This window comes from Microbacterium sp. F2E, from assembly GCF_020905435.1.
In the GTDB taxonomy this organism is placed as follows: domain Bacteria; phylum Actinomycetota; class Actinomycetes; order Actinomycetales; family Microbacteriaceae; genus Microbacterium; species Microbacterium lacticum.
Window position 1 is genome coordinate 1 of sequence record NZ_JAJJIB010000011.1, and the last position, 56,452, is coordinate 56,452.

General features: G+C 70.0%; 54 protein-coding genes and 2 pseudogenes (1 of these 56 cut by a window edge). 9 read left to right on the top strand and 47 right to left on the bottom strand.

What is annotated here, in order from left to right; all coding sequences use genetic code 11:
* Positions 1-119: 119 nt before the first annotated feature.
* Genes LOK55_RS09575 through LOK55_RS09585 form a run of 3 tightly spaced genes read right to left on the bottom strand, consistent with a single transcriptional unit; the run spans position 120 to position 3,086 of the window.
* Entirely contained in the window at positions 120-2,399 is a 2,280-nt protein-coding gene (locus LOK55_RS09575) for a cation-translocating P-type ATPase (protein WP_229935207.1), read from the bottom strand.
* Positions 2,396-2,755: a heavy-metal-associated domain-containing protein gene (locus tag LOK55_RS09580; protein ID WP_051498747.1), complete on the bottom strand. Its 360-nt coding sequence runs from the start codon at positions 2,753-2,755 to the stop codon at positions 2,396-2,398. The genes LOK55_RS09575 and LOK55_RS09580 overlap by 4 nt, the downstream gene beginning before the upstream one ends.
* A gap of 46 nt (positions 2,756-2,801) precedes the next feature.
* A complete protein-coding gene (locus LOK55_RS09585; protein WP_005049572.1) occupies positions 2,802-3,086 on the bottom strand; it encodes a metal-sensitive transcriptional regulator in 285 nt (94 codons plus the stop codon).
* 60 nt (positions 3,087-3,146) lie between these two features.
* On the opposite strand from LOK55_RS09585, the gene LOK55_RS09590 reads away from it, so the two are divergent.
* From LOK55_RS09590 to LOK55_RS09605, 4 genes are read left to right on the top strand one after another with little or no spacing between them, the layout of a single operon-like run.
* Entirely contained in the window at positions 3,147-3,734 is a 588-nt protein-coding gene (locus LOK55_RS09590; protein ID WP_229935208.1) for an AAA family ATPase, read from the top strand.
* The gene (locus LOK55_RS09595; protein WP_036286080.1) at positions 3,734-5,389 is read left to right on the top strand and encodes an AarF/ABC1/UbiB kinase family protein; all 1,656 of its coding nucleotides are present in this window, start codon (positions 3,734-3,736) and stop codon (positions 5,387-5,389) included. Before LOK55_RS09590 ends, LOK55_RS09595 begins: the two co-directional genes overlap by 1 nt.
* Before the next feature lie 39 nt (positions 5,390-5,428).
* On the top strand, positions 5,429-6,472 hold the full coding sequence (locus LOK55_RS09600) for a type II glyceraldehyde-3-phosphate dehydrogenase (protein ID WP_229935209.1): 1,044 nt from the start codon (positions 5,429-5,431) through the stop codon (positions 6,470-6,472).
* Positions 6,469-6,735, top strand: a complete 267-nt coding sequence (locus LOK55_RS09605) for a DUF2933 domain-containing protein (RefSeq protein WP_229935210.1) — start codon at positions 6,469-6,471, stop codon at positions 6,733-6,735. Before LOK55_RS09600 ends, LOK55_RS09605 begins: the two co-directional genes overlap by 4 nt.
* 226 nt (positions 6,736-6,961) lie before the next feature.
* Here the strand turns inward: LOK55_RS09605 and LOK55_RS09610 are convergent, their stop codons facing one another.
* The 4 genes from LOK55_RS09610 to LOK55_RS09625 all read right to left on the bottom strand — a co-directional run bounded on the left by LOK55_RS09610 (position 6,962) and on the right by LOK55_RS09625 (position 10,501).
* On the bottom strand, positions 6,962-7,387 hold the full coding sequence (locus tag LOK55_RS09610; protein WP_229935211.1) for a signal peptidase II: 426 nt from the start codon (positions 7,385-7,387) through the stop codon (positions 6,962-6,964).
* Positions 7,388-7,518: 131 nt separating this feature from the next.
* Positions 7,519-9,426: a cation-translocating P-type ATPase gene (locus tag LOK55_RS09615; RefSeq protein WP_229935212.1), complete on the bottom strand. Its 1,908-nt coding sequence runs from the start codon at positions 9,424-9,426 to the stop codon at positions 7,519-7,521.
* Positions 9,423-9,782 carry a helix-turn-helix transcriptional regulator gene (locus LOK55_RS09620; protein WP_229935213.1) on the bottom strand — a complete coding sequence of 120 codons (360 nt, stop codon included), beginning with the start codon at positions 9,780-9,782 and terminating at the stop codon, positions 9,423-9,425. Before LOK55_RS09620 ends, LOK55_RS09615 begins: the two co-directional genes overlap by 4 nt.
* Positions 9,783-10,168: 386 nt before the next feature.
* Positions 10,169-10,501 carry a helix-turn-helix transcriptional regulator gene (locus LOK55_RS09625; protein WP_045246029.1) on the bottom strand — a complete coding sequence of 111 codons (333 nt, stop codon included), beginning with the start codon at positions 10,499-10,501 and terminating at the stop codon, positions 10,169-10,171.
* Between the two features lie 78 nt (positions 10,502-10,579).
* On the opposite strand from LOK55_RS09625, the gene LOK55_RS09630 reads away from it, so the two are divergent.
* The gene (locus LOK55_RS09630) at positions 10,580-12,616 is read left to right on the top strand and encodes a heavy metal translocating P-type ATPase (RefSeq protein WP_229935214.1); all 2,037 of its coding nucleotides are present in this window, start codon (positions 10,580-10,582) and stop codon (positions 12,614-12,616) included.
* Between the two features lie 39 nt (positions 12,617-12,655).
* On the opposite strand, the gene LOK55_RS09635 is transcribed toward LOK55_RS09630, so the two are convergent.
* The 34 genes and pseudogenes from LOK55_RS09635 to LOK55_RS09795 all read right to left on the bottom strand — a co-directional run bounded on the left by LOK55_RS09635 (position 12,656) and on the right by LOK55_RS09795 (position 46,112).
* Positions 12,656-13,051: a DUF4307 domain-containing protein gene (locus LOK55_RS09635; RefSeq protein WP_045246023.1), complete on the bottom strand. Its 396-nt coding sequence runs from the start codon at positions 13,049-13,051 to the stop codon at positions 12,656-12,658.
* A 10-nt stretch (positions 13,052-13,061) separates the two neighbouring features.
* Positions 13,062-15,039 (bottom strand): annotated as a pseudogene (locus tag LOK55_RS09640) (cytochrome c oxidase assembly protein).
* 129 nt (positions 15,040-15,168) lie between these two features.
* On the bottom strand, positions 15,169-16,185 hold the full coding sequence (gene ccsB / locus LOK55_RS09645; RefSeq protein ID WP_045246027.1) for a c-type cytochrome biogenesis protein CcsB: 1,017 nt from the start codon (positions 16,183-16,185) through the stop codon (positions 15,169-15,171).
* Positions 16,186-16,498: 313 nt separating this feature from the next.
* The gene (gene lnt / locus LOK55_RS09650) at positions 16,499-18,118 is read right to left on the bottom strand and encodes an apolipoprotein N-acyltransferase (protein ID WP_101305216.1); all 1,620 of its coding nucleotides are present in this window, start codon (positions 18,116-18,118) and stop codon (positions 16,499-16,501) included.
* A 3-nt stretch (positions 18,119-18,121) separates the two neighbouring features.
* Positions 18,122-19,063, bottom strand: a complete 942-nt coding sequence (locus tag LOK55_RS09655) for a cytochrome c oxidase assembly protein (protein WP_229935215.1) — start codon at positions 19,061-19,063, stop codon at positions 18,122-18,124.
* Complete coding sequence (locus LOK55_RS09660) at positions 19,060-20,748, bottom strand: cytochrome c biogenesis protein ResB (protein WP_045246897.1); 1,689 nt, start codon at positions 20,746-20,748, stop codon at positions 19,060-19,062. The genes LOK55_RS09655 and LOK55_RS09660 overlap by 4 nt, the downstream gene beginning before the upstream one ends.
* Positions 20,729-21,496 (bottom strand): cytochrome c biogenesis CcdA family protein, encoded by a 768-nt coding sequence (locus tag LOK55_RS09665; protein WP_045246898.1) that lies wholly within the window; start codon positions 21,494-21,496, stop codon positions 20,729-20,731. The genes LOK55_RS09660 and LOK55_RS09665 overlap by 20 nt, the downstream gene beginning before the upstream one ends.
* On the bottom strand, positions 21,493-22,092 hold the full coding sequence (locus LOK55_RS09670; RefSeq protein WP_054679003.1) for a TlpA disulfide reductase family protein: 600 nt from the start codon (positions 22,090-22,092) through the stop codon (positions 21,493-21,495). The genes LOK55_RS09665 and LOK55_RS09670 overlap by 4 nt, the downstream gene beginning before the upstream one ends.
* Positions 22,089-22,424 carry a DUF6804 family protein gene (locus LOK55_RS09675; RefSeq protein ID WP_054679000.1) on the bottom strand — a complete coding sequence of 112 codons (336 nt, stop codon included), beginning with the start codon at positions 22,422-22,424 and terminating at the stop codon, positions 22,089-22,091. The genes LOK55_RS09670 and LOK55_RS09675 overlap by 4 nt, the downstream gene beginning before the upstream one ends.
* On the bottom strand, positions 22,421-22,954 hold the full coding sequence (locus tag LOK55_RS09680; RefSeq protein WP_045246901.1) for a signal peptidase II: 534 nt from the start codon (positions 22,952-22,954) through the stop codon (positions 22,421-22,423). The genes LOK55_RS09675 and LOK55_RS09680 overlap by 4 nt, the downstream gene beginning before the upstream one ends.
* A gap of 77 nt (positions 22,955-23,031) precedes the next feature.
* A complete protein-coding gene (locus tag LOK55_RS09685; protein ID WP_045246902.1) occupies positions 23,032-23,307 on the bottom strand; it encodes a zf-TFIIB domain-containing protein in 276 nt (91 codons plus the stop codon).
* On the bottom strand, positions 23,304-24,020 hold the full coding sequence (locus tag LOK55_RS09690) for a copper resistance CopC family protein (protein ID WP_048809232.1): 717 nt from the start codon (positions 24,018-24,020) through the stop codon (positions 23,304-23,306). Before LOK55_RS09690 ends, LOK55_RS09685 begins: the two co-directional genes overlap by 4 nt.
* A gap of 13 nt (positions 24,021-24,033) precedes the next feature.
* A complete protein-coding gene (locus tag LOK55_RS09695; RefSeq protein ID WP_229935216.1) occupies positions 24,034-25,053 on the bottom strand; it encodes an NAD(P)-binding domain-containing protein in 1,020 nt (339 codons plus the stop codon).
* The gene (locus tag LOK55_RS09700; RefSeq protein ID WP_076688290.1) at positions 25,053-25,721 is read right to left on the bottom strand and encodes a thioredoxin domain-containing protein; all 669 of its coding nucleotides are present in this window, start codon (positions 25,719-25,721) and stop codon (positions 25,053-25,055) included. The genes LOK55_RS09695 and LOK55_RS09700 overlap by 1 nt, the downstream gene beginning before the upstream one ends.
* Positions 25,722-25,811: 90 nt before the next feature.
* Positions 25,812-26,264 (bottom strand): hypothetical protein, encoded by a 453-nt coding sequence (locus tag LOK55_RS09705; RefSeq protein WP_229935217.1) that lies wholly within the window; start codon positions 26,262-26,264, stop codon positions 25,812-25,814.
* A gap of 215 nt (positions 26,265-26,479) precedes the next feature.
* Positions 26,480-26,881: pseudogene (locus tag LOK55_RS09710) on the bottom strand (cation-transporting P-type ATPase); the annotation flags it as partial.
* Positions 26,882-26,997: 116 nt separating this feature from the next.
* Entirely contained in the window at positions 26,998-27,126 is a 129-nt protein-coding gene (locus LOK55_RS14090; protein ID WP_268252486.1) for a hypothetical protein, read from the bottom strand.
* Between the two features lie 138 nt (positions 27,127-27,264).
* The gene (gene dnaB, locus LOK55_RS09715; protein ID WP_229935218.1) at positions 27,265-28,644 is read right to left on the bottom strand and encodes a replicative DNA helicase; all 1,380 of its coding nucleotides are present in this window, start codon (positions 28,642-28,644) and stop codon (positions 27,265-27,267) included.
* A 414-nt stretch (positions 28,645-29,058) separates the two neighbouring features.
* Positions 29,059-29,223, bottom strand: a complete 165-nt coding sequence (locus LOK55_RS09720) for a hypothetical protein (RefSeq protein ID WP_229935219.1) — start codon at positions 29,221-29,223, stop codon at positions 29,059-29,061.
* A gap of 47 nt (positions 29,224-29,270) precedes the next feature.
* Positions 29,271-29,723, bottom strand: a complete 453-nt coding sequence (gene rplI, locus LOK55_RS09725; RefSeq protein ID WP_229935220.1) for a 50S ribosomal protein L9 — start codon at positions 29,721-29,723, stop codon at positions 29,271-29,273.
* 12 nt (positions 29,724-29,735) lie between these two features.
* Entirely contained in the window at positions 29,736-29,990 is a 255-nt protein-coding gene (gene rpsR / locus LOK55_RS09730) for a 30S ribosomal protein S18 (protein ID WP_005054609.1), read from the bottom strand.
* A 71-nt stretch (positions 29,991-30,061) separates the two neighbouring features.
* Complete coding sequence (locus LOK55_RS09735) at positions 30,062-30,562, bottom strand: single-stranded DNA-binding protein (RefSeq protein WP_229935221.1); 501 nt, start codon at positions 30,560-30,562, stop codon at positions 30,062-30,064.
* Between the two features lie 6 nt (positions 30,563-30,568).
* A complete protein-coding gene (gene rpsF / locus LOK55_RS09740; RefSeq protein WP_206693945.1) occupies positions 30,569-30,907 on the bottom strand; it encodes a 30S ribosomal protein S6 in 339 nt (112 codons plus the stop codon).
* A gap of 144 nt (positions 30,908-31,051) precedes the next feature.
* Entirely contained in the window at positions 31,052-31,252 is a 201-nt protein-coding gene (locus tag LOK55_RS09745; RefSeq protein WP_229935222.1) for a DUF1211 domain-containing protein, read from the bottom strand.
* Positions 31,253-31,322: 70 nt separating this feature from the next.
* Positions 31,323-32,996 (bottom strand): ABC transporter ATP-binding protein, encoded by a 1,674-nt coding sequence (locus LOK55_RS09750; protein ID WP_229935223.1) that lies wholly within the window; start codon positions 32,994-32,996, stop codon positions 31,323-31,325.
* Positions 32,996-34,009 carry an ABC transporter permease gene (locus LOK55_RS09755; protein ID WP_229935224.1) on the bottom strand — a complete coding sequence of 338 codons (1,014 nt, stop codon included), beginning with the start codon at positions 34,007-34,009 and terminating at the stop codon, positions 32,996-32,998. The genes LOK55_RS09750 and LOK55_RS09755 overlap by 1 nt, the downstream gene beginning before the upstream one ends.
* Position 34,010: 1 nt before the next feature.
* Positions 34,011-35,111 carry an ABC transporter permease gene (locus LOK55_RS09760; protein WP_229935225.1) on the bottom strand — a complete coding sequence of 367 codons (1,101 nt, stop codon included), beginning with the start codon at positions 35,109-35,111 and terminating at the stop codon, positions 34,011-34,013.
* A 109-nt stretch (positions 35,112-35,220) separates the two neighbouring features.
* Complete coding sequence (locus LOK55_RS09765) at positions 35,221-36,852, bottom strand: ABC transporter substrate-binding protein (RefSeq protein ID WP_229935226.1); 1,632 nt, start codon at positions 36,850-36,852, stop codon at positions 35,221-35,223.
* Positions 36,853-37,067: 215 nt separating this feature from the next.
* A complete protein-coding gene (locus LOK55_RS09770; RefSeq protein ID WP_229935227.1) occupies positions 37,068-37,478 on the bottom strand; it encodes a DUF779 domain-containing protein in 411 nt (136 codons plus the stop codon).
* Positions 37,479-37,572: 94 nt separating this feature from the next.
* A complete protein-coding gene (locus LOK55_RS09775; protein WP_229935228.1) occupies positions 37,573-39,120 on the bottom strand; it encodes an aldehyde dehydrogenase family protein in 1,548 nt (515 codons plus the stop codon).
* Positions 39,121-39,248: 128 nt separating this feature from the next.
* A complete protein-coding gene (gene malQ, locus LOK55_RS09780) occupies positions 39,249-41,384 on the bottom strand; it encodes a 4-alpha-glucanotransferase (protein ID WP_229935229.1) in 2,136 nt (711 codons plus the stop codon).
* Between the two features lie 75 nt (positions 41,385-41,459).
* Entirely contained in the window at positions 41,460-42,815 is a 1,356-nt protein-coding gene (locus LOK55_RS09785) for a helix-turn-helix domain-containing protein (RefSeq protein ID WP_229935230.1), read from the bottom strand.
* Positions 42,816-42,990: 175 nt separating this feature from the next.
* Positions 42,991-44,433 (bottom strand): CCA tRNA nucleotidyltransferase, encoded by a 1,443-nt coding sequence (locus tag LOK55_RS09790; protein WP_229935231.1) that lies wholly within the window; start codon positions 44,431-44,433, stop codon positions 42,991-42,993.
* A 47-nt stretch (positions 44,434-44,480) separates the two neighbouring features.
* Entirely contained in the window at positions 44,481-46,112 is a 1,632-nt protein-coding gene (locus tag LOK55_RS09795; RefSeq protein ID WP_229935232.1) for a methyltransferase, read from the bottom strand.
* 120 nt (positions 46,113-46,232) lie between these two features.
* Between LOK55_RS09795 and LOK55_RS09800 the strand changes: the two genes are divergently transcribed.
* From LOK55_RS09800 to trxA, 4 genes are all read left to right on the top strand, one after another.
* The gene (locus LOK55_RS09800; RefSeq protein ID WP_229935233.1) at positions 46,233-48,428 is read left to right on the top strand and encodes a DUF6049 family protein; all 2,196 of its coding nucleotides are present in this window, start codon (positions 46,233-46,235) and stop codon (positions 48,426-48,428) included.
* The gene (gene murJ / locus LOK55_RS09805; RefSeq protein WP_229935234.1) at positions 48,421-50,031 is read left to right on the top strand and encodes a murein biosynthesis integral membrane protein MurJ; all 1,611 of its coding nucleotides are present in this window, start codon (positions 48,421-48,423) and stop codon (positions 50,029-50,031) included. The genes LOK55_RS09800 and murJ overlap by 8 nt, the downstream gene beginning before the upstream one ends.
* 120 nt (positions 50,032-50,151) lie before the next feature.
* The gene (gene trxB / locus LOK55_RS09810; RefSeq protein ID WP_229935235.1) at positions 50,152-51,156 is read left to right on the top strand and encodes a thioredoxin-disulfide reductase; all 1,005 of its coding nucleotides are present in this window, start codon (positions 50,152-50,154) and stop codon (positions 51,154-51,156) included.
* 69 nt (positions 51,157-51,225) lie between these two features.
* Positions 51,226-51,549: a thioredoxin gene (gene trxA, locus LOK55_RS09815; protein WP_141379415.1), complete on the top strand. Its 324-nt coding sequence runs from the start codon at positions 51,226-51,228 to the stop codon at positions 51,547-51,549.
* Between the two features lie 42 nt (positions 51,550-51,591).
* Here trxA and LOK55_RS09820 read toward each other — a convergent pair whose 3' ends face one another.
* From LOK55_RS09820 to yidC, 6 genes are all read right to left on the bottom strand, one after another.
* Positions 51,592-51,933 (bottom strand): tryptophan synthase subunit alpha, encoded by a 342-nt coding sequence (locus LOK55_RS09820; protein ID WP_196323123.1) that lies wholly within the window; start codon positions 51,931-51,933, stop codon positions 51,592-51,594.
* Positions 51,934-51,961: 28 nt separating this feature from the next.
* On the bottom strand, positions 51,962-52,975 hold the full coding sequence (locus LOK55_RS09825) for a ParB/RepB/Spo0J family partition protein (protein WP_229935236.1): 1,014 nt from the start codon (positions 52,973-52,975) through the stop codon (positions 51,962-51,964).
* Positions 52,975-53,907, bottom strand: coding sequence for a ParA family protein (locus tag LOK55_RS09830; RefSeq protein WP_229935237.1), 933 nt, complete (start codon positions 53,905-53,907; stop codon positions 52,975-52,977). Before LOK55_RS09830 ends, LOK55_RS09825 begins: the two co-directional genes overlap by 1 nt.
* A gap of 124 nt (positions 53,908-54,031) precedes the next feature.
* Positions 54,032-54,658 carry a 16S rRNA (guanine(527)-N(7))-methyltransferase RsmG gene (gene rsmG, locus LOK55_RS09835; RefSeq protein WP_229935238.1) on the bottom strand — a complete coding sequence of 209 codons (627 nt, stop codon included), beginning with the start codon at positions 54,656-54,658 and terminating at the stop codon, positions 54,032-54,034.
* Positions 54,659-54,702: 44 nt separating this feature from the next.
* On the bottom strand, positions 54,703-55,224 hold the full coding sequence (locus tag LOK55_RS09840; RefSeq protein WP_229935255.1) for a R3H domain-containing nucleic acid-binding protein: 522 nt from the start codon (positions 55,222-55,224) through the stop codon (positions 54,703-54,705).
* Between the two features lie 20 nt (positions 55,225-55,244).
* On the bottom strand, positions 55,245-56,452 hold the 3' portion of the coding sequence (yidC, locus tag LOK55_RS09845) for a membrane protein insertase YidC (protein WP_229935239.1). 16 nt of this gene lie beyond the right edge of the window; 1,208 of the gene's 1,224 nt are visible here — the last part of the coding sequence; its start codon lies off the right edge, out of view — the gene reads right to left on this strand; the stop codon is at positions 55,245-55,247.

Genomic DNA, 56,452 nt, shown 5'->3' on the forward strand with positions numbered 1-56,452 from the left:
CACCCCCGCCGAGACCCGGGCCGCCTACTACGCCCAGACCGCAACCGCGGCCTGAAATCCACAAAGAGATCGTCTACGAAGCTTGACACAGCCCAGTGTGTCTCCTTCTCGAGCGATGGTTAGGCCTGGACGGGCGCGGGCTCTCGGGTGGCGGGGGCGCCGGCACGGGTTGGGGTGGGCAGGGGGCGGAAGCGGCGCAGGCGGAGGCTGTTGGTGACGACGAACACGCTGCTGAACGCCATTGCCGCGGCGGCGAGGATGGGGTTGAGCAGGGCGAGCATCGCGACCGGGATCGCGGCGACGTTGTACGCGAACGCCCAGAACAGGTTCCCCTTGATCGTGCCCAGGGTGCGGCGGGCCAGCCGGATCGCGTCCGGGACCAGCATCAGGTCGCCGGAGACGATGGTCAGGTCCGCGGCGGTGATGGCCGCGTCGGTGCCGGTGCCCATCGCGATCCCGAGGTCGGCGGCGGCGAGGGCTGCGGCGTCGTTGACGCCGTCGCCGACCATCGCGACCACCCGGCCCGCGGCCTGCAGGTCGCGGATGGTGTCGAGCTTGCCCTGCGGGGTGACCCCGGCGCGGACGTCCTCGATCCCGGCCTGGTTGGCGATCGCGCGGGCGGCGCCGGGGTTGTCGCCGGTGAGCAGGATCGGGGTCAACCCGAGCTCCCGGAGCCGTGCGACCGCCTCACGGCTGGTGGGTTTGATGGTGTCGGCGACGCTGATCGCCCCGCGCACCTGCCCGTCCCACGCCACCACCGTCACCGTCGCCCCCGCCGCCTCGTCCGCCGCGATGGTCGCGGCGAGGCCTGAGGGGATGGGGAGGGACCACTGGGTGGTGATCCAGGAGGCGCGGCCCGCGGCGACCATCCGGCCGTCGACGATGCCCTGCACGCCTTGACCGGCCTCGGCGGCGAATGACTCCACGGCATCCGTCGGGCCGTCGGCTGCGGCGGTGATGGCGCGGCCGATGGGGTGCTCGGAGCCGTGCTCGAGCGCCGCGGCGAACCGGATCAGCTCCGCCTCATCGGTGCCGGGAGCGGGGTGGATGCCGGTGACGGTCATGGTGCCGGCGGTGATGGTGCCGGTCTTGTCGAGCACGACGGTGTCGATGCGGCGGGTCTGCTCGAGCACCTGGGGTCCGCGGATGAGGATGCCCAGCTGGGCGCCGCGGCCGGTGCCGACCAGCAGAGCGGTCGGCGTCGCCAGCCCCAGCGCGCACGGGCAGGCGATGATCAGGGTGGTCACCGCGGCGGTGAAGGCGACCTCCAAGGGCGCCCCCGCGATCAGCCACCCGGCGAACGCGGCCAGGGCGAGGACGATGACGATGGGGACGAAGACGGCCGACACCCGGTCGGCGAGGCGCTGCACCTGGGCCTTGCCGGTCTGCGCCTCCTCGACCAGCCGCGCCATCCGGGCCAGCTCGGTGTCGGCGCCGACGCGGGTGATCTGCACGAGCAGGCGCCCGCCGGTGTTCACAGTCGCGCCGACCACGCGGGAGCCGGGGGCGACTTCGACCGGCACGGACTCGCCGGTCAGCATCGACTCGTCCACCGCGGACATTCCCTCGGTGACGAGGCCGTCGGCGGGGATCTTCTCACCCGGCCGCACCACCACGACATCACCCGGAACGAGCTGTGCGACGGGGACGCGCTGCTCAGTGCCTTCGCGGAGGATCACTGCGTCCTTGGCGCCGAGCTCCAGCAGGGCGCGCAGGGCCTCGCCGGACTGCCGCTTGGCACGAACCTCGAGGTAGCGGCCGAGGAGGATGAACACGGTCACCAGCGCGGCGACCTCCAGGTACACCTCGTGGCCACCGGCCTGCGGGGTGCCGACGAAGGTGACGCTCATCCGCATTCCCGGCATCCCCGCACCGCCGAAGAACAGCGCGTACAGCGACCAGCCGAACGCGGCCAGCACCCCGACGCTGATCAGAGTGTCCATCGTCGCCGCCCCGTGCCGGGCATTGATCGCCGCGGCGCGGTGGAACGGCCACGCCCCCCACACCACCACCGGCGCGGCCAGGGTGAGCGTGAGCCACTGCCAGTAGGTGAACTGCAGGGCGGGGATCATCGACAGCACCGCGACCGGCACCGCCAGCACCGCCGAGACGATCAGCCGCTGCCGCAGCGACGCCAGCTCATCGTCCCGCGGGATGGTCTGCTCAGCCGTGTCGGGCACAGGCGGGGCTGGGAGGCTCGCTCCGTACCCCGCCTGCTCGACCGCCGCGATCAGCTCCTCCACCGGCACCGGGGCCTCCGAGTGCACGCGGGCCTTCTCGGTGGCGAAGTTGACCGTCGCCTCCACCCCGGGCAGCTTGTTCAGCTTCCGCTCGACCCGCGTCGCGCACGACGCGCAGGTCATCCCGGTGATGTCGAGATCGACGTCCAGCGTGCTCATGAGGCTGCGGCGAGGCTGTACCCGGCCTCCTCCACCGCCGCCCGCACCCGCTCCGCATCCACCGGCGTCGCGCTGGACACCGTCACCGTGGACACGCCACCGGCGTGCAGATCGACCGCGACGTCGGAGACACCGTCGATCGCGGAGACCTCCTCGGTGACGCTACGCACGCAGTGCGCGCAGGTCATCCCCTCCACCAGGAACTGCGCCGACACGGTCTCACCCGCCGCCGTCTGCTGCGCCGGCGCGCCGGTGTCGGTGGCTGCCGTGGCGTGGGAGGTGGGGCTGCAACAGGCGCAGCCACCGCCGGTGCTGGTCGCCTGCAGGCCGAGGTCCTGGAATCCCTGTCCGGTCATGATGTGCTCCCTTCAAGAGCGTTGAACGATGTGAGTGGGGACGACGTTAGGAGCGCACGAGGCGCGCGATCGCGGCGTTCGCCTCGCGGAGCTTCTCCTCCGCGAGCGGGCCGCCTTCGGCGGTCGCCTGCGCGACGCAATGCGCGAGGTGGTCTTCCAGCAGCGACAGCGCGACGGACTCCAGCGCCTTCGTCGCCGCCGACACCTGGGTCAGCACGTCGATGCAGTACACGTCCTCGTCGATCATCCGCGCGATCCCGCGCACCTGACCCTCCGCGCGGCTCAGCCGCGCCAGCAGCGCCGGCTTGTTGTCCACATACCCGTGTGCCATCTCGCACCTCCACCCACAATCTACCATACCCTGTAGGGGTACAGGGTGTAGGGTGAGGTCATGAGCGGCATCCAGGAGCCGCGGCCCGCACAGACCACCCGTTGGCACGTCGTGACGGGCGGTCCCAGCTCCGGCAAGACCACCACGGTCAACCTGCTGCGGGGCCGCGGGTACACGACCACGATCGAGCACGCCCGCCACTACATCGACCTGCAACGGATCACCGGGCGCAGCACCGCGGAGGTGCGGGCACGGCAGAGCGAGTTCCAGCGCGCCGTCGTCGACATGCAGGTCGAGCAGGAACGCTCCCTCGACCCGCAACAGACCGTGTTCCTGGACCGTGCTCTGCCGGACTCGCTCGCCTACTACCGCTTCCTCGGCCTCGCCCCCGGCACCGCCCTGCTGGGCGCGCTGGCCGGCGCCCGGTACGCGACGGTGTTCCTGCTTGACCTGCTCCCGCTGGCGCCCGACTACGCGCGCACCGAGGACCCCGCCGCGCAGCGGCGCATCCACGACCTGCTCGGGCTGGTGTACCAGGAGCTGGGCTTTCCCGTCGTCACCGTCCCCGCACTCGCCCCCGACGCGCGCGTCGACTTCATCCTCGAACGAGCATCGGCCGGCACTCCAGCCGAGAGGGGCGTGAGCTGATGGGCGCGGGGAGTAGCCGGTACCGGCAGATCGGGGCCGTGCTGCGCCGGCACGGACTCGGCGTCCTGGCCGGCGTGCTGGGCCTGGGCGGCTTGGTGCCGTTCCACCGCGGCGCCCTCGGACACGCCCGACAGGAGGACCCCTACACGAACCCCGAGCATGTGCGGGTCGCGTTGGAGGAGCTCGGGCCGACGTTCGTGAAACTGGGCCAGATCCTCTCCACCCGGCACGATCTGCTCCCCGCGGCATGGGTCGCCGAGTTCGCCAAACTGCAGGACGACGTCGCCGCGGCACCGTGGGAGGGCATTCGGGACGTGCTCCGTGAAGAGCTCGGCGCCGACCCAGAGCACGTGTTCGCCCAGTTCGACCCGGTGCCGCTGGCGGCGGCGTCCATCGGGCAGGCGTACGCGGCAACTCTTCACGACGGCACCGAGGTCGTCGTGAAGGTGCGCCGGCCCGGCGTGGTCGCGCAGGTGCATGAAGACCTGGACATTCTCCGCAACCTCGCCGACCGCGCCGACCGGCGCTGGGATGCCATCCGGCAGTACGACCTGCCCGGGCTGGTGGAGGAGTTCTCCCGCACGCTGCGTGCCGAGCTGGACTACCTGCAGGAGGCCCGCAACGCCGAACGGTTCGCGCAGGAGTTCGCCCACGCGGCGCGGGTGCGGATTCCCCGCGTGCACGGGGAGACCACGACCTCGCGCGTGCTGACCCTGGAGCGGATGAGCGGGGTGCGGATCGACGACCTGGAGGGCCTGGACGCCGCCGGCATCGACCGGGTCGCACTCGCGCGGCTGGGTGCCGACATCGTGCTCACGATGGTGTTCGACAACCGGTTCTTCCATGCCGACCCCCATCCCGGGAACATGTTCGTGCAGCCCGACGGCGCGCTCGCGCTGATCGACTTCGGGATGGTCGGGGAGCTCACCGAACAGACCACGGACGGCCTCGCCGGCATCGTGCTCGCCTTCACCCGCGACGACCCGGACACCCTCACCACCGCCCTGATAGAACTCTCCCGGACCGCCGACGTCGTCGACCGGGCAGGGCTGCGGCAGGCGATCACCGCGTTCACGGCCCGCTACCGGGGCCGTTCGCTGTCGGAGATCAGCCTCGCAATCATGCTCCAGCAGCTGCTCGGCATCCTGCAGCAGCACCAGCTGCACCTTCCGCAGGAGACGGCGCTGCTGTTCAAAGTGCTGATGATGGCCGAAGGGACCGCGGCGCGGCTGGATCCGGACTTCCAGATGCTCGACGCCCTGCAGCCCTACGCTGAGCAGCTCACCCGCGCCCAGCTGTCCCTGCCGGCTCTGGCCCGGCGATGGGCGCGCGCGGGAGCCGACACCGGGGCACTGCTCACCGAGCTGCCCGCCACCCTGAGCCGGCTCCGGCATCTCCTCGAAGACGGCGGGTTCGAGGTGCACCTGCGCGCGACGGAGCTGGAACCTCTCGTTGGGCGCGCCGAACGCGTCGGCAACCGTGTCGTCGCGGGAATGATCGCCGCCGCGCTGATCAGCGGGATCGGCACCCTCGTCGGCGGGAACACGAAATGGCGCTCCCGGGAAGGCGTCCTGATCGGCGCCGGGACCGGCACGATCGGCGCCCTCGGCAGCTATCTGCTGTGGACGCTGCGGCGCCGCCGACCCCGCCCCTGACCCGCGCACGGCTCAAGAACACCACGAAAGGAGACGAAGATGGACAGGATCAGAGTCGGCGTCAACGGGTACGGAGTGATCGGCGAGAGGGTCGCCGACGCCGTCCACGCCCAACCCGACATGCAGTTGACTGGCGTCGCGGACATCATCACCGACTGGCGCATACAATCCGCCGTCCCGCGGCTGCCCGTATTCGCCGCCACCCCCGACGCGCACAGCGGCATGGTGGACACCGGCATCCGCCCCGAGGGAACCCTCGACGATCTCCTCGCGCAGAGCGACGTGATCGTCGATACGACCCCCAAGCACGTCGCCGCCGGAAACCTGCCCCGCTACCAGGCGGCGGGAGTAGAGGTGATCGTGCAGGGCGGGGAAGCGCACTCGACCACCGGGCACTCCTTCGTCGCCCAGGCCAACTACGCCACCGCGCTCGGCCGGGACCTGACCCGGGTGGTGTCCTGCAACACCACCAGCATCGTCCGCGTCCTCGGCGCGCTCGAAAACGCCGGGCTGCTGCTGCGCGCCCGCGGGGTCCTCATCCGCCGCGCCACCGACCCGTGGGAATCGCACCTGGGCGGCATCATGAACACGATGGTCCCCGAACCGGTCATCCCCTCCCACCAGGGCCCCGACGCGAAGACCGTGCTCCCCGACCTGGACGTGGTCACCATCGCCGCCAAGGGCGCACACACCCAGACCCATAACCACTACTGGACCCTGCAGCTGACCCGCCGCGCATCCCGCGACGAGGTCCTCGACGCACTGCGCGCCGCACCCCGGATCGCGTTCATCCGGATGTCCGACGGGCTGGTCGCCCTCAACTCCACGGTCGAGCTGATGCGCGACCTCGGCCGGCCCCGCGGGGACATGTGGGAGGTCGCGGTCTGGGAAGACCTCGTCACCGTCGACGGCGACGAGGCGTACCTCACCTACCAGGTGTGCAACGAGGCGATCGTCATCCCCGAGACCGTCGACGCGATCCGCGCCCTCACCGGCACCGTCACCGACCCCGCCGCCTCCATCCGGCTCACCGACGCGACCCTCGGCATGAGGCAGGACTTCCTCGCCCCGGAGCGGTCATGACCTCCCCGAACGCCGGGCCGCCCCGTGCCCCCCGCGCTGGACGCGTGTGGATCTGGGTGATCATCGCGCTGGCCGTCGCCGGGATCGTCCTCTACCTGATCATCGACCACTGGACCCACCTCGCTGCGGCCGCCCCCTACGCCGGCATCATCGTGATCGCCCTGCTGCACCTGTTCAGCCACCGCGGACACGGAGGCCACGGACGACACCGTGAACAGACCCGTCACGACCACACGAACCCGCCCCCCGACGACGACGCATGAGCACCCCCACCGCTGCGCGTGCATATCCACATGCTGTTGCCTCGTCGGCGTGCGACGGAACCAGCACACACGACAGAAATCAGTGGGCAGTGTAGGGACCGCTCAGAGATGTCCATCCGCGGAGCAGGAGGACGGGGAGTTGACAAGCGAAATGTCCTCGATGATCCGCCGCGAGCATGCAGCGAGATGTCTTTCGAGGTCGATCTGCTCTCGTTGAGCTGATGACTCAGCCTTCTGCCCTCGGCTTGGAGAGGTAGAGCAGAAGCCCGAGCGCAACGCCGACACCGAGGATGACGTCGGCGAGGTTGCCGATGAATAGGTTGCCGTAGGCGAGGAAGTCGGTGACGTGGCCGCGGCCGAATCCGGGTGGGGCGAAGAGTCGGTCCAGGAGGTTGCCGACCGCGCCTCCCCACAGCAGCCCGATCGCGACCGCCCACCCCGCGGTGCAGGCGCGTGTGGCGGCGATGAGCAGAACCACAGATGCTGCGGCCGCGATGAGGGTGAGCAGCCAGGTCGAACCGGATCCGAGAGACATCACTGTGCCGGGGTTGAACGCGAGCTGCAGGCCGAGCCAGTCACCTAGGAGCGGGATGCGGTCGTGTTCGCTGAGCTGGGCGAGGGCGAGGGCTTTGGTGCCTTGGTCGATCAGCATGGCACCGGCTGCGACAACGCTCGCGAGCAGGAATCTGCCGAGCCGGCCTCGTGCCGCTGCCGGACTCCGGTTGCTCAGTTCCACGGCGTCCGCCCGGGTCGGGGTGAGAGCGGAACCGTCAACGGGGCCGGTCATGCCTTCGTGCGCCGCGCTGCGCGGAGGCCGTTGAGGATGACGATGACCTCCGCGACCTCGTGCACGAGCACCACGGCGGCAAGGCCCAGGATGCCGGTAATCGCCAGCGGCAGCAGGACCGCGATGATCGCGATGGACAGCACCACGTTCTGGTTGATGATGCTGCGGCCGCGGCGGGCATGAGCGAGGGCCTGCGGGATGAGGCGCAGGTCGTGGCCGGTGAACGCGACGTCGGCGGACTCGATCGCAGCGTCCGCGCCCTTGGCTCCCATCGCGATCCCCAGATCGGCGGCCGCCAGCGCGGGGGCGTCGTTGATGCCGTCTCCGATCATGGCCGTGGGCTGTGACTTCGACAGTTCCGCGACGGCGGTGGCCTTGTCCTCGGGGCGCAGTTCGGCGCGCACGTCGCTGATACCGGCCTGGGCGGCCAGCGCTGCGGCGGTGCGGGCGTTGTCGCCGGTGAGCATCGTCACGCCGATGCCGCGGCGGTTCAGCGTGGCGATGACCTCGGGAACCTCGGGCCGCAGCTCGTCCCGCACCCCGATTGCGCCAGCCGGCTGGTCGTTGCGGTGGACGATGACGACGGTCATCCCCTCGGACTCCATCGCCTCCACGTCGACCGCCAGTGTGCCGGCGTCCAGCCACCGCGGGCTCCCGACCGCGAGACGGGCACCGTCGAGGGTGCCGACGATGCCGTGCCCGGCGGTCTCAGTGACGTCTGCGGCGTCCTGGGCGTCGGGAACCGCGTTGGTGATCGCTGCGGCCAGGGGGTGTGTGCTGTGACCTTCCACGCTCGCCGCCCACGCGAGAACCTCAGTCTCGGTCGCGCCGGTGGTGACGACGCGCGTGACGGTGGGCTCGTTGCGGGTGAGGGTGCCGGTTTTGTCGACGGCGAGGTGACGGATGCCACCGAATCGCTCGAACGCGGCCCCGGACTTCACGACCACACCGAACTTCGACGCGGCGCCAATTGCGGATACGACGGTGACGGGGACGGCGATCGCGAGGGCGCAGGGCGAGGCTGCGACCAGCACCACCAGGGCACGGGTGATCCACAGCTCGGGGTTGCCGCTCAGCAGCGAACCGAGCACGCCTACCAGCACGGCGAGGATCATCACGCCGGGCACGAGGGGGCGGGCGATCCGGTCGGCCAGGCGGGCACGGTCGCCCTTCTCAGCTTGGGCCTGCTCGACCAGCTCGACGATGGTGGTCAGTGAGTTGTCAGTGCCGGCGGCGGTGGCCTCGACCTCGAGGACGCCGGTGGTGTTGATCGACCCGGCCGAGACGTCGGTGCCGGGTTCGACCTCGACGGGGATCGACTCGCCCGTGATCGCGGATGTGTCCAGGCTGCTCCGCCCGGCGCGCACGATGCCATCAGTCGCGATCCTTTCACCCGGCCGGACCACGAGCACGTCGCCGACGCGCAGCTCCTTCGCCTCGACCTCGGCCGTGGCGTCGCCGCGCTTGACGAGTGCGGTGTCGGGCACGAGCTTCAACAGCGCCCGCAACCCGGCACGGGCGCGGTCCATCGCCTTGTCTTCCAGCGCCTCCGCGATGGAGTACAGGAACGCCAGCGCGGCGGCCTCCTCGACATAGCCGAGGATCACCGCGCCGGTGGCGCTGATTGTCATCAGCAGGCCGATGCCGAGCTTGCCCTTCGTGAACAGCTTGCGCAGCGCGCCCGGCACGAACGTGTACGCGCCCAGCAGCAGACCGATCCAGAACAGCACCAGGCCCGCGGTCTCCGCGCCGGTCCACTCGCACACCAGACCGGCACCGAACGCGACACCGGAGGCAATCGGGATCAGAACGCTGGGACTCCGATACCACGGCCGGTCATCGTCATCGTCATCATCGTCATCGAGGTCGACGTGCTCGACCTGCGAACCCGTGACCGCGCTCACGCCCGCACCTCCCCCGCCACGCAGCCCTCAACGCCACAGTCGGGGTCCATGCACGGCACGCTCTCGTCGACCGCGAGCGTCACGTCCACCAGCGCCGTCAGAGCACGAGCCAGGTGCGGGTCCGCGACCTCGTAGCGGGTCTGCCGGCCCTCCGGCTCGGCCACCACGATCCCGCACCCACGCAAACACGTCAGATGGTTCGACACGTTCGACCGGGACAGCCCCAGATCGCGAGACAGCACCGCGGGATAGCTCGGGCCGGCCAGCAGGGTCAGGAGGATGCGAGAGCGGGTCGGGTCGGCCATAGCCCGGCCGAGCCGATTCATCACATCGAGTCGATCAGCAATAGTCAGCATACGGTGACTATACATCAGCAACTGTACTAATCCGTAGGCCGTGCACTCACGCCTTGAGCCGCGAGTCTCCCTGAAATGTCCAGATGGACATCGCGTGGACATTTCACCCGCGAAATGGACATCTCAGAAAAACCCCTACACCCCCTACTGTAGGTTCCCGCTCGAGATGGCGAGGAATGCCGCGATTCCACGGTAGTTGGCTGGGGTTTCGGGTTCAGGATTCCGCGAGTAGTGGCGGATTCTTACAAGAGCTCATGGCCGTCGCGGCGATCGGCTACACACCATGCAGCGTGTCCGAACCGGCAGCGACGCGCTCTCCCCGGCCGCAGCAGCGCCCCCCGACGTGAACGGGAATACTCTCGTCAATCGGGGAGCTCCGGCAGGCGTCATCCTCCGCCGGGCAGATGCTCGAGGTGCCCGATGGCCTCCTCGAGCAGTTCGGAGACGTGGTCGTCGAAGAGCGAGTAGTGGATGTGCCGGCCGTCGCGCGTGCCAAGGACCAGGCTCAGATGCCGCAGCAGCCGCAAATGGTTCGATGTGGTCGTCTGTCCGATGTGCAGCTGTTCGCTGAGGTCGGTCACGGTGCTCGGCTGAACACTCAGCGCGCTCAGAATGCGCAGCCGCACAGGTGACGCCAGTGCCTGCATGATCTCGGCGAGACGCTCAGCATCCGCTACGGACAGGGTGCCTGCTTCCCGACGCGTCTCAGTACCGGCCATGCTCACCATTGTGCCCTCCGACCACGATAATCATTCACAACTACAATATATCATGATCTTGTGATGTATCCTGGTCGCATGACTGCTTCTTCCCCGACGACTACCGCGCCCGCTGCGGAGACGCACGACCATTCCCACGGTTCGGCCCGGTGGGAGCTGTGGTTCGCGATCGCCGCGGGCGTGACCTACGCCGGCGGGATGATCGCCGAGTTCGCGTTGGGGCTGCCGATGGTCGGGTGGCCGTTGGTGTTCTTCCTCGCCACCTACTTCTTCGGTGGGTTCTTCACGTTCCGCACCGCGATCGCCTCGACGATGCGAGGGAAGTTCGAGGTCGACTTCCTCATGCTGGTGGCCGCGATCGGCGCCGCCCTCATCGGCCGGTGGGCGGAAGGGGCGGTGCTGCTGTTCCTGTTCAGCCTCGGCCACGCGCTCGAGGAATACGCCCTCAGCCGTGCCAGCAAGTCCATCGAGTCCCTGGCCGAGCTCGCTCCCCGCAGCGCCCTGGTGCGCCGCGGCGGGGACGAGCCGGTGGAGGTGCCGGTGGAGGAGATCGTCGTCGGGGACATCGTCGTCATCCGCCCGAACTCCCGCATTCCCTCAGACGGGTTCGTGATCTCCGGGGTGTCCGCGGTGGATCAGTCCGCGGTCACCGGGGAGTCGATTCCGGTGGAGAAGGAGCCGGTGGCCGACCCGGAGCGGGCGATGCGCACCGTCGACACCCTGCCCGCCGCCAACCGTGTGTTCGCCGGCACCGTGAACGGGTCCGGCGTGCTCGAGGTCGAGGTCACCGCGACCTCCGCGGACTCGACGCTCAGCAAGGTCGTCGAGCTCGTCCGCTCCGCCGACCAGGCCGCCTCCCCCACACAGCAGTTCATCGACCGGTTCCAGCGTTGGTACGTGCCCGCCGTGATCCTCGGGGTCGCCGTCACCCTCCTGATCTCCTGGCTCGCGTTCGCGCAACCGTTCCCCGACGCGTTCTACCTCGCCATGACCGTGCTCGTCGCCGCCAGCCCCTGCGCGCTCGCGATCGCAACCCCGGCCGCGGTGCTGGCAGGGGTCGCCCGTGCTGCGCGTGCCGGGGTGCTCGTCAAGGGCGGCGCCCCGCTCGAGACGCTCGGGCGGGTCAAGGCGATGGCGTTCGACAAGACCGGCACCCTGACCTGGGGTGCCCCCCGGGTGACGTCCGTCACCCCCGCCGCCGACGTGCCCGAGTCCGAGCTGATCCGCACTCTGGTCGCTGTCGAAGCGCTCAGCGATCACCCGCTGGCCGAGGCGATCGTCCGCGACCTCGAGCCCCGCGTCCCCCAGGCCGAGCGCCTCACCGCGACAGACCTGAACGCGGTCGTCGGGCGTGGCGTCACGGCGACGATCGACGGCGAGCGGGTCGACGTCGGCAACCTGCGCATGTTCGACGAGCAGCAACTCGCGCTGACCGGCACGCTCGCCGACGCGTACACGCAGGCGCGGGACTCCGGGCAGACGCTGATGATCATCCGCCGTGGCGACCGGTTCCTCGGCATCGTCGGCGTGATGGATGCGTCCCGCGCGGAGTCCGCCCAGGTGCTCAGCGCGCTCCGGGGCGCGAACGTGGGGCAGCTCGTGATGATCTCCGGCGACAACCAGCGCGTCGCCGACGCGGTCGGCCGGGAAGTCGGCGTCGACACCGCGATCGGCGAACTGCTCCCCGAGGACAAAGTCGCTCAGATCACCCGCCTCGCCGAAACCCACCGACCGATCGCGATGGTCGGCGACGGCGTCAACGACGCCCCCGCGATGGCCCGCGCCGACGTCGGCATCGCGATGGGCGCCGCCGGCTCCACCGTCGCGTTGGAAACCAGCGACATCGCGCTGATGAGCGACGACCTCGGCCGCGTCCCGTTCGCCGTGCGGCTCAGCCGCGCCACCAGCCGCATCATCCGGCAGAACCTCATCGCCAGCCTCGCGATCGTCGCGTTCCTCATCCTCGCCACCTTCCTCGGCCTGAACATCGGCGCGGTCGTACTCATCCACGAAGGCTCCACCCTGATCGTCGTCGGCAACGCACTCCGCCTGCTCAACTTCGAGCGCGGCAAAGAGCACCACGGCATCGACCACGAAGACAGGCCCACCGCTTGAGAGACTCAGCCGGCGCAGGCGACGGCCTCCCTTGCGCGGCTATGTGGCCCAGCAGGATTGCACGGTGCCGGTCGTTGCCTGCGCGACGGTCGGGATGGTCTCCACGAGTGCTCGTGTGATCTCCTCGGACGCGGGGTACTCGATGACCCGCCAACCGACGATGCCGAAGTCCTCATCCAATGCCTGCACCGCGCATGCGAACGACGTCCCAGCGGGTGGCGTGGCTTGGAAGGATACGGTCACGGTGCGCGCATCGACCAGCTCGTATCCGGTCTCGTCGAATCCGACGTCGTCGAGCGAGTTCGAGACAGTCAGCCACGAAAGCCCGGCGACAGACAGGATTGCCGCCGTCGCGACGGTGACCCAGAACACGCGGCGGCGGATGGGCCGCGGTCCCCGACCGTAGCGGTCGGCGAGCTCCTCTTTCGTCGTCACGTAGTGCGCCCTATCTGCGGCTGCGAGCATCGCGGTCGGCGAGCTCGGTGAGGCGTGCGTTGTAGGCCTCGAGCTCGGCTTCGCCGGTGCGGTCGGCGTGCCGGTCTCGCCGCTTGGTCTCGCGGTCGTCGCTGCGACTCCACTGAATCGCGACCGTGATCGCGAGGATCAGGGTGGGGATCTCACCGATCGACCACGCGATACCGCCGCCGGTGTACTGATCCTCGAGCGGTGTGACACCCCAGGTGCGACCCATCGACCCGAACCAGTCGGCGACCATCAGCCCCGACTGCATCATGATGGCGATGCCGAAGAACGCGTGCATCGCCATCACACCGATGAGCAGCAGCAGCCTGCCGGCGTAGGGAAGCCGCCACGGCACCGGGTCGATGCCGATCAGGGAGAGCGCGAACAGGTAGCCGGTGATGAGGAAGTGCGCGATCATCCACTGGTGGCCGAGGTGGTCGTACAGCGACCAGCGGAACAGGTCGGTGTAATAGAACACCCACAGTGAGCCGATGAACAGGGCGGCCGCGACGAACGGGTTCGTCAGGATGCGGGCGACGGGCGAATGCACCGCCCACAGGATCCACTCCCGCCCGCCGCGGGTGCCGTCGTCGCGTTTGCGGATCGCCCGGGCGGCGAGGGTCACCGGGGCGCCGGCGACCAGCAGCACCGGGATCGCCATCGTGAGCAGCATGTGCCCCACCATGTGCATGCTGAACAGGTAGTCCTGGTAGACGTTGACGACGCCGCCGGTGACCCAGACCAGCAGCACCATGCCGGCGACCCACATGATCGTGCGATACACAGGCCACGCGTCGCCGCGCCGGCGCAGCCGCCACACCCCGGCGAGATAGAAGAAGATCGCGAACCCGGCGAGCACCGCCCACAACATGTCCACGTTCCACGCGGTGACCCACCGTTCGATCGTGAGCTCCGGGGGCAGCGGGGCACCGGTGAGGCGTTCTGCCGGCGAGGGGATCTCGGGAAGCGGGGCCGGGTTCGGTGGCGGAGTGCGGGCCAGCGCTGCGGCGGCGCCGCTGGCCACACCCATCAGTGCCAGCTCGAACGCGATGAGCATCCAGAAAGGGCGGGATGCCGCGTCGGAGCTGCGCATCCTGCCGATCAGGCGGGTGCGGTACCACGCCCCGAAGAGGCCGAGGCCGACGCGCGACGACCTTGATGCCCAAGATCGCGCCATAGGGCGAGAGCAGATCGGACCACTCCTGCAGGCCGATGGCGGCGCGCACCGTGCCGGACACGGCGACGAGCACGAACGCGGCCAGAGCGATGCTCGAGTAGCGGGCGACGAGATCGGGGATGCGGCGACGGTCGAGGGCTGGACGGACGGCGATGAGCAGCAGGAGCCCGCCGAGCCACACCGCGGCGCCGATGATGTGCAGGATGAGCGCCATCATCGCCTCGTGGTGGAAGGCGTCATCGCCGGAGTGCCCCTGCGTGCCCATCGGCACGAGCGAGGCCACCGCCACCAGGGCGACCAGAAGCGTCCCGACCCAGGACCGCACGGCGAATGTCAGGACGGTGAGGGCGGCGCCGGCGACCGTCGTGATCAGCCATGTCCTGCCGACCTCGAGCTCGACGAGGAACCGGCCGAGCTGGGCACCGAACTGGGGGCCTGCGTCGATGGCCGGGTTGAACACGCTGAGAAGCGTGAGGAACCCGGTCGCGCCCGCGGCCACGGTGAACAGGGCTGCAGAGATCGACGCGGTATCGAGGGCGACGTCGAACTCGCGCTCACCGGCCCGCAGCGTGAACAAGGCGGTCACGAGCACACCGACCATGCCCGCGGCGGCGAGATTCACGACCAGTTTCGTGACCGGAAGCCCCCAGCGCACAACAGGGCCGGCGTCGCCGAGTGGGATCTGCGCAGCACCCCCACCGAACCACAACGCCCCGACCAAGGCGATGAGTGCGACCCCGCCGAGGATCGCAGGCCCTGCGACCCGCAAGACGCGAGGAGTCATTCCTGTCGCGGTCGGAGTGACCGCTGTCCGCGTTCAGTGGCATCCGCACCCGTGGTGGCGGGAATCGAGAGTATCGGGGTCATGTGCGTGCTTTCGGCTCGGGCAAGAGGGCGGGGCAGGGGTGCGGGGTCATGTGAGCCCGGAGTAGGAGTGGAGGCCCTGGAAGAACATGTTCACGATCGTGAAGTTGAACAGCACCGCGACGAACCCGATGATGGACAGCCAGGCGGAGCGGGTGCCGCGCCAGCCGCGGGTCGCGCGGGCGTGGATGTAGCCGGCGTAGAGCACCCAGATCACGAACGTCCACACCTCCTTGACATCGAAGCCCCAGTAGCGACCCCAGGAGTCGTTGGCCCAGATCGCGCCGGCGATCAGGGTGAACGTCCAGAACACGAACCCCACGATCGCGAACCGGTACGCGAGGGACTCGAGCACGTCGGCGGCGGGCAGAGTGCGCAGAAACCCAAGACCGTCGGCGCGGGCAGTGTCCGAGGATGCTCGGGTGCGGCGCTCCCGGCGGGCCTGCAGGAGCTGGGTGATGGAGATGCCGCAGGCGATCGCGAACAGGGCGGTGGCCAGGGACGCGACGAAGACGTGGATGACCAGCCACACGCTCTTGAGCGGATCCATCAGCGGAACGACCTCGACGTAGAACGAGACCGTCGCGCCACCCAGCAGCAGCACCACCATGCCGATCAGGAACGCACCGAGGAAGCGGAGGTCGTAGCGGCGCAGCACCAGCAGGTAGACGGCCACGATCAAGACCGTGCCGGTCAGCGCGAACTCGTACATGTTCGCCCACGGCACCCGCTCCGCGGCGATGCCGCGCAGGATGGTGCCGGCCAGGTGGAACAGGAACGCGAGGACCGTCAGCGACGTCCCGATCCGCGCCCACAGCAGCCGTTGACGCTGCGCGGGCGGCGTGCGAACACTGTCCACCGACCCACTCTGGGCGTTGTCCGTCTGCTGGCCCGCCCGTGCGGTAGCGCCGGCCAGGACCGGCTCCCGCTGCGGGACGCTGGCGGGGACGGAGCGCCCGGCCAGGTCGATGGTGTACGCGATGAACGCGAGCAGGTAGGTGGCGATCGCCGTCCACACCAGCAGCAGTGAGATGCCGTCGAGGGAGAGCGCGTCGGTTCCGGTCATGGCAGGGTCGTCCTCTTCGTCGTTGCGGTCAGGGGGTGCCCGCGAGCGGGGTGGCGCGGTAGATCCGTGCACATCGGTCAGCCCGCGTTCGCTTCCAGCCAGGCCAGCGAGTCCACGGCCGCGCTCAATGTTCCCGCCGTCAGCAGAGTGCGCCGGCTCACCCCGGCCCGGAATGCGCGGCTCTCCGCGGGCGTGGGCGCGCACCCACACTCCTCCGCCGTCAGGTCACCAGGAAGGGTGAGATCGCTGCCCGTCGCCAGCGTTCGCAGCGACCAGGCCAGTCGACCTCCGGCAGGCCTCATCCGTGGCGTGTTCATGGGTGCCTCCCCGGATCAGTCGAACGATCTGCGGCGGCCGCACGCGTGCGGGCACGGTGGGAGAACCCCGCCGCGGTGAGAGCGCCGGCGGCAGCGAGGACGATGAGAGCGGTGAGCCAGGGACCGAGGATCACCGCCGGGGTGAGTCCGGTGCGCAGCGGGACGGTGGTGATCGACGCGTCAACGGTGTCGACGCCGATGCTGTCGACGGTGGTGCCGTCCGGGGTGATGACCTGGCTGGTGCCCACCGTGGAGACGTTGACGACCGCGCGGCCGGTTTCGATGGCGCGCATCCGGGCGAACGCGAGCTGCTGCAGGTTCTCGTCGGTGCCGCGGAAGTCGGCGTTGTTGGTCTGGAACACGAACACCTCTGCGCCGGCGCGGGCACCGTCCCAGATCACGGCGTCGTAGATCACGTCGAAGCAGATCGCCAACCCCACCCCGACGTCGCCGACCTGCACGAGCGGCGGGTTGCTGCCGGGGGTGTATTCGCGTTGGATCAAGCCCACCAGGTCGGGGACGATCAGCTCGTAGAACCACCGGTCCGGCACGTACTCGCCGAACGGGACCGGGTTGACCTTGTCGTGCCACTGCCGGCCCGTGGGATCCGCGGTCCACAGCAGGGACGTGTTGAAGACATCGTCGCCGCGGGTGGTGGCGGCGTTCATCAGCAACGGCGCCCCGGCCGAGCGCACGACCCGGTCCAACGCCTCGGCGGCGGCGGGATCACTGAGCGGGTCGGCGTCGACGCCGCCCTCCGGCCAGGCCAGCAGATCCATCGGCTGCCCGTACAGCGGCACCGTGGCGGCGGTCTGCGCGGCCAGGACGTCGCCGGGCACCTTGTCGTCGAAGTACCCGGTGGGGCCGTTGCCCTGCACCCATCCCACGCGGAACTCCCCGGCCGGCGCGGTGGGGAACTGCGGCGCTATCACCAGGAGAGCGGCGACGCTCACAGCAGGGTGCAACCCGAGCATGAAGCGGATGCCGCCGGCGCGGATCCACTGCACCACAGAGGCGCACAGAATGACGATCAGCAGGGACAGGCCGGTCACGCTCGTCCACGACACGGCCTCCGCGAGCGGGCCGCCCACCTGGGTCATCCCGAGGCGCGCCCACGGGAACCCGGAGTACGGCCACGCACCCATCACCACCTCACGGGCCGTCCACAGAACCCCGATCAGCGGCGGTACCGCGAGCAGCTGCACGAGGCCGCGGGCCGGATAGCGGGCGGTCCACCGGTAGGCGAGCGCGATCGGCACCGCGCCCGCGCCGAACAGGACCGCTTCCAGCCCGGCGAGGGCAAGCCACGGCACCGGGCCGAGGAACTCCCCCACCCACACCAGATGGGTCGTGTAGAACACGGCGCCGAACACAGTGCCGACCAGCAGCGCCCCGCCGATGCTGCGGCCGATCAGGGCCACCAGGGCGACCGTGACACTCACGAACGTCAACGGCCACCACCCCACCGGTGCGGAGGCGAGATCCAGCAGCAGGCCGGCGGCCGCGGATGCCAGCACCGCCGCCCACACCGGCAGCGACCATGCCGCCACGGTGCGGCGCGGCGTCTCCTGCTCCGGTGCGGCGGCCGGGGCGGGTGTCGGCAAAGGCGTGCGCATCGGTCAGGTGTCTTTCTGGTGGAGTCGGGTGAGGTAGTCGTTGTACGCGTCGAGCTCAGGGTCGCCGTGTGCGTCGGCGCGACGGTCGGCGGCGACCGCTTGGGCGGTGTCGTCGCGGAACCAGCGGTGCATGACGTAGATGAGCATCAGCAAGGTGGGGGCCTCGCCGTAGGACCAGGCCAGCCCGCCGGCGAGGCGCTGGTCTTCGATCGGGTCGATGCCCAGCGCGCTCGTCGGGCCGGCGAACCCGTCGATGAGGGTAGTGGTGGCCATCATCAGGAAGACGCCGAAGAAGGCGTGCACGGCGGCCTCGGCGAACACGTCCAGGGCGCGGCCGCCGTGGCTCATCCGCACCGGCAGCGGGTCCGACGACAGGATCGGGATGGTGAACAGCATCCCGGCGACCAGGAACCCGACCTCGAGGAGGGTATGGCCGGTGACGGTGGACAGGATCGGATCGGCGAAGTTCGCCAGGTACAGACCGTAAAACGCGGCCAGGTATAGCGGCACCGCCAGCCACGGGCTGAGCAGCCACCGTGCGGTGCGACTGCGTAGCCCGGCGTGCGCGGCGCGGAGCACCAGGAGACCTGGGCCGTGGTGCGGGGTGGCGCGCAGCAGCAGGGTGCCGGGAGAGCCGAGGACCAGCAGCGGCGGGATCGCCATCATCAGGGTGAGCTGCTGGAACATGAACACCGAGAACAGGGCGTACCCGAAGTTCTCCACCGCCAGGCCGGTGACCGCGGCGAGGGCGACGCAGCCGAGCAGGAAGCTGACCGTCCGCCACACCGGCCAGCCGCGGCCGCGGACCCACATCCGGATCGCACCGGCCAGGTAGGCGACCGCGAGGAGTCCCGCGAGGAGCGGTAGCACCGGAGCCGGAAGCGGGGCCGGGGTGAGGAACCCGCCGAGGGTCGGCGGGGCGTCCGGGATCCACACGGTCGTCACGGTGTGTCCTTCGCAGGCTGGTCTACGCCGAGGGCGTGCGCGTGGCGGGTCGCGAACTCGTCGACGGCGCGCGCCAAAGCGGGGTCTTCGCCGCGGGCCAGTCCCGCGTACTCGACGTGCACACCATCCGGGGTGGTGCGGGCTTTCACCCAGAGCCGGCGGCGGGGCACGAACAGGCCGGCGAACAGGCCGAGGGTGGCGAGCACGGAGAACGCGAGCACCCAGCCGCTGCTGGGGTCGCGTTGGATCTGCAGCGACGCGAACCGCTTCACCGGCTCCTCCGCCGTGACCTCCTCCCAGGTGATCGTGCCCCACCCGTTCGGCAGGTCGACGGTGGCGCCGGGGGTGAGCTCAAGGGAGTCGGCGGCGGTGTCGCCGCCGGTGTGCTGGGTGAGCCCGTCGACCTCGAGCGTGTACACCGACCTCGGAGTGCCGTCGTCGATGCCGAGATCCCCGCTGAACACGTTGAGAGTCAGCACCGGATTGACCACGTCCGGGTAGACGGAGGTGAACGCGCCGGAGGGCAACACCCCCTGGGTGGGGTAGAAGAACCCGACCAGCCCGACCTGTTCGGGCAGCCCGTCCGGGATCTTGATGATGCCCAGCGAGGTCATGTTGGAGTCCTGCGGCAGGAACGGCTGCGACTCGCTGTACACCACCTCGCCGGCGGCGTCGCGGATCGTGAGGGTGGGGGCGTAGCCGTTGCCGAGCAGGTAGATGCGATCGCCGTCGACGGTGATCGGGTAGTTCACGATCACGCTCTGCGCCCGATCGTCCTGCCCGGGTTGGCGGATGGTGATGTCGGCGGAGAAGTCTCCGGCCTGGCCTGCGCCGGGGGTGCCGGGCAGCCGGTAGGAGACCTGGAAGTCGTCGAGGGTGAGCGAGTAGGGTGCAAGGCCCGTGCCGTCGACGAAACGGCCGGGGTTGAACGAGGAGTAGTCGCTGAGCGCGTTCACGAACGTGGTGCCCTCCACCACCACCCGCTGCCCGGTATACGCGAACGACCCGCCGATCGCGACCGAGACCAGCACGCCGACGAGGGCGACGTGGAAGATCAGGTTGCCGGTCTCGCGCAGGTAGCCGCGCTCGGCCGACACCGACGCGGCTCCGCGGGCGTCGTATCGCTCCACCCGGTATCCGGCCTTGCGCAGCTGCTCTGCCGCGACGTCGATCGCGTGCGCGGCCGGGTCGGTCCTCCCTTCCTCTCTCGGCAAGGTCAGTTCCCGGTACTCCGAGAGCCGCGACAGCCGGGCCGGGGTGCGAGGGGGGCGGGAGCGGAGCGCCTTGTAGTGGTGCTTGGCGCGCGGGATCACGCAGCCGATCAGGGAGGTGAACAGCAGCAGATAGATCGCGGAGAACCACGGCGACAGGTACACGTCGAACAGGCCGACCGCATCGGCGAGGGGGAACACGTCAGGGTTGTCCCGCTCCCACTGGATGACACCGTTGGGGTCGGCGCTGCGCTGCGGGAACAGGGACCCGGGGACGGCGGCGATCGCGAGGAACAGCAGCAGGACCAATGCGGTGCGCATGCTGGTCAGCTGCCGCCATGCCCACCGCAACCACCCGGTGATGCCCAGCGCCGGCTGGGTGATCTCCGTCGCGGATTCGCTGTCGGCGTGGTCGCCGGGGCGTAGCGGGTCGGCGGTGACGTCGATGCCGGTGTCAGAGCGGGAGGGGGACATTGATCACCACCTGTTGCAGCTGCGACATCAGTGCCGTCCACAGCCCGGTCACCATCAGCAGGCCGAGGGCGATGAGCATGGCCCCGCCGATGATGTTCAGGGCGCGGATGTGGCGGCGCAGGAACGTCACCGATCGGGACGCCCACCCCCATCCGGCCGCGAGGATCAGGAACGGGATGCCCAGGCCCAGCGAGTACGCGAGCCCGAGCAGGCCCGCGCGGGCGGGGTCACCGAGGTTCCACGACATGGAGATGATCGCTGCGAGCGTCGGGCCGATACAGGGGGTCCAGCCGACGCCGAGCGCGAACCCGAGAAGCGGCGCCCCGATCAGCCCGGTCCTACCCTGGGCGCGAGGGCGGAGGGTGCGCTGGGCGATGCCGAAGAAGCCGAGGAACACCAGGCCGAGGGCGATGATGACGACCCCGAAGACGCGAGTGAGCACATTGGCGTATTGCAGCAGCAGGTACCCGAAGGTGCCGCCGAGGATCGTGACGGCGACGAACACCACGGTGAACCCGGCGATGAACAATGTCACGCCCAGCAGCAGCCGCGCGCGCTCCGCCGTCACCGTGCGCCCCCCGTCCAGCGTGGGGGCCGCGGTCGTCGTGGTGGTGCTGCCGAGGTAGCCGAGGTAGCCAGGCACCAGCGGCAGCACGCACGGGGACACGAACGACACCAGCCCGGCGAGGATCGCGACCGGGATCGCGACCCACAGGGCGCCGTCGACGATCACCGCTCCCGGATTCATGAGCTGTCCTCGGCGAGGGTGTCGGCGACCAGGGTGGACAGGATCGACGCGCTGGCCAACTGCCCGATGATCCGCGCCGCGACCCGCCCCTCCTGGTCGATGACCAAGGTGGTGGGGGTGGCCTGGATCGGAGTGACCTGCGCGAACGCGAGCTTGACCCGTCCGTCGTTCACGTCGATCACGCTCGGGTAGGTGACGTTGTTGTCACGGGCGAACGACAGTGCGGTGGCTGGCTGGTCGTAGGTGTTCACCCCGAGGAACGCGACGCTCTGGTCCTGATACTCCTGCCAGACCTCCTCGAGCATCGGGGCTTCGACGATGCACGGCCCGCACGCGGCGTACCAGAAGTTCACCACCAGCACCCCGCCGCGGTAGTCGTCACTGGACACCGTCTCCCCGGTCTCGGTGACGCCCTCGAACACCACCGGCTCCCCGCGGTCGGCATCCGGGATCTCGACGATCTGGAAGTCACCGGCGATGTAGCCCTTCTCGCTTCCGTCCCGGTACTGCTGCGCGAGCGAGTCGCTGGACGTGCACCCGGCCAGCAGCAGCGCCGCGACCAGCGTCATGGCGGCAAGGACGGGGCGGCGGATCATGCGCGCTTGACCTTGATCAGGGCGCCGGCGACCAGGAACACGACCGCGGCGACCGGCTGCGCCGCAGTCCACACCGGGCCGGTGAACGGGAACGGGAACACCGGGTTCCAAATCACGGCGATCACGACGAACACAGGCAACCACCACCACTGCCGCGCCTGGATCGCGAACCACCCCACGATGACCGCGAAGATCGCGGCGACGAACAGCACAACGGTGAACCAGTCCCCGCCCATCAGTACCGGCGCGAGGAACAACACCGCCGCCGCGAGCAGCCCCGGCGCGAACGCGTTGCGCTGGTATACGGACGGGGTCCGCTGCTTCGCCATCATGACCCGCTCACCACGGAGCCCGTCGCAGGCGCCGCGCTGTCCGCGCTGACGCGGGAGCGGCGGTGTCGGGTCCACAGGCTCAGGCCGAGGACGATGACGCCGGCACCGAGGGCGACGTCGGCGAGGTTGCCGATGAACAGGTTCCCGTAGGCGAGGAAGTCGGTGACGTGCCCGACCCCGAACCCAGGGGGGGAGAACAGCCGGTCGATCAGGTTCCCGATCGCGCCCCCGAGGATCAGGCCGATCCCCATCGCCCACCATCCGGTCCGCGCCCGCGCGGCGGCGACGACCAGCAGCACCACGGCACCGACCCCGAGGAGAGTGAGCAGCCCGGTGACCCCGGCTCCGAGGGAGAGGATCGCGCCGGGGTTGAACGCGAGCTGCAGCCCGAGCAGATCCCCCAGCAGCGGGATCCGCTCCTCCTGACTCAACCCTCCCAGTGCGGCCGCCTTCGTCGCCTGGTCGACCAGGACCACCACAGCGGCGGCCAGGCACGCGACCGCGAACCGCCGGGTCTGCTCACGAACCATCAGCGGCTCCTCCTGCGTTCGCGAGGGCCGCTGATAACCCGGTCATCAGACCGGCTATCAGGAAGAGGTTTTTGGTGTCAGAAGTCGAAGAGGTCACCGAGGAACCCTTCCTTCCGCCGACGCCCGGAGCGACCGTGATGATCCCTGTCGCGGTCAGAACGGTGGTCGCCCTCGCGCGGATAGGGGGCGGTGCTGGTTTGCCGGCCGCCGCCGGCAAGGTCGGCGGCGCGGTCGATGATCTTGTCGAGCTCGCCACGGTCCAGCCAGACGCCCCGGCACTGCGGGCAGTAGTCGATCTCGACCCCGGAGCGTTCCGTGATCAGCAGGGCGGTCCCGTCGACCGGACATTTCATGAGGGGTTCTCCTTCTGTTGCTGGTCGTCGGCGGTTCCACCATCCGCGGCGGCCGCGGCCGCGGCTGCTCGGTCGCGGCGACGACGCTCTCTGGCCACCATGAGCACGACCACCAGCGCGCCGCCCAGCACGATTACGCCACTCAGGACCGCAAGGACGGGGAGGAGTTCCCCACCTCCGGATGGCCCGTTGTGAACCTCTCCGGACGTATTGGCGGCAGATGTGGGAGACGGGTCGGGTGTCTGCTCCTCGGTCGCTTCGGGGGTAGGGGCGCTGGTGGGGACGGTGACCGCTTCGACGGTGTACTGGTACTCGTTGCTGATCGGGTGCCCGTCGCTGGACACGACCCGCCACCGCACCGTGTACACGCCCGCCTGACCAGGCGTCACCGCCTGGGTGACCGTGGTCCCGTCGATGACCGGATCCCCCGATGCGATGTTCTGCCCGTCCGGGGCGACCACCTCAATGATCACGGCGCTGAAATCGGTGAGGATCTCGCCGCTGAACGTCAGCGAAATCTCCTCCGGGACCACGCTGACCGTGGATCCGGCTTCCGGGGAGGAGGAGACGATCTCATCGTGCGCGGCTGCGGGCGCCGCGGTGGCGAACAGGAGCCCGGCGGCCAGCAGCAGCGTCGTCAGAGTGGACAGGAGGAGGATGCGTCTCCGTGAGCCGGATCGGTGCGGGTGTTCGTGGTCGGTGACGGTGGTCAAGGCGGTGGTCCTTTCAGGGCCGGTTGATGATGTGCTGGGCGATCGTCGTCGCGTCTTTCCAGACCCCGGCGAGGGTGTCGGAGCCGCGGCCGCCGTACTGCGGCATCCCCGCCACGAACAGCCCGGGCAGGCCGGTCAGGGTGCGCCGCGGCCGGTCGACGCGGGCCGGTTCCGGGAGCCAGTCGTCGCCAGGGGTGTAGCCGGTGGCGAGGATCACCGAGCGGGGGGATGCCTGCGTGCCATCGGCGAAGGTCACCCCGGCGCCGGCCGCGTCCTGCACCGCAGCTGCGATCGTGACCCCGACGCGGCGCAGCTGCTCATAGCTGTCGCCGAAGATCGGCTCGGGGCGACGCTCCCGCGAGAACAGCGGCACCCTCTCCCCCGCCGCGGCGGGATAGCTCATCGCGGGGCGATGCTGCCGCCGGGTTCGCACGGACAGCGTCACGGTGTGCGACGCGGACAGTTCGCGGGCCAGCTGCACGCCGCTGTTCCCGCCGCCCACGATGAGGAGGTCGCCGACGGGGATCTGCTTCGGGTACAGGTACTCGCTGCTGTGCAGCACTACCCCGGGCACCGTCAATCGGGGTGCCCATTCCGGAATCCGCGGGTGCGCGGCCGCGCCCGTCGCGCAGATCACGTTGCGGGTCTGCACCTCCCCTGCCGTCGTCGACAGCAGCAAAGTCGAACCATTCCCGCGGTGCTCCACCCCGGTCGCCTGGATGCCCCAGACCGTCTCCACGCCCAGCCCGGCTTCCACGAAGGTGAGGTAGTCCGCCATCTCGTCCACTCGCGGATGCCGGCGCTGGTCCCCCAGCAGCCGCCGCGGAGACAGCGCGCTATGCCGGGCGTCGCTGAGAAGCTCCATCGAATGCCACCGTGAGGACCAGGAACGCTGCCCCGTGCTGGCGGCGTCGATCACCACGAACTCGTGCTGCGGCCGCAGCCCTTCCGCGCTCAGAGCCGCGGCAACCGCGAGCCCGGACTGCCCGGCGCCGACGATGATCGCCCGCCGATGCGTCAAACCCGCCCTCATCACTGGCCACCGTTCACCGCAGCCTGGATGGCGTTCTCGAGGTCGTCCCACTCCTGCAGCTCGAGCAGCTCACCGTCGAGGAAGAACGTCGGTGTGCTGCTCACGCCGAGCGCCTGGCCCTCCTCGAAGTCCAGCTCCACCCGCTCCGTCGTGGCCGGGTCCGCCACGGCGGCGTCATAGGCGGCCATGTCCAGACCGATCTCCTCCGCGAAGCCGCGGAACAGGTCGGCGCGAGATTCCTGCGCCTCTCCCCACTCCGCTTGCGTCTCGAACAGCCGGACATACATGTCCTCGAACCGGTCCTGTTGCGCGGCCGCTTCCGCTGCGACCGCCGCGTTCTTGGAGTTGAAATGGCCCGGCAGCGGGAAGTAGCGGACCACATATGTGATCTCCCCCGCGAACTGCTCCCGCAGATCCTCCACGATCGGGAAGAACGCGCCACACGCCTCGCACTCGAAGTCGAGGAACTCGACCAGGGTGACAGCGCCCTCCCCGCCGTCGTCGAGGACATGCGAGCTCTCTCGCACCACCTGCGGGGATGCGTCACCGCCCCCCGATGAAGGTGGAGCGGTCTGGCTCTGATTGACAAGGACGTAGATCAACGCGGCGACCACCATCACCACCACTACGGCTATGGTGACGAGTGTCGCCTTCACAGGGGTTTTCATCGGGTACTCCAAACCAAGACACGGCACAGGACAGAACCCGGGCACGCAGCCCGGGACGAAGCGCCACCCGGAAGGGCGGCGTGCCAAATGTCAGGTTCGGGAAAGACCCAACTGCGTCAGCGAGAAGACGATCGGGTGAGCACGGGCGGCCGGCGCCGGAAGCAGCGAAGGCCTTCGTGGTCCGTCACCGAGCACCGGAGGTATCCGCCGACGCCACAGTCCTCGCAGCACCACCATGAACGTCAGCCCGCACAACACGCCCAGCATGCACAGCGCAGCGCCCACCAACGCGTTCGACCCCGAAAAGCCTCCGCCGGCGACCGCCTCATGCTCAGCCGGAGCATCAGCCACAGGCTCGACATGCGGGTCCATCAACCCAGAAATCACCAGCGGAACAGGAGTCGAACCGTCCGCCTCCGTGTGAGCCGTCGCTGCCAGACCCAGCATCAACAGCAACGCCAAACCGACGCTGGTAATGAGCCTCATTATCAACAGTTGCTCATTCAGCGTCACGGAGCGCGGAGTCCGGGCCGAAGAGACCATCGCCAACAGCCTACCGTGCGCACCTAAACCCACTCTGCGCCCGATTCACCCGAGCACCGGAGCGCCGGCAGCATCGGCCGGGTCCGGCGCGGCTTGCCGGTCAACCAGGACGATGACGACGGCAACGGTGGCGAAAGTGGCTTTGATGGGGGTCTTCACAAGGGCCGATTCCAAGTCGGGTGGTGTTCTGCCACCGCGGGGCGAGGGGGCGGTGGTCAGGCGTGGGCGGGTTCGGGCTCGCAAGCGGGCACCGCGGCGAGTTGCCGTAGCGCAGCGGGGCGACGGGCGGCGCGGACGCCATTGAGGATGACGACGACCTCGGCGATCTCATGCACCAGCACGACGCCGGCGAGCCCGAGGATGCCGAACAGGGCGAGCGGGAACAGCGCGACGATGATCGCCAGAGCCAGACTGATGTTGGCGGTCATGATGCGTCGGCCGCGGCGGGCGAGGGCGAGGGCGCCCGGGATGAGGCAGAGGTCGTGGCCGATGAAGGCGACGTCGGCGGACTCGATCGCCGCCGCGGAGCCTTTCACACCCATCGCGATCCCGACCGTCGCCGTCGCCAGTGCCGGGGCGTCGTTGATGCCGTCGCCGACCATCGCGGTCGGCCGCTGCGTGACGGCGAGAGGCAGCGCCATCGTTCGCCGAACCCCTCATTTCTTACCGATCTGTCGGATCCGACACTTGTCCGACACCTCCCCTGAGAATTCGTCATTTCCATCGAGAACCTTCAACGGCGCGAGATGAGCGTGCCGAGGTAGCTCTTCCGCTTTCCATACGGAATCTCGCCGATGCGACGAAGGTCCTGCTCGCTGATCCCTGAGCGGACCTCGTGCACGTGCGCGTCATACCCGAGCATCAGTCGATCCCCTCGCTCCTCAGTCCAAATGTATCTAGCTGGGTGCGACCGGGGCAGGATGGACCGAAATGTCCATATGGACACATGGTGGACATTTCATCTGCGAAATGGACAACTTCAAAAAAAACCTACACTTCACTACCCGAAGTCCCCCGGCGCCATGTCGGTGAACCGGGAGAAGTGGCCCTGGAAGGCCACCGTCACGGTGTCGGTCGGGCCGTTGCGGTGCTTCGCGACGATCAGGTCGGCCTCGCCGGCGCGGGGGCTGTCTTTCTCGTAGGCGGCTTCGCGGTGCAGCAGGATCACCATGTCGGCATCCTGCTCGATCGAGCCCGACTCACGCAGGTCGCTGATCGCGGGCTTCTTGTCGGCGCGCTGCTCGGGACCACGGTTCAGCTGCGACAGCGCGATGACCGGCACCTGCAGTTCTTTCGCGAGTAGCTTGAGCGCGCGCGAGAACTCCGAGACCTCCTGCTGGCGGCTCTCGACGCGCTTGCCCGACGTCATCAGCTGCAGGTAGTCGATCACGACCATCTGGAGACCCACGCGCTGCTTCAGCTTGCGGCACTTCGCGCGGATCTCGACGAGCGTCATGTTCGGCGAATCGTCAATGTACAGCGGAGCGTCGTTGATGCGCCCGCGGGTCGACGCGATCGTCGTCCAGTCGCGCGAGTCGAGCGACCCCTTCCGCATCGATTGCAGCGGCACGGCGCCCTCGGCGCTCATCAAGCGCATCGCGATCTCGCTGCGCCCCATCTCCAGCGAGAAGAAGATCGTCGGACGGTTGTGCTTGATCGCCGCGGCGCGGGCGAAATCGAGCGCGAGCGTCGACTTACCCATCGCGGGGCGCGCGGCCACGACGATCATCTGACCCGGGTGCAGTCCGTTCGTCAGCTGGTCGAGGCCGGCGAAGCCGGTCGGGATGCCCGTCATCTGACCGTCGCGGCCCCGCGCCGCCTCGATCTCCTCGATCGCCGCGCCCACGGCGACCTCGAGGGCGACATAGTCTTCGGCCTGCTCGGCGCCGGTCACCGAGTAGATCTCGGCCTGCGCATTGTTGACGAGGTCGAGCGCCTCGCCCTGACCGTTGTACCCCATTTGCACGATGCGGGTACCAGCCTCGACGAGTCGCCGCAGCAGCGCACGCTCACGCACGATCGATGCGTAGTAGGCGGAGTTCGCCGCCGTCGGCACGATCGACGTCAACGAGTGCAGGTAGTCCGCGCCACCCGCGCGCATGAGGTCACCGGTCTTGATCAGCTCGTCGGTCACGGCGACGACGTCGGTGGGCTCGCCGTGCGAGTAGAGGCTCAGGATCGCCTCGAAGATCAGTTCGTGTTTGGGCACGTAGAAGTCGGTGCCGCGGATCGACTCGACGACGTCGGCGACGGCGTCAGCCGAGAGCAGCATGCCCCCGAGCGTCGACTGCTCGGCCAGCAGATCGTGCGGCGGCGTGCGCTCGTTGCGTCGGTCGGGAGAACCGCCCAGACGGTCGTCAGAGATGTCAGCGATCGACATGCAGCGCCTTTCTCTTCACGTGTCCCCCGGCCCCGCTCGCCGGGCCACAGGCCACGCTAAGGACGACCTCCGACACTCGCAAACCACCCTGTGGATAACTGTGTGGAGAGTCTGCGCGAAACGCCGCGCCGCATGTGGACAGCGGGTGTGGAAAACGCCCGGGATGCACCCTCAACGCAAGTATTTTCTCCCGTTAGATCAGGTGATTCTTCACTCACACCCTGTGGACGCACAATGTGGTTGAAGTGTGGGTTGAAGGTTGTGCCCACGCGGACGAGTTGGGGACAACCCTGCGGAAAACGACCCCGCCGATCGGCGAGTTTGTCAATACCCCGTGAACGTCAATTCTCGCGCGACGCGGCGGCTCCGCCGCCCTCGGCGTCTGCCACGCCGCCCGCCGTGGAGACGGGCTCGTCAACGGGTGAGCACCAGGTTGCTCAGCAGCTGATAGCTGCCGAGATCCCACCCGATCACGTTGCTGATGCCGATGTTCGCGGCCGTGTACGGGTCGACGCCGACGTTGATCGCCTTCAACAGACCGTTGCCGATGCCGGAAACGGCGGATGCCGCGACCCGCACCCCTGCGAGAGGGGGCGGGCCGCGGCATCCGTGCCGGCGGCGAAGGGTTACTTCGCGGCAACCACCTGCAGGGTGATCACGGCGGTCAGGTCGTCACGCAGGCGAACGGTCGCCTCGTGCTCGCCCGTGGCCTTGATCGGCGCGGTGATGTGGATCTTGCGCTTGTCGAGCTCGCCGAGACCGGCGGCCTTGACGGCGTCGGCCACGTCGGCGGTCTTCACGGCGCCGAAGAGGCGGCCTTCCTTGCCGGCCTTGACCGACAGCTTGACCTTGTTCGACTCGAGGGCGTCCTTGAGCGCGACAGCCTCTTCGTGGTCGTGGATCGCGCGGGCGTCACGGGCGGCACGGATGGATGCCACCTGCTTCTCGCCACCACGGGTCCAGGCCACGGCGAAGCCCTGGGGGATGAGGTAGTTGCGGGCGTACCCGTTCTTGACCTCGATGACGTCACCGGCGCTTCCGAGCCCGGCAACCTCGTTCGTGAGAATCAGCTTTGCCATGATGGGTGCTCCTTAGCGGCCAGCGCCGGCGTAAGGCAGGAGCGCCATTTCGCGCGCGTTCTTGATCGCCTTGGCGATCAGACGCTGCTCCTGCACCGAGACACCGGTGATACGACGGGCGCGGATCTTGCCGCGCTCCGAGATGAACTTGCGAAGCGTCGCGACATCCTTGTAGTCGATGACGCCGACGCGGATCGCCTTCGCGGGAGCGGCGTTCTTCGCGCCCTTCCGCGGCTTGCGGCGATCGCCGGTAGCCTTTCCAGCCATTGTTTTTCCTTAACGTTGTGTGGATGCCGAGGCATCCGAGATCTGTACGGTTTCCGAGCCGCGCGTGCGGATCAGAACGGCGTGTCGTCGCCGTAGGAGCCCGGAGCCGACCAGGCATCCGGAGCGGCGGAACCGGGGGTCGCCCACGGCTCCTCCTGCTGCACCTGCGGGCGCGCCTGCTGACCGCCGCCACCGCCGCCACCGCTCGAGGCGGCGCGGGTGACCTGGGCCGTCGCGTACCGCAGCGACGGGCCGATCTCGTCGACCTCCAGCTCGATCGCGGTGCGGTTCTGGCCCTCACGGTCCTGGTAGCTGCGCTGGCGCAGACGACCGGTCGCGACGACGCGCATCCCCTTCGTGAGGGAACCTGCGACGTGCTCGGCGAAGTCGCGCCAGACCGACGCGCGGAGGAACAGCGCTTCGCCGTCCTTCCACTCGTTCGCCTGACGGTCGAACGTGCGGGGCGTCGACGCGATCGTGAAGTTCGCGACGGGCAGGCCGTTCTGCGTGTACCGCAGCTCGGGGTCTGCCGTGAGGTTGCCCACGACGGTGATGACGGTTTCGCCGGCCATCGTCCGTTACGCCTTCGCTGCCTTGCGGGCGGCCTTGGCCTCGGCGCGCTCCTTCTCGGCGGCGACCTGAGCGATCGCCTCCTCGGCGCGGAGCACCTTGGTGCGCATGATCTGCTCGTTCAGCTTGAGCTGACGGTCGAGCTCCTGCGTGGCCTCGCTGGTCGCGGTGAAGTTGACGACGGCGTAGATGCCCTCGTTCTTCTTCTGGATCTCGTATGCCAGGCGGCGCTTGCCCCAGACGTCGACGTTCTCGATCGTGCCACCGTCACCGGTGATCACCTTGAGGAATCCGTCGAGCTTGGGGGCGACCTGACGCTCGTCGATCTCGGGGTCGAGGATGACCATGAGCTCGTACTGGTATGAGTGCGTCACTAACCCACCTCCTTCGGACTAGAACGGATGCCGGGCATTTCCCGGCATCAGGAGGGTTGATGCACGTGCCCGCCGCGCACGCCGGAGGGGCGCGGACAGACGGACAACCACAACAGTCTAGCGGATGCGGCGCCCGCGGCGCCGGAGGCGTCCGCCCACGTCGCCCACGCTCTCCATGAGCGGCAGGATCAGCAGCGTCATCGCGATCGCGACGACGGCGTCGAAGAACGCCTTCGGCCGTTCGGTCGCGTACAGCTTCTCGTCGCCGGTCTCGTCCGGTTCGCTGCCCCTGCGGCGATCGTAGTTTCCCGCGGGCATCGCGAACCAGCGCGGGGGTGCCGCTAGCGTGACGGCATGGATGCCAGGGCAACAGCCCCGACCCCAGCCCTCAGCCCCGCTGGGCCTGCTCCGCCCGCCAGGCCTCGCGGCGCTCGGCCTGCAGCGTCGGATCGGGGACGGGGAGCGAGGCGATGAGCCGGCGCGTGTAGTCGTCGTGCGGATTGCCGAGCACCTCGGCGGTCGGCCCCTCCTCGGCGATCCGGCCCTGGTGCAGCACGATCACGCGGTGCGCGAGCATGTCGACGACGGCCAGATCGTGCGTGATGAACAGCGTCGCGAACCCGAACCGGTCCTGCAGCTCGGCGAAGAGGTCGAGCACCCGCGCCTGCACCGACACGTCGAGGGCGCTCGTCGGCTCGTCAGCGACGAGCAGCTTCGGGTCGAGCGCCAGCGCACGCGCGAGCGACGCGCGCTGACGCTGCCCGCCCGACAGCTCGTGCGGGAAGCGGTCGCCATACGCTTTCGGCAGCTGCACCGCCTCGAGCAGCTCGTCGACCTTGTCCCGCGCGTCGGCCGCGCTCCGCGCCCCGCCGTGCACGATCAGCGGCTCGGCGACGCACTGCGCGATCGTCAGGAGCGGGTTGAAGCTCGTCGCCGGGTCTTGGAAGACGAACCCGAGGTCTTTGCGGCGTCGCCGGAACTGCCGCTCCCGCACCCCGTTCATCTCGGTGTCGAGCACCCGCAGCGACCCGCCGGCAACGGGCGTGAGGCCCGCGATCGCCCGCCCGATCGTCGTCTTGCCGGAGCCCGACTCGCCGACGAGCCCCAGCACCTCGCCGGGTCGGATCGAGAAGTCGATGCCCTGCACGGCGCGGAACGTCGGGCTGCCGAGCCGGCCGGGATACTCGATCACGAGACCCTTCGCCTCGACGACCGGCGTCGCCGTGGCATCCGCCGATGCGGGCAGCGGCCGGTCGACCAGCTGCACGCGCGGCACGGCGGCGAGCAGGCGCTTCGTGTACTCGTGCTGCGGCGCGGCGAACAGCTCGACGACGGGCGCCGTCTCGACGACCTCGCCGTTCAGCATGACCGCGACGCGGTCGGCGAGATCGGCGACGACGCCCATGTTGTGCGTGATGAGCACGATCGCCGTGCCGGTCTCGTCGCGAAGACGCCGCAGCAGGTGGAGGATCTCGGCCTGCACGGTGACATCGAGCGCGGTCGTCGGCTCGTCGGCCAGCAGCACCGACGGGCCGAGGGCGAGTGCCATCGCGATGACGATCCGCTGCTTCTGACCGCCGGAGAACTGGTGCGGGTAGTCGTCGACCCGCCGCGCGGGCTCGGGGATGCCGACCCGCTCGAGCATCTCGATCGCCTTCGCCCGCGCCTGCTTCTTCGAGTACGCGCCGTGCGCCCGCAGACCCTCGGCGAGCTGCCAGCCGACGGTGAACACGGGGTTCAGCGCCGTCGAGGGCTCCTGGAAGATCATCGCGGCCTTCGTGCCGCGGATCTCGCGCAGCCGCTCGCCCGACAGCCCGACGACCTCGGTCCCGTCGAGGATCACCGCGCCGCGCGTCGTCGCCGTCTCGGGCAGGAGCCCGAGGATCGACCGCGCGGTCACCGTCTTTCCGCTGCCCGATTCGCCGACGATCGCGAGCACCTCGCCCGGCCGCACGTCGAGCGAGACGTCCCGCACCGCGTGCACGTCGCCGCCGTCGATCGAGAAGGTGACGTCGAGATCGCGGATCTCGACGGCGAGGCCGCTGCCTGCATCCGGGGCCATCACTGCACCTCTCCCATGAACTCCTGCGCGGTCGGCTGGTGCCCCGCCACCGCGTCGGCGGGGGTCTGCGACGCCTTCGACCGGCGCCGCGCGCGCAGGCGCGGGTCGGCGAGGTCGTTGAGGCTCTCACCGATCAGCGTGATGCCGAGGATCGTCAGCACGATCGCGATGCCGGGCGGGATCGCCGTCCACCAGATGCCCGCCGCGACGTCGGAGATCGACTTGTTGAGATCGAACCCCCACTCGGCCGCGACGGTCGGCTGGATGCCGAAGCCGAGGAAGCCGAGCGCGGCGAGCGTCGCGATCGCCTCGGAGGCGTTGAGCGTCACGATGAGCGGCAGCGTGCGGGTGGAGTTGCGCAGCACGTGCCGGAACATGATGCGCGGCGTGGATGCCCCGATCACGCGCGCCGACTCGACGAACGCCTCGCTCTTGACCCGCACGACCTCAGCGCGGACGACGCGGAAGTACTGCGGGATGAAGACGACCGTGATGGATGCCGCGGCCGCCATGATCCCGGGCCAGAGGCCCGACTGGCCGTTGTTGATGGCGATGGCCACGACGATCGCGAGCAGCAGGGTCGGGAACGCGTAGATGGCATCCGCCACGACGACCAGCACGCGGTCGACCCAGCCACCGAGGTACCCCGAGACGAGACCGAGCACGATGCCGAGGACGACCGACATCGCGATCGCGACGACGACCACCATGAGCGCGGTCTGCGCACCCCAGATGACGCGCGAGAGCACGTCGTACCCGCCGACGGTCGTGCCGAGCGGATGCGCCGCGCTCGGCGGCTGCTGCGCGCCGAAGTTGGCGCCGTCGGCGCCGCTCAGCTGGCTGTAGCTGTAGGGCGCGATCCACGGGGCGAGGAGCGCGCACAGCAGGAAGATCCCGGTGAGCACGAGGCCCGCCACGAGCATGCCGCGCTGCAGACCCACGCTCTGGCGCAGCTGATGGATGACGGGGAGCCGCTCGAGCCTCGAGCGGTCGATCAGGCGGCGTTGCGCCATGTCAGTACCTCACTCGCGGGTCGATGAAGGCGGCGATGACATCCACCGCGAAGTTGGTGAGGGCGACGATGATCGCGATCATCGCGACGATGCCCTGCACCGCCACGAAGTCGCGCGCGGAGAGGTAGGCGGCGAGCTGGAAGCCGAGGCCCTTCCACTCGAACGTCGTCTCGGTGAGGACCGCGCCGCCGAGCATCAGCGCGATCTGCAGGCCGATCACGGTGATGATCGGGATGAGCGCGGGCTTGTAGGCGTGCGTGCGCACGAGGCGCCGCTCCCGCACACCCCGCGAACGCGCCGCGTCGATGTAGGGCATGTTGTAGGTGCCGATGACGTTCGTGCGCACGAGGCGCAGGAAGATGCCCGCGGTCAGCAGGCCCAGCGTCAGCGCGGGCAGGACCGCGTGCGAGAGGACATCCCACACGTAGTTCGGGTTGCCGCTGGCGATCGCGTCGATGAGATAGATGCCCGTGCCGCCGCCCCCGCGGTTCAGCGCGATCTCGGTGCGGGCGCTCGCCCGTCCCGACACCGGCAGCCAGCCGAGCCACACCGAGAAGACGAGCTTGGCGACGAGGCCCGCGAAGAAGACGGGCGTCGCGTAGAAGAGGATGGCGCTCACGCGCAGGATCGCGTCGGGCCACCGGTCGCGGAGCGCCGCGGCGACCATGCCGAGCGGGATGCCGACGATGAAGGCGACGACGAGCGAGTACACGACCAGCTCGAAAGTGGCCAGGCCGTAGGTCGCGATCACCTGCACGACCGGCTGCTTGTCGGTGATCGTGGTGCCGAAGTCGAAGCGGGCGATCTGCCCGAGGTACTCCAGGTACTGCACGAAGATGGGGCGGTCGTAGCCAGCTTCGTGGATGCGCTCGGCGAGCTGATCGGCCGGCAGGCGCCCGCCGAGGGCGGCGGTGATCGGGTCGCCCGTCATGCGGATGAGGAAGAACACCAGCGTGACGAGGATCAGGACGGTGGGGAAGATCAGCAGGAAGCGGAGCAGGATGTAGCGCCAGAGCTGGCCGCCGCTGCCGGGACGGCGGCGCGGCACCTCCATGGCGGGCGGCGGCTCGGCGACGAGAGCCGCCGCGGCATCGGTGGTCATGGGTGTTTACCTTACGTGCGACAGGGCGCGTCGACTCGCCGGGCGATGCCCGCTCGGCGACCGGGGGTGGACCCCACCGGTCGCCGAGCGAGCGAGTCGATACGCGGTGTTACTTCGTGATCGGCGCGAAGCGCAGCTTGAACGACGCGTCGAGCGTCACCCCGCTGACATCCGCTCCGGTCACGGCCACCTGTGCGCCCTGCAGCAGCGGCACCGTCGAGAGGTCGCCGGCGACGAGCTCCTGGATCTTCTCGATCTCCGCGGTCCGCTTCGCGGCATCCGGCTCGACCGCCTGCTGGAGGATCAGGTCGTTGACCTCCGGGTTGACGTAGTGGTTGCCGAGGAAGTTCTTCTCGAGGAAGAACGGCGTCAGGTAGTTGTCGGCGTCGGAGTAGTCCGGGAACCAGCCGAGCTGGTACGCGGGGTACACGTCGGCGGTGCGGTCCTTGGAGTACTGCACCCACTCGGTCGACTGCAGGTCGACGGTGAACAGGCCGTCCTTCTCGAGCTGCGACTTGACGAGCGCGTACTCGTCACCCGACGAGGGGCCGTAGTGGTCGGGGCTGTACTGCAGGCTGAGCTTGACGGGCGTCGTGACACCGGCGGCCTCGAGCGTGGCCTTCGCCTTCGCGGCATCCGGCGCGCCGTTGCCGTCGCCGTACAGGCCCTTCAGCGCGTCAGTCGCACCGGTGAAGCCCTCGGGCACGTAGGAGTAGAGCGGGGTGTAGGTGCCCTTGTAGACCTGGTCGCTGATCGCCTCGCGGTCGACGAGGTCGGCGACGGCCTGGCGGACGGCGAGCGCCTTGGCCGGGTCGGCCTCGGCGGTGGTCGCGCCGTACGGCTGAGTGTTGAAGTTGAAGACGATGTAGCGGATCTCGCCGCCGGGGCCGTCGACGACCTTCACATCGTCGTTGCCCTTCAGGTCGTCGACGTCGGTGGCCGACAGGCTGCGGTAGGCCACGTCGATGTCACCCTGCTGCACGGCGAGCTTCAGGTTCGACGACTCGGCGAAGTAGCTGAGGATGACGCCGGCGTTGACGGGCGCCGCGAGCAGGCCCTGGTAGTCCTCGTTCGGCGTGAACTCGACCGACTTGTTGAAGTCCCACGAGGTGATCTTGTACGGGCCGCCGAACGCGTCGGCGTCCACGATGTCCTGGTCGGGGGTGACCGCGTCGGCGGAGAAGACCTCTTCGTCGACGATCGCGCCCGGGAAGCTCGTCAGGATGAACGGGAACACCTGGTCGTTGGCCGTCTTGAGCTTGAAGACGACGGTCGTGTCGTCGGGGGTCTCGACGCTGTCGAGGTTGTACAGCAGGCTCGAGGCGCCGTTCGGGTCGGCGATCTTGAGGTTGCGGTCGAACGAGAACTTCACGTCGGACGACGTCAGGTCGTGTCCGTTGGCCCACTTGAGGCCCGCGGGGAGCTTCACGGTGTACTCGTTCGGCGCGGTGAACTCGGCCGACTCGGCGAGGTCGGGCACGACCTCGGTGGAGTTGTAGTCGGTGTTGACCAGGTACGGGAAGACCTGGGTCTGCACGGCGAGCGAGCCGTTGTCGTACGAACCGGCCGGGTCGAGGGTCGTGACCTTGTCGGTGGTGCCGACGATGATCGCCTCGCTCGACGAGTCGCCGGTGGCGTCCGACGAGCCGCCGCCGGCGCAGCCGGCGAGAAGGAGCGTGGCGACGCCGAGCGCCGACGCGGCGCCGACGAGGCGCGCGCGCGTGGAGTGATGCAGTGCCATGTGTTACCTCTGCTGTGTGAAGACGATCGCGACGGGACGCACGATCCGTTCCAGCTATCTTTCACCCGGCGCGGTCGGCGCGCGTGTCGCAGCGGGGTTTTGTAACGAGACTGAAACCGTGACGGATGTCACGCGCGCGTGGTGACGGGCGGGCGTGGCATCCCTCGGCCCGCGGCAGCAGAGCCGGGGAGGTGTCAGGTGCCTCGCCGGCGGTGTCAGGTGGCGGATGCCAGGCCGAAGGCCGCCAACTCGGCATCCGTCAGCATGCGGCTGCGGATGATGAACCGGTTGCCCGTCGGCCCCTCGACGCTGAATCCCGCGCCCCGCCCCGGCACGACGTCGATGGTCAGGTGGGTGTACCTCCAGTACTCGAACTGCGCGGCAGAGATGAAGACCTCGACGGCCCCGGTCCCTGGGCCCGTCGGAGGGAGGCCGATATCGAGGTCGCCGAGCTTCACGTCCGACGGCCCGGTGAGGAACATCCCCACCGGGTAACACATGGGGGCGCTGCCGTCGCAGCATCCGCCGGACTGGTGGAACATCAGCAGCCCGTGTTGCGCCGTCAGTTGGCGCAGCAGGGCCGCCGCAGCGTCGGTGACTGCGACCCTGCTGAGTGTGGTGGTCATGGATCGTCCTTCGATCGCCCGCGAGGGGTCGCGACACGCGGTGTGCACCCGGATGGATGCCGCGTGTCGCGACCCTTCACAGAAGGGGGTCGGCTTAGAAGAAGCCCATCGCGCCTTCGGCGTACGAGACGAGCAGGTTCTTCGTCTGCTGGTAGTGGTCGAGCATCTTCAGGTGGTTCTCGCGGCCGATGCCCGACTGCTTGTAGCCACCGAACGCGGCGTGCGCGGGGTACTGGTGGTAGGTGTTCGTCCACACGCGACCGGCCTCGATCGCGCGACCCGCACGGTAGGCGGTGTCGCCCGAGCGGCTCCACACACCGGCGCCGAGGCCGTAGAGCGTGTCGTTGGCGATGTCGATCGCGCCGCCGAAGTCATCGAACGACGTGACCGAGACGACCGGGCCGAAGATCTCCTCCTGGAAGATCCGCATGTTGTTCTGACCCTCGAACACCGTCGGCTGCACGTAGAAGCCCTCCGACAGGTCGCCGCCGAGGTCGACGCGCTCGCCACCGATCAGCACCTTCGCACCCTCGGCCTTGCCGATGTCGATGTAGCTCAGGATCTTCTCGAGCTGGTCGTTGGATGCCTGGGCGCCGATCATCGTCGCCGGGTCGAGCGGGTTGCCCTGGATGATCTTCGACACGCGGTCGACGCCGTCGCCGAGGAACTGGTCGTCGATCGAGCGCTGGATGAGCGCGCGGCTCGGGCAGGTGCAGACCTCACCGCCGTTGAGGGCGAAGAAGGTGAAGCCCTCGAGCGCCTTGTCGTAGTAGTCGTCCTTGGCGCGCGCGACGTCTTCGAAGAAGATGTTCGCGCTCTTGCCGCCGAGCTCGAGCGTCACCGGAATGAGGTTCTGCGACGCGTACTGCATGATCAGGCGACCGGTCGTCGTCTCACCCGTGAACGCGACCTTGCGGATGCGCTTGTGCTGCGCGAGCGGCGCGCCGGCCTCGATGCCGAACCCGTTGACGATGTTGACGACACCGGCCGGCAGCAGGTCGCCGATGATGTCGAAGAGGAACAGGATCGACGCCGGGGTCTGCTCGGCGGGCTTCAGCACGACGCAGTTTCCGGCCGCGAGGGCCGGCGCGAGCTTCCACGTGGCCATGAGGATCGGGAAGTTCCACGGGATGATCTGTCCGACGACGCCGAGCGGCTCGTGGAAGTGGTACGCGACGGTGTCTTCGTCGATCTGGCTCAGCGAGCCCTCCTGCGCACGCAGCACGCCGGCGAAGTAGCGGAAGTGGTCGACGACGAGCGGGATGTCGGCGGCGAGGGTCTCGCGCACGGGCTTGCCGTTGTCCCAGGTCTCGGCGACGGCGATGGCCTCGAGGTTCGCCTCGATGCGGTCGGCGATCTTGTTGAGGATGTTGGCGCGGTCGGTGGCCGTGGTCTTCTTCCACGACTCGAAGGCCTGCCACGCGACATCCACGGCACGGTCGATGTCTTCGACGGTGCCGCGGCCGACCTCGGTGAACGGCTTGCCGTTGACCGGCGAGATGTTCTCGAAGTAGCCGCCCTTGATGGGTTCGACGAACTCGCCGCCGATGTAGTGGCCGTAGCGGGGGCGGTAGTTCGCGACGGCGCCGCGCTGGCCGGGTGCCGCATAGACGCTCGAGACGCCCTCTTCGACGATGGTCATGTTGTCTCCTTCGACGCATGATCTCGCGGCATCCATCGCCGCGATTTCGGATGCGCCGAAGCTACCCCCCGCAACGTTGCATCAGGTTGCGGTGCTCGCGCGAGGGTCGGCGCGAGGGCGGGGCGGCGTCAGACGCGGGCGTCGACGGCGGCGGCGAGCGCGCGGAAGCGCGGATCGGATGCTAGGTCGTCGAGCAACACCGCGCGGCCGGCGCCGTCGGCGAGCGGGATCTGCCAGTTGGGGTACTCCGTGTCGGTTCCGGGCACGTTCTGGGCGCGTCGCTCGCCGACGGCGTCGACCAGCGCGACCCCGAGCAGCTGCGACGGGCTCTGGGCGATGAGCGCGTAGAGCGCCTCGATGACCTCGGCCTCGGTCGGCGCATCGCCGATCAGCCCGCGCTGCCGGAGCAGGTCGAGCATGGCGGTGCGCTCGGCGTCCGCGTCGGCGAGCTCCTCCTCGACGGGGCGGGTCAGCAGGCCCAGCCGGGCGCGGAGCGCCACGTGCTCGTCGGCGAGGTACCCGGCGGTCGGCGGCAGGTCGTGCGTGTTCACGGTCGCCAGGAGCGACCGGCGGTACTGCTCGGGCGGACGGAAGCCGTCGCCCTCGCGCTCGAACCACAGCACGCTGGTTCCGAGGATGCCGCGCGCCGACAGGTAGTCGCGCACCCACGGCTCCACGTTGCCGAGGTCTTCGCCGATCAGCACGGCGCCGGCGCGCTGCGCCTCGAGCATGAGCACGCCGATCATCGCCTCGTGGTCGTAGCGCACGTACGTGCCGGCGGCGGGTGAGAGGCCCTCGGGAATCCACCACAGCCGGAACAGCCCGATCACGTGATCGATCCGCAGCGCTCCGGCGTGCCGCAGGAGCGTCCGGATCATGTCGCGCAGCGGCGCATACCCGCTCGCGGCGAGCGCGGCGGGCAGCCACGGCGGCTGATTCCAGGTCTGGCCCTGCTGGTTGTACATGTCGGGCGGCGCGCCGACCGCGATCCCCTGGGCGTACATGTCGCGCAGCGACCAGGCATCCGACCCCAGGGGGTGGACGCCCACCGCGAGGTCGTGCATGACGCCGATGGCCATGCCGGATGCGTGGGCTGCGGCCTGCGCGCGTTCGAGCTGCTGATCGCAGATCCACTGCAGCCACACGTGGAACCGCACCCGATCGGCGAGCTGAGCGCGCAGCGTCTCGACGAGCGGCGAGTCGATGTCCCACGCCTCGGCGGGCCGCTCGGCGCCCTCGTAGTGCTCTTCGAGCGCGCACCAGAGGGCGAAGTCCTGCAGCGGCTGCCCCTCGCCCGCCGCGAACGCGTCGAGCTCGGCCTGCCGGCCGGCGCTCAGCGGCACGACGAAGATCGCGTCGAGCGCGACGCGCTTGGCCGCCCATACGGCGTCGCGGTCGATCCGGGTCGGGTCGTCGTTGGACGCGGCGACCGGCGTGCGCGCCGCCTCGACGACGGCGCGCTCGGTGGGGGTCAGGTAGGCGACCTCGCGGATGTCTTCGGGGCGCACGTACAGCGGTGCGATAAACCGGCGCGACGCGGGCCGGTACGGCGACGGCTCGATCGGGCTCGTGACATCGGCGGCGTGCACGGGGTTCACGAGCAGGAAGTCGGCACCCTCCCGCCCGGCGATCGCGGCGAGGTCGCCCAGGTCGGCGAAATCGCCCATGCCCCACGAGGCATGCGAGCGGACCGAGTACATCTGGGCCATGAGTCCCCACCCGCGGGAGCGGCCGCGGCGCGTCGGCGGGTCGGGCATGCGCTCGGGGGTGACGACCAGGCCTGCGTGGGCGGCCGCCGTCTCCTCCGCGGAGCCGAACGGCGTGAGGAAGGCGTGCACGGTGTGCCACCCGAGGGGGAAGTCGCCCGGCAGCGGCACCTCGATGCGCCACACGGTCACGCCGTCGACCTCTCGCGCGACGGGCTGCTGGTTCGGGATCGGCAGGTCGCGCCACGAGCCGTCCTCGAGGGCGACGACGAGGCGCACATCGTGCCCGTCGGGCACGTGCACCGGCAGCGGGCGGGCGCCGGGGCGCGAGACGAACGAGGGCGGCAGGAGCGCCCGCCACGGCGCGATGTCGGCCTCGGCGAGAGCGGCCGCGACCGCGGCATCCGTGCTCGTGTCGACGTGCATCGCGGTCAGCACCGCGCGCAGCGTCGGCGCGGGCACCTGCACGCGGTCGCCGAAGAACGACCAGTACTCCGTCGCGATGCCGTGCGCCTCGGCGAGCCGGGCGAGGTCGGGGGTGGGGCTGTCATCGGTCATGGATGCCTCCGTCCCCGCCATTCTGCCAGGAACCGCCGCGTCGCGGCACGGGCGCGGGACGGAAATAGTCGCGCCTCAGGCCTCGAGCTTCTCCAGGCGGGCGACGAGTCCGGCGCGGCGCGGCGAGCGCGCGGGCAGCATCTCGAGGGCGAGCCGCAGCACTTCCGCATCGTCCTGGCCGTCGGCGGTGTCGGCGTAGGCGAGGAGCACGTCGACGGATGCCTCGGTGAGGAGCGCCTCGCGCAGCGCCTGGCGCACCGACTCGCGGAACTCCTCGACGCCGGGCGCGGTCGAGTCCGGCAGCACCGGCCCGCGGTACGCCGAGAGGGCGACGCGGTGCGCGCCCCGGTCGAGCAGCGAGATGACCTGGTGCGCGTCGGTGTCGAGCGCGGCCTGCAGCCGGTACGGGCGCGAGGAGGGCACGAGGTGCGGGGCCGTCCGCTCGAGCACCTTCCGCAGCCGCACCATCTCGGGCCGGAGCGTGCCGTCACCGGCCCCCGGTCCGTAGACGAGCTCGGTGAGGCGATCGGCGGAGAGGCCCTGGCGATGGATCGCGAGCAGCAGCAGGATCTCGGCGTGCCGACCCGACAGCTCGGCGATCGTCTCGCCGCCCGCGCCGGTCACCTCCAGCAGTCCCCGATCGCGTCCGAGCACGCGCAGGGTCGCCGTCTCGGGCGCGCGCGGGGCCCGCGTCGCTCGTCGCGCGCCGCCGCGACGCACCGGGATCGGCGCCGCCGTCGCGGCGGCCCGAGCGCGCAGGCGCGCGACGAGCAGCTCGCCCTCGATCGCCCTCGCCGTGGCATCCACCAACAGCTGCGCCTGCGGCGTCGCCGCCTCGGCGTCGCCCGTCACGTCGATGACGCCGAGCAGGCGCCGGGTCTCGGGATCGTGCACCGGCGCCGCCATGCACGACCACGGAGCGACGTGCCGGTTGAAATGCTCGGCGCCGTGGATCTGCACCGACCGCCCGAGGGCGAGGGCGGTGCCGGGCGCGGACGTGCCGACGACCGCCTCCGACCAGTTCGCCCCGGCGACGAAGCCCATGGCGCCGGTCAGGTCGCGCACGCGCCGATCGCCCTCGACCCAGAGCAGCCGCCCCGCGGCGTCGCCGACGGCGACCACGACGCCCGCGTCGGCCTCGGGGTCGCCCCCGGGCAGCAGCAGGGCGCGGATCATGTCGATCGCGCCGGCGAGCGGATGCGCGCTGCGGTAGGCCTCGAGCTCCTCGGACGTCAGGTCGAGCGGCGGCGTGCCGTCGGGTCCGACGAGGTGGGCCAACGAGCGGCGCCACGAGTCCTGCACGAGCCCGCGCACCTGCCGCAGCCGCGGGTCGGCGTCATTCCCGCCGACGAACTCGTCGTGTGCGCGCTCGATCAGCAGGCGCGATGTCTCGGGCGAGACCTCGCGCCGCGACGACCATGGCGAGGGCACGGCGACTCCGATCGGCGCTGATGGGATGCCAGCGAGTCTAGGTGGGTCGCGTGACGATTGCAGGAGTTTCGTGGCGCGGGCGGCGCAGGCGGGGCGATTTCGAGCGGCCGGCGGCCGGATCTCCTGCATTCGTCACGCGACGGCGCGGCGAGCGCGGCGGTCGCGCGCGTACCGGTTAGGCGCGGGCGGTCCACCAGGCGCGCAGGCGCTCCTCGGCGGCATCCGGGCCGATGATCCCCTCGTCGAGGCGTAGGTCGAGCAGGAACCGGTACGCCGCACCGACCTCGCGACCCGGTCCGATGCCGAGGACCTCCTGGATGCGGTTGCCGTCGAGCTCGGGGCGGATCGCGTCGAGCTCCTCCTGCGCGGCGAGCTCGGCGATGCGCCGCTCGATGTCGTCGTAGGCCGCGCCGAGTCGCGCGGCCTTGCGGCGGTTGCGGGTCGTGACGTCGGCGCGGGTGAGGATGTGCAGCCGCTCGAGCTGATCCCCCGCGTCGCGCACGTAACGGCGGACGGCCGAGTCGGTCCAGGCGCCCTCCGAGTAGCCGAAGAAGCGCAGGTGCTGCTCGATCAGCTGGCTGACGGCGCCGATCGTGTCGGAGTCGAATCGCAGCGCCTGCAGGCGCTTGCGTGCCATCCGCGCGCCCTTGAGGTCGTGGTGGTGGAAGCTGACCCCGCCCCCCGGCTCGAGGGTGCGTGTCGCGGGCTTGCCGATGTCGTGCAGCAGCGCCGCGAGGCGCAGCGTCACGTCGGGGGCCTCGCCGGGGTGCCGCTCGTGCTCGAGGTCGATCGCCTGCCGCAGCACGGTCAGCGAGTGCTCGTAGACGTCCTTGTGGTGGTGGTGCTCGTCGATCTCGAGCCGGAGGGCCGGCACCTCGGGCACGATCTCGGCCATGAGTCCGGTGTCGACGAGCAGGCGGATGCCTCGCACCGGATCGTCGCTGGCGAGCAGCTTCACGAGCTCGCCCTGCACGCGCTCGGGGCTGACGATGCGGATCGACTCGCGCAGCCGCGCCATGGCCTCGACGGTGTCGGGGGCGACGTCGAACCCGAGCTGGCCGGCGAACCGCGCGGCCCGCAGCATCCGGAGCGGATCGTCGCCGAAGCTGACGTCGGGGTCGCCGGGCGTGCGCAGGACGCCGGCGATGAGGTCTTCGACCCCGCCGGTCGGGTCGACGAGCGCGGGCACCGGCAGGCGCAGGGCCATCGCGCCGACGGTGAAATCGCGTCGTGCGAGGTCGCCCTCGAGGGTGTCGCCGAAGGCGACGACGGGCTTGCGGGTGACGCCGTCGTAGCTGTCGGCGCGGTAGGTGGTGATCTCGACCTGCTCGAACGTGCCGTCCGGCCCCGGCACCTTCGCCCCGATCGTGCCGAACGCGCGGCCGATGTCCCAGGTGGCGGATGCCAGGGGCTTCACGATCCGCAGGGTCTCGTCGGGGCGCGCGTTGGTCGCGAAGTCGAGGTCGTTCACGGGGCGGCCGAGCAGGGCGTCGCGCACCGGGCCGCCGACGATCGCGAGCTCGAAGCCCGCCTCGGCGAAGGCGGCGCCCAGGCGCGCGACGATCGGCGAGGTCGCGAGCGCCCCCAGTCGGTCGAGGCCCGCGGCCATGTTGAGCATGGATTCCAGCGTACCCGGCGCCCGCGCGCGCCCGGAGTGGGGACAGCTCACGCGACCGGGCGCAGGAACCCCATCACGGCGAGCTCGCGCACGCGCGGCAGCAGGTCGACGCGGAGCGCCGCGGCATCCACCTCGAGCAGATCCGCGATCGCGTCGACGAGCACACCGACGGGCAGCTCGCCGTCGGATGCCCCGACGAGCGCGGCGAGCGCGGGGTCGACCTCGAGCGTGCGGGCGAAACCGCCGCCCTGGCGCAGTTCGATGACGCTCGGCGCCTCGGCCCCGGGCAGGTGGTGGCGCGCCTCGGTCACGTCGCCCGCGACCACGAGTCGCGCCGCGGCGAGCGCGTCGTCGTCGAGCGCGGACAGCGCATCGGATGCCTCGAGCGCGGCCGCCAGGTGTGCGCCGAGGCCGCCCTCACGCGCGCCGATGGGCTGCGTGAGCCGTTCGAAGCGGCGGAGCGCGGGCGCGTCGGCGCCCTCCGGCACGCGCCGCAGCAGCAGGTACCCGAACCCGACGGCGGTGACGCCGCGCGCGGCGAAGTCGGCGAGCCACGCCTGGACGAGCGCGCCGTAGCCGGGCGTTCCCGGCGCGGTGCCGCCGTCGCGCACCCACAGCTCGGCGTAGGCGAGCGGGTCGAGCTGCTCGCGCTCGACGATCCACGCGTCGAGCGGCACCGGCGAGGCATCCACCCACGCGCGCACCCGACCCAAGCCATCGGCGCCGTCGCGGTACTCCCAGTTGCCGAGCAGCTGCGCGGTGCCACCGGGCGCGAGCACCTCGCCGACACCGGTCACGAACGCGGCGACGAGGTCGTCGCCGGCGAGCCCCGCATCGCGGTACTCGTACTCGGGCACCCCGGCGACCCGCGGCGTGATGACGAACGGCGGGTTCGAGACGACGCGATCGAACACCTCGCCACGCACGGGCTCAAACAGGCTGCCGAGCCGCGTCTCGATGCCGTCGACGCCGTTCAACAGCGCGTTCAGGCGGGTGAAGGCGAGGGCGCGCTCCGACACGTCGGTCGCGACGACCCGTTCGGCGAACCGCCGCGCGCGCAACGCCTGGATGCCGCACCCGGTGCCCAGGTCGAGCACCCGCTCGGCGTGGGTCGGCAGCTGCAGCCCGGCGAGGGTGAGCGAGGCACCTCCGACACCGAGCACGTGCCCGATCGGCAGCGCCCCACCCAGGGCGGCCTCGTCGAGGTCGCTCGCGATCCACCACTGGCCTGTCCGTTCGCCGGTGTCATCTCCGGCGGCGGCACCGGCCCCGTCGTCGGCGAAGTCCTGCGGCCGCACGAGCGCGCGGGGCAGCACCTCGTCGCCGTCGATCTCGGCGAGCCCGAGCGCGGCGAGCCCGCCGGCGCCGGTGCGCACGAGCACGCGGTCGACGGATGCCCGTGACGTCGGCACGCCCAGGAACAGCAGTCGTGCGAGCACGGCCACCGCGTCGCGCGCGCCAGCAGCGGTGGGGTCGGGGGCGGGATCGGCGGCCGGATCCGGGTCGAGACGGGCGAGCGCGGTCAGCGCCGGACCGTGCAGTCCGTGCCCCACGGCCTCGTCGGCGAGCGGCCCCCACGCCTCGCGCACGGCGTCGGCGGTGTAGCCGGCGTCCGAGAGATCGGCGCGCAGCCGGGCGACGAGCGCCGGGTCGGGTTCGGGCGCGAGGTCACTGCTCACCGGGGCATCCCATCGTCGTCATTCGGGCACGTGCGGCCGCTCTCGGGGCGCGCACAGGGGTGTCACCCTAGAATCGCACCTGATCGTGCGGCATGGATCGCACCCGACCCGATTCGCGTCATGACCCCCAGCCTCTCCGCTTCTGTGCGCCACCGCCTGCGCCGACTCGTCGCCGCTCCGGCGATGCTCTCGGCACTGCTGACGCTCGCGCTGGCCGGCCCGGCCGCGGCGGCGCCGAGCGCATCGTCGCCAGCGACCGCGACCGCGACCACGGCCCCGGCCGCCACCGGCGACGCGTCGACGGTGACCTTCGCGGTCGCCCCGTCGGCGGACGGCGTCGTCACCGCGGGGCAGCCGCTCGCCGTGTCGGTGTCGGCGCGCAACGCGACGGGATCGACCGTGCCGGCGTCGTCGGTGCACCTCACCACGTCGACGCAGGCGCTCGCGACGCGGGCCGACGTGAAAGCGTGGCTCGCCGCACCGGCCGCCGACGCCGCACGCACCGAACTTGCGGTCGCCGACGGCGAGGTGCCCTCGATCGTTCCGCTCGGTGTCGGCAGCGCGACGCTCTCGCTCGATGCGACCGCCCTCGCCGCGCTCGCGCCCGGCGTCTACCCGCTGCGCGCCGACTACGGCAGCGGAGCGTCGACCACCACGGCCGTGAGCGTGTTCGTCGTGCCCGGCGACGCCGGCACCGGCGCCCTCGGGCTCGTCGCCCCCCTCACCGCACCCGCTCAGTCCACGGGCCTCCTCACGAGCACCGAGCTCGCCGAACTGACCGCACCGGACGGCGAGCTGCGCGCGCAGCTCGACGCCGTCTCCGGCACCGCCGCCATCCTCGCCGTCGACCCGGCGATCGTCGCCGCCATCCGTGTGCTCGGCACGTCTGCACCGGCGAGCGCCACCCGGTGGCTCGCCGATCTCCTGCAGCTGCCGAACTCGCGGTTCGCGCTGCAGTTCGGCGACGCCGACCTCGCCGCGCAGGTCGCCGCCGGCCAGTCGACGCCCCTCACGGTGTCGACCCTCGCCCCCTATCTCACCGAATCCGACTTCACCGGCATCACCCCCACCCCCGCTCCTTCCGGCTCCGCCGACCCCACCGCCGACCCGACGCCCGGCCCCACCGGCGACCCCGCCCCCACGCCCACCCCGACCGGCAACACCGGCACCGGCCCGACGCTGCCCACCCTCGCACAGCTCACCGACATCGGCGCCGGCACCGGCTCGGTGTTCTGGCCCGCCTCGGGCACCGCGACGGCCGATGTCGTCGCCGCCCTCGGCGCGCTCACCGTCGACGACATCGCCTCGATCACCCTCGTCGACTCCGAGACCGTCACCGGCTCCGAGACGCAGGCTGCCGCCGGCGCCCGAGGGACAGCGAACGGCGCCCAGGTGCTCGTCTACGACGCGGATGCCTCGCGCGCACTCGCCACGGCCGCCGCCACCGACACGCCCCTCACCCGCGCCGAGGCGCTGGCCGAGGCATCCGCCTACGCCGCCCTCGCCGTCGCGGCCGACCCGAGCGCTCCCCTCCTCGTCGCGCTTGACCGGCCGAGCGAGGTCACGGGAGCGGGCGCCCGCGCCGCCGTCGTCGCGGGGACGCATCTCGCCGGCCGTGCCGCGACCGACCTCGCCACGCTCACCGCCGCCCCCGCCGCGACGCTCTCGATCGCCGGTGGCGAGGTGCCCACCGACCGCGCCGCCGTCCTCACGGCGCTCCTCGCCGGTGAGGACGAGCTGACCGACTTCGCGACGATCCTCGCCGACCCCGCGCTCATCACCGCACGCGAGCGCGCGTCGATCCTGCAGCTCCTCGGCAACGGCTGGCGCGCCCAGCCGGCGCAGGCCGCGACCGCCCTCGAGGCCCACCGCACTCAGACGCAGGAGACGCTCGAGGCGGTGGCGGTCGTGCCGCCGAGCGACATCACACTCGCCGCGACGAGCGCGCCGCTCACCTTCTCGGTGCGCAACGACCTGCCGTGGCCGGTCTCGCTGCGCCTCATCGCCACCCCGAACGACCCGCGGCTCGTCGTGCAGAACACGACCGAGGTCGAAGCCGGGCCCGAACAGAACACGCGCGTGCAGGTGCCCGTGGAGGCGCGGGTCGGCAGCGGCGAGTCGACGCTCTCCCTGCAGCTGCGGAGCCCGGCGATGGTCGCGATCGGCGACACGGTCCCCGTGCACGTGACGGTGCGCGCCGAGTGGGAGTCGGTGGGGCTCATCGTGATGGCGACCCTCGTCGGCGCGATGATCGTGATCGGCATCGTGCGCACGGTGCGCAAGATGCGCCGCCGCAAGGAGGACTCGGATGGCTAGTCTCGGTCGCGCCAGCGCCATCATCGCGGGGGGAACGCTGGTCTCGCGACTGACGGGTCTCGTCCGCTCGATCCTGCTCGTCGCGGTGATCGGCTCGTACATGAGCCGGCCGGCGGATGCCTTCGCGATCGCCGCGACGCTGCCGACGAACGTCTACGAGCTGCTCGCGGCCGGTGTGATCACGGGCATCATCGTGCCGCAGATCGTGAAGGCCGCCGCGCACTCCGACGGGGGATCGCGGTTCGTCTCGAAGCTGCTCACCCTCGGGACGGTCGTGCTCGTCGGGGCGACCGCGGTCGTCATGGCGCTCGCGCCCGTGCTGATCTGGATGTACGCCGCGACGTACCCTCCGGAGCAGCACGCGCTGGCCGTCGCCTTCGCGTACTGGCTGCTGCCGCAGCTGCTGTTCTACGGTCTCTACGCCCTGCTCGGTGAAGCGCTGAACGCGAGACGGGTGTTCGGGCCGTACAGCTGGGCTCCCACGGTCAACAACCTCGTCTCGATCGCCGGCTTCACGATCTTCCTCGTGGTCTTCGGTGGCCCGCACACGCAGATCTCCGACTGGACGCCCACGATGATCGCGCTTCTCGGCGGCACCGCGACGCTCGGCATCGCGCTGCAGACCGTCGTGCTGCTGTTCTTCTGGAAGCGCACGAAGCTGCGGATCCGGCCCGATTTCGGCTGGCGCGGCATCGGTCTCCGCCACATCGGCACGCTCGCGTGGTGGACGTTCCTCGCCGTCGTCGTCGGCCAGCTCGCCTACATCGTGCAGACGCAGGTCGTGAGCGCGGCGTCGGGCAAAGCGAGCACCGCGGTGATGGGCTACGCCTGGCTGATCTTCATGCTGCCGCACTCGATCGTCGCGATGTCGATCTCCACCACGTACTTCACGCGGCTCGCGGAGGAGGTCTCCGAGGGCCGGCTCGACGCGGTCGGCCCAAATCTCGACGAGTCGATCCGGGCGATCTCGGTGTTCGGGTTCGGTTTCACGGCGGCGATCGCCGCGGCCTCCGTACCCCTCTCCCGCGTCTTCAGCAACACCACCGACGGCGCCGTCGCGACCGCGTGGGTCGTCTGCGCCTACCTGGTCGCCCTCGTGCCGTTCGGGGTGCTCATGGTGATCCGCCGGGCGTTCTTCGCGTTCCAAGACACCCGCACGCCGTTCTTCTTCGGCGTCACCCAGGCCGCGCTCACCGCGCTCGGCGCGCTGCTCGCCCTCGCGGCCGTCGCCCTCGACCTCCTGCCGCTGGCTTTCCTCGCGGTCGGCGTCGCGCTCACGCAGTCGCTCGCGACGTTCGTGCAGCTGCCGCTCGCGGTGCGCCTGCTGCGGCGGCACACCGACACCGGAGCGCTCCGGAGCACCTGGCGGGCTCTCGGCCGGTTCGCCGTCGCGGCGGTGCCCGCGTTCGCCGCCGGCTGGGCGACGTTCCTCCTCCTCGGCGGGACGGACGGCTGGGCGGCCAGCGACAAGCTCCTCGGCGCGATCGGCGCTGCCCTCGTGGGCGGCGTCACGCTGCTCGTCTACGTCGCCGCGCTCGCGGTGCTGCGCGCGCCCGAGCTCGCCATCGCGACCCGCACGGTCCGCCGCCTGCTCGGACGCTGACCGCCCCGCTGACGGGCGCCGACACCCTTCCGCCCACACGCCCGTGGAATGCCCCGCGGCTACCATGGGTTGAATGCGCTGGGGCCCGCCACCGGGCATCCGCAGATGAAGGGGAAGCACGTGCGACAGGTCATCATCATCGGCTCCGGACCCGCGGGGTTCACCGCCGCCATCTACGCGGCGCGCGCGAACCTCAACCCCTTGCTGATCGCGAGCTCCGTCGAAGCCGGCGGCGAACTGATGAACACCACCGAGGTGGAGAACTTCCCCGGCTTCCCCGAGGGCATCATGGGCCCCGACCTCATGGCGAAGATGCAGGAGCAAGCCGAGAAGTTCGGCACCGAGGTGCTCTACGACGACGTCACCGCGCTCGACCTGACCGGTCGGACGAAGACGGTGACGCTCGGCAGCGGCGCGGTGCACGAGGCGCATGCCGTGGTGTTCGCCACCGGGTCGGCGCCGCGCAAGATCGGCGTCGCCGGCGAGCAGCGCCTGTCGGGCCACGGCGTGTCGTACTGCGCGACCTGCGACGGATTCTTCTTCCGCGAGCAGGAGATCGCCGTCGTCGGCGGCGGCGACTCGGCCATGGAGGAGGCGACCTTCCTCACCAAGTTCGCCTCGAAGGTCTACGTGATCCACCGCCGCGACGAGCTGCGCGCGTCGAAGATCATGCAGGACCGCGCGTTCGCCAACGAGAAGATCGAGTTCGTCTGGAACAGCGAGGTCGTCGACGTGGTCGGCGACGACGCGGTGACGGGCCTGCTGCTGCGCGACACCGTCGACGGATCCACCCGGGAACTCCCGGTCACGGGCGTTTTCGTCGCGATCGGCAACGACCCGCGCACGCACCTCGTGCACGACCAGCTCGACATCACCGAGCACGGCACCGTGTGGGTCGACGGGCGCTCGTCGCGCACCTCGGTCCCTGGCGTGTTCGCTGCCGGCGACGTCGTCGACCCGACCTACCGCCAGGCCGTCACCGCCGCCGGCAGCGGCGCGATCGCCGCGCTCGACGTGGAGCACTACCTCGCCGCTCTGGGCGACGCCGGTGCCCCCGCTCCGGATGCCTCGGAGATCGACCACCTCACCGACGCCGACGGCGACGCGGACACCGCCACGGCCTGACCGGGCCTCGCGGAACAATCCCGCGCGCATCCCTGTTGTAGCGATTACCGCTTCTGTAAGGAGAAGAACATGACTGCGAAGGCCACGAGCGAGAGCAGCTGGCAGCAGGACGTCATCGACGCCGACGGTCCCGTGCTGGTCGACTTCTGGGCCGCCTGGTGCGGACCGTGTCGCATGGTGGGCCCGATCCTCGACGAGATCCAGAGCGAGAACGGCGACAAGCTCACCGTCCTGAAGCTCAACGTCGATGAGAACCCGAACCTCGCCATGGAGTACCAGATCACCTCGATCCCGGCGATGAAGGTGTTCAACAGGGGTCAGGTCGAGAAGACGATCATCGGCGCCAAGCCGAAGTTCGCGCTCGAGCAGGACCTCGCCGCCTACATCGGCTGACGATCCGCCTCTCTGCACCGCACAGGTGCGCGTGGAGCGCTGTTACGACGCCTCCACGCGCACCGACGCATCCCACGTGCGGTGCGGCTCGCTGCCGAGCAGCCGCCACACCGCGCGCGTGAGCGCCGGGTAGTCGAGCGAGATCTGCCGCAGCACGCGGTAGTTGCGCGCGACCGTCGGCCGGTTGCCGCCGTCGGCGGCGATGTTCTCCGCACGCAGGGTCAGCACGACGAGTTCATCGACCGTCGGCAGGTCCTCCATGAAGTCCCACGGGTCTTCGCCGTCGCGGATGCGCTCCTCGATGAGCACCGACAGCTCATCGGATGCCTCCGCGCGCAGCAGCTCGAGGCTGGCGCGTCGGGGCAGGGCGGGGCGGTCGGTCACCCCTCAAGCCTACGTCGGCTCGCGCCGGTCAGAGCGCGCCGTACTCCGTTTCGCCAAGTTCGGCGAGGATCCGGTTGAGATCCTGGATCGTGGCGAAATCAATGTTGATCTGCCCTTTTCTTGCGGTGAGTGAGATCTTGACTTTCGTGTTGAGCCGGTCGCCGAGCCGCTCCGCCACGTCGTCGAGGTGGGCGCGACGGGCGCCGGCCTTCGGGCGCAGGGCGCGGTGGTCACCGGCATCCGCGGTCTTCGCGGCCGCCTCGGCGGCGCGCACGGAGAGGTCTTCGTTGACGATCTTGTCGGCCAGGCGCTGCATCGACGTCGCGTCGTCGAGCGAGAGGATCGCGCGCGCGTGCCCGGCGCTCAGCACCCCCGCCGCGACGCGCTGCTGCACCGGGACGGGCAGCTTGAGCAGGCGGATCGTGTTGCTGATCTGCGGACGCGACCGGCCGATGCGGGTCGCGAGCTGCTCCTGGGTGATGCCGAAGTCGTCGAGCAGCTGCTGGTAGGCCGACGCCTCTTCGAGCGGGTTCAGCTGCGAGCGGTGCAGGTTCTCGAGCAGCGCATCGCGCAGGAGGTCTTCATCGGCGGTGTCGCGGACGATCGCCGGAATCGAGGTGAGACCCGCCTCCCGTGCGGCGCGCGTGCGCCGCTCGCCCATGATCAGCTCGTAGGCGCCGTCCTCGTTGGTGCGGACGACGACCGGCTGGAGCACACCGAACTCGCGGATGCTGTGCACGAGCTCGGCGAGGTCGTCGGGGTCGAAGTTCGTCCGCGGCTGCCGAGGGTTCGGCACGATCTCGTTCGGGTCGACGGAGACGAGCCGCGCCCCGGGAACCGCGACGAGGTCGGCGGTCGCGGCCTCCGTGGCATCCGTGGCATCCGGGGCATCTGTCGCATCCACGACGTCCGTGGCACCCGCCCTGGTGCGGGCGGTCGACGAAGCGCCCGGGAAGAAGACGTCGACGGGCCGCGCCTCGGCGCTCTCAGTGGTCGGGATCAGCGCGCCGATCCCCCGGCCCAGTCCGGTTCGCTTCGCCATCAGAGTGCTCCCTCTTTCGTTGCCGACTGCTGTCGATGCACCAGTTCCACCGCGGCCTCGCGGTACGAGACCGCGCCGACCGACTGTCCGTCGTACGCGATGACCGTCTGTCCGAAGCTCGGCGCCTCCGACACGCGCACCGAGCGCGGGATGACGGTGTGCAGCACCTCGTTCGGGAAGTGCGCGCGCACTTCGTCGGCGACCTGCTGTGCGAGGCGTGTGCGCCCGTCGTACATGGTGAGCAGGATCGTCGACAGGTGCAGCGCCGGATTCAGGTGCTTCTGGATCATCCGGATGCTCCCGAGCAGCTGGCTGAGACCCTCGAGCGCGTAATACTCGCACTGGATCGGGATCATCAGCTCGCCGGCGGCCGTGAAGGCGTTGATCGTGAGCAGCCCGAGCGACGGTGGGCAGTCGATGAGCACGAAGTCGAGTCGATCTTCGGTGGTCGCGAGGTACTCCTCCAGCGCGGTGCGCAGGCGATGCTCGCGCGCGACCTGCGAGACCAGCTCGATCTCCGCGCCGGCCAGGTGGATGGTGCTGGGCGCGCAGAAGAGGTTCGGCGACTCCGGGCTCGTCTGGATGATGTCGGCGAGTGGGAACTCGTCGATCAGCACGTCATAGATGCTGGGGATGTCGGCGGTGTGCGGCACACCGAGCGCCGTGGAGGCGTTCCCCTGCGGGTCGAGGTCGATCACCAGCACGCGTGCACCGAGGGATGCCAGGGCGGCAGCCATGTTCACGGTCGTGGTGGTCTTTCCCACGCCGCCCTTCTGATTGGAGATCGTCAGAACGCGGGTGTCGCCGGTGAAATCGAACGAGATGCCCTCGAGCGCCTTGCGGCGCGAGGTGAGATCGGCCAGTTCACGGGCGATGGGACTGTCGTCGAGAGAGAGGGGTGCGGGAGAGGTCGCTTTCTCCGATTCCGGCACCATCAACTCCTGTCTTTCGCCAACCACTCCACTGTAGTCGAGACCACCCCCACCAGTTCACGCGATGTTTCACGTGAAACATCAGGACTGCGGCCCCTCGCGATGTTTCACGTGAAACATCCGGTCAGCGCGTGCGCGTCGCCCGGACCACGCGCGTCGGCTCGGCGATCACGCCGTCACCGACCATCTCGACGCGAATGTCGTCGAGGCCGTACTTCCTGATCTGCTTTGCGGCGGCGTCGATCTCGTTGGCCGCGTTCGCGCCCTTCAACAGGACCAACTCACCCCCCACGCGCACGAGCGGCGCCGTCAGGGGGATCAGCGTCTTCAAGGCGCTCACCGCGCGTGCGGTCACGGCGTCGAGCACCGCACCCTCGGTCCACTCCTCGCCGCGAGCGCGCACGATCTCGACGTTGTCCAGCCCCAGGGCATCCTTCTGCTCCTGCAACCAGGTCACACGCCGTTCCATCGGTTCGATCAGCACCCACTGAACGTCGGGGCGCGCGATCGCCAGCACGATTCCGGGCAGTCCCGCACCCGATCCCACGTCGCCCACACGCGCACCGGACGCGAACAGCTGAGCGGCGACGGCGGAGTTCAGGATGTGTCGCGACCAGAGTCGCGCCGGTTCGAGCGGACCGATCAGCCCGCGCTCCTCACCGTGCTCGCCCAGCGCCGCCGTGAACCGGCGGGCGCGTTCGAGGTTCTCTCCGAAGACGGCGGAGGCCTCGGTGGGCTCAGTCTCGATCATGGCGATGTTTCACGTGAAACATTGACGGGGTGACGTCGGCGCGGTCAGGCGCGACGAATGACCGTGTGACGGTCGCTGCCCTCGCCGTACGACTCCGACACGAGCCCGCGATCGGCGACGATGTCGTGGATGAGCTTGCGCTCGTAGCTCGACATCGCCGGCAGGGATGCCTGCGACGCGCCCTCGTCGAGTCGTGCGATCGCGCGGTCGACGAGCTTCTCCAGCTGGCGCTGGCGCGCATCGCGCGACCCGCCCACGTCGAGGATCAGCCGCGAGAACCGACCGGTCTGCGTCTGCACGGCGATGCGGGTCAGTTCCTGCAGCGCCTGCACGGTGTCGGGGTCGGAGAGGAGTCGAAGGGCGTCCTGGTCGTCGTTCTCGACCGACACGTAGGCCCGGCCGGCGCGCACATCGAGGGTCAGGTCGCCATCGATGTCGGCGATGTCGAGCAGCCCCTCGAGGTAGTCGGCGGCGACGTCGCCCTCCTGCTCGAGCTGCTCCACGGTGGCGACCGCGCGGGCGTCGGTCGTGACGTCGGTGCTCGTCTGGTCGGCGTTGGTGCTCATCATCGTCCTCGCTTCGTCGGTCAGGCGTTGTCGGTCGGCTCGGCGTCGCCGGGCTTCGCGCCGCCGCCGGGCTTCGCCTCGCCGGTCCCCGGCTTCTTGGGCTCGTTCGCCGCGCCCGGCTTGTTCGGCTCGTTCGCCGGCTTGTTCTTCTGAGCCTGCTTCTTCGCGCGCTGTTTGCCGGTGGGCTGCTGACGCTTCGGTGCCTGCTCCTTGGCGCGCTGCGCCTCTTCGTACAGACGCTGCTGCTCGGCCTGGTACTTCTCGAGGGGCACGATCTTGCCCTGCGCGTCGATCGCCTTGCCCTTGCGCGCGAGCCGCTCCTCACGAGCCTTTGCGGCCTCGGAACCGGGCGTCGGCAGGTTCCGGATGACGAGGAACTGCTGCACCATCGTCCAGATGTTGGAGGTGAACCAGTAGAGCACGACACCCAGCGGGAAGAACACACCCGAGAAGATGAAGGCCAGCGGCAGGATGTACAGCATGATGCGCTGCATCTGGTAGGCCTGGCCGGTCTTGGCTTCGGGGGAGAGGTTCTTCGAGATGATCTGCAGCTGCGTGATGAACTGCGACGCGATCATCAGGATGACGAGGATCACGAGGATCGTGACCGTCGCCTCCCAGCCGTCGGGCTTCTGGTTGACGGCCTCGATGAGGCTCGTGTGCAGGGGCGCGACGCCGAACAGCTTCGCCTCGTAGAACTGCCAGGTGAGCTCCTTGTTGAGGAGCCCGACCCCGCCCACACCCCACTCGGCGTGCTTCTTCACGTCGGAGAGCGTGTAGAACATGGCGAGCAGGATCGGCATCTGCACCAGCAGCGGCAGGCAGCTCGAGACCGGGGTGGTGCCGTGCTTCTTGTACAGCGCCATCGTCTCGCGGCTCATCGCCTCGCGAGAGAGCTGATCCTTCTTGCCGCGGTACTTCTCCTGAACTTTTCGCAGTTCAGGGGCGATTTCCATCATCTTGCGCTGGCTCTTGATCTGCCGCACGAAGAGCGGAATGAGCGCCGAGCGCACGACCACCACGAGGCCGATGATCGACAGCACCCAGGTGAGGCCGGCATCGGCCGGCAGGCCCAGCGACGTGAAGATCCAGTGCCAGAACACGAGGATCGCCTCGACGATCCACTTGAACGGCCACATGATGGTGCTGAAGAAGTCGAGGCTCGTCGACGGGGCCGGCGTCGTCGGCGTCGGCACGACCGGCGTCGGCGTGGCGGCGGCCACGCGGT

Coding starts and splice junctions, on each gene's coding strand:
- LOK55_RS09610 (WP_229935211.1), bottom strand. CDS start 7,387: ATGCTGATCGACCAAGGCACCAAAGCCCTCGCCCTCGCCCAGCTCAGC.
- lnt (WP_101305216.1), bottom strand. CDS start 18,118: ATGCGCACGCCTTTGCCGACACCCGCCCCGGCCGCCGCACCGGAGCAG.
- LOK55_RS09675 (WP_054679000.1), bottom strand. CDS start 22,424: ATGATGGCGAAGCAGCGGACCCCGTCCGTATACCAGCGCAACGCGTTC.
- LOK55_RS14090 (WP_268252486.1), bottom strand. CDS start 27,126: ATGCTCGGGTATGACGCGCACGTGCACGAGGTCCGCTCAGGGATCAGC.
- LOK55_RS09825 (WP_229935236.1), bottom strand. CDS start 52,975: ATGGCGAAGCGAACCGGACTGGGCCGGGGGATCGGCGCGCTGATCCCG.
- LOK55_RS09575 (WP_229935207.1), bottom strand. CDS start 2,399: ATGAGCACGCTGGACGTCGATCTCGACATCACCGGGATGACCTGCGCG.
- LOK55_RS09595 (WP_036286080.1), top strand. CDS start 3,734: ATGGGCGCGGGGAGTAGCCGGTACCGGCAGATCGGGGCCGTGCTGCGC.
- LOK55_RS09585 (WP_005049572.1), bottom strand. CDS start 3,086: ATGGCACACGGGTATGTGGACAACAAGCCGGCGCTGCTGGCGCGGCTG.
- LOK55_RS09745 (WP_229935222.1), bottom strand. CDS start 31,252: ATGCCCGCGGGAAACTACGATCGCCGCAGGGGCAGCGAACCGGACGAG.
- LOK55_RS09760 (WP_229935225.1), bottom strand. CDS start 35,111: ATGACCACCGATGCCGCGGCGGCTCTCGTCGCCGAGCCGCCGCCCGCC.
- LOK55_RS09770 (WP_229935227.1), bottom strand. CDS start 37,478: ATGACCACCACACTCAGCAGGGTCGCAGTCACCGACGCTGCGGCGGCC.
- LOK55_RS09605 (WP_229935210.1), top strand. CDS start 6,469: ATGACCTCCCCGAACGCCGGGCCGCCCCGTGCCCCCCGCGCTGGACGC.
- LOK55_RS09775 (WP_229935228.1), bottom strand. CDS start 39,120: ATGACCATCGTCGAAGAGGGCGTCTCGAGCGTCTATGCGGCACCCGGC.
- rplI (WP_229935220.1), bottom strand. CDS start 29,723: ATGGCAAAGCTGATTCTCACGAACGAGGTTGCCGGGCTCGGAAGCGCC.
- ccsB (WP_045246027.1), bottom strand. CDS start 16,185: ATGACCGGAACCGACGCGCTCTCCCTCGACGGCATCTCACTGCTGCTG.
- LOK55_RS09755 (WP_229935224.1), bottom strand. CDS start 34,009: ATGGCGCAACGCCGCCTGATCGACCGCTCGAGGCTCGAGCGGCTCCCC.
- LOK55_RS09620 (WP_229935213.1), bottom strand. CDS start 9,782: ATGCTGACTATTGCTGATCGACTCGATGTGATGAATCGGCTCGGCCGG.
- rsmG (WP_229935238.1), bottom strand. CDS start 54,658: ATGATCGAGACTGAGCCCACCGAGGCCTCCGCCGTCTTCGGAGAGAAC.
- LOK55_RS09630 (WP_229935214.1), top strand. CDS start 10,580: ATGACTGCTTCTTCCCCGACGACTACCGCGCCCGCTGCGGAGACGCAC.
- LOK55_RS09665 (WP_045246898.1), bottom strand. CDS start 21,496: ATGAATCCGGGAGCGGTGATCGTCGACGGCGCCCTGTGGGTCGCGATC.
- dnaB (WP_229935218.1), bottom strand. CDS start 28,644: ATGTCGATCGCTGACATCTCTGACGACCGTCTGGGCGGTTCTCCCGAC.
- LOK55_RS09695 (WP_229935216.1), bottom strand. CDS start 25,053: ATGAGGGCGGGTTTGACGCATCGGCGGGCGATCATCGTCGGCGCCGGG.
- trxA (WP_141379415.1), top strand. CDS start 51,226: ATGACTGCGAAGGCCACGAGCGAGAGCAGCTGGCAGCAGGACGTCATC.
- LOK55_RS09660 (WP_045246897.1), bottom strand. CDS start 20,748: ATGTCCCCCTCCCGCTCTGACACCGGCATCGACGTCACCGCCGACCCG.
- LOK55_RS09580 (WP_051498747.1), bottom strand. CDS start 2,755: ATGACCGGACAGGGATTCCAGGACCTCGGCCTGCAGGCGACCAGCACC.
- murJ (WP_229935234.1), top strand. CDS start 48,421: ATGGCTAGTCTCGGTCGCGCCAGCGCCATCATCGCGGGGGGAACGCTG.
- LOK55_RS09680 (WP_045246901.1), bottom strand. CDS start 22,954: ATGGTTCGTGAGCAGACCCGGCGGTTCGCGGTCGCGTGCCTGGCCGCC.
- LOK55_RS09670 (WP_054679003.1), bottom strand. CDS start 22,092: ATGATCCGCCGCCCCGTCCTTGCCGCCATGACGCTGGTCGCGGCGCTG.
- LOK55_RS09685 (WP_045246902.1), bottom strand. CDS start 23,307: ATGAAATGTCCGGTCGACGGGACCGCCCTGCTGATCACGGAACGCTCC.
- LOK55_RS09705 (WP_229935217.1), bottom strand. CDS start 26,264: ATGGTCTCTTCGGCCCGGACTCCGCGCTCCGTGACGCTGAATGAGCAA.
- LOK55_RS09600 (WP_229935209.1), top strand. CDS start 5,429: ATGGACAGGATCAGAGTCGGCGTCAACGGGTACGGAGTGATCGGCGAG.
- rpsF (WP_206693945.1), bottom strand. CDS start 30,907: ATGGTCATCCTCGACCCCGAGATCGACGAGCGTCAGGTCGCCCCCAAG.
- LOK55_RS09735 (WP_229935221.1), bottom strand. CDS start 30,562: ATGGCCGGCGAAACCGTCATCACCGTCGTGGGCAACCTCACGGCAGAC.
- LOK55_RS09700 (WP_076688290.1), bottom strand. CDS start 25,721: ATGAAAACCCCTGTGAAGGCGACACTCGTCACCATAGCCGTAGTGGTG.
- rpsR (WP_005054609.1), bottom strand. CDS start 29,990: ATGGCTGGAAAGGCTACCGGCGATCGCCGCAAGCCGCGGAAGGGCGCG.
- LOK55_RS09590 (WP_229935208.1), top strand. CDS start 3,147: ATGAGCGGCATCCAGGAGCCGCGGCCCGCACAGACCACCCGTTGGCAC.
- malQ (WP_229935229.1), bottom strand. CDS start 41,384: ATGACCGATGACAGCCCCACCCCCGACCTCGCCCGGCTCGCCGAGGCG.
- LOK55_RS09790 (WP_229935231.1), bottom strand. CDS start 44,433: ATGCTCAACATGGCCGCGGGCCTCGACCGACTGGGGGCGCTCGCGACC.
- LOK55_RS09765 (WP_229935226.1), bottom strand. CDS start 36,852: ATGGCACTGCATCACTCCACGCGCGCGCGCCTCGTCGGCGCCGCGTCG.
- LOK55_RS09750 (WP_229935223.1), bottom strand. CDS start 32,996: ATGGCCCCGGATGCAGGCAGCGGCCTCGCCGTCGAGATCCGCGATCTC.
- LOK55_RS09840 (WP_229935255.1), bottom strand. CDS start 55,224: ATGAGCACCAACGCCGACCAGACGAGCACCGACGTCACGACCGACGCC.
- LOK55_RS09625 (WP_045246029.1), bottom strand. CDS start 10,501: ATGGCCGGTACTGAGACGCGTCGGGAAGCAGGCACCCTGTCCGTAGCG.
- LOK55_RS09800 (WP_229935233.1), top strand. CDS start 46,233: ATGACCCCCAGCCTCTCCGCTTCTGTGCGCCACCGCCTGCGCCGACTC.